The sequence below is a fragment of the Streptomyces sp. NPDC026246 genome (assembly GCF_055567995.1).
Map to the genome: position 1 here is coordinate 1 of NZ_JBVHPJ010000004.1, position 55,477 is coordinate 55,477.

The window sequence follows — 55,477 nt, forward strand, 5'->3', positions numbered from 1 at the left end:
CGGAGAAGTACCAGCTGCGGCCCCGCGACTGGGAGGCGGCCGAACGCGAGGGACGCAGCATCGCCCCGCTGATCACCCGCCTCAACACCGTCCGCCGGAGCCACCCCGCGCTGCACCAGCTGCGCCATCTGCGCTTCCACCACACCGACAACGACGCTCTCCTCGCCTACAGCAAGCGCAGCGGAGACGACGTCGTCCTGGTGGTGGTCAATCTCGACCCGCACCACGCCCAGGAGGCCACGGTCTCGCTCGACATGCCGCACCTCGGCCTGGACTGGCACGCGTCGGTGCCGGTGCGCGACGAGCTCACCGGCGAGACCTACCACTGGGGCCGGAGCAACTACGTGCGCCTCGAGCCGGGGCGGGCTCCCGCGCACGTCTTCCACCTCCAGTCCCCGCCCGCCGCGCAAGGTAACGGAGGGGCAGGAACGTCATGACCGTGAACGAACCCGTGCCGGACACCTTCGAGGACACCCCGGCCAGGGACCGGGACCCCGACTGGTTCAAGCGCGCCGTCTTCTACGAGGTGCTGGTCCGCTCGTTCCAGGACAGCAACGGCGACGGCGTCGGCGACCTCAGGGGCCTGACCGCCAAGCTGGACTACCTCCAGTGGCTCGGTGTGGACTGCCTGTGGCTGCCGCCGTTCTTCAAGTCCCCTCTGCGGGACGGCGGTTACGACGTCAGCGACTACACCGCCGTGCTGCCCGAGTTCGGCGACCTCGCCGACTTCGTGGAGTTCGTCGACGCCGCGCACCAGCGCGGCATGCGCGTGATCATCGACTTCGTCATGAACCACACCAGCGACCAGCACCCGTGGTTCCAGGAGTCGCGGAAGGACCCCGACGGCCCCTACGGCGACTTCTACGTGTGGGCCGACGACGACAAGGGCTACCCGGACGCGCGGATCATCTTCGTCGACACGGAGACCTCGAACTGGACCTTCGACGCCGTGCGCGGCCAGTACTTCTTCCACCGCTTCTTCTCCCACCAGCCGGACCTCAACTACGAGAACCCGCGCGTCCAGGAGGAGATCCTGGCCGCGCTGAAGTTCTGGCTGGACCTGGGCATCGACGGGTTCCGGCTGGACGCGGTGCCGTACCTCTACGCGGCCGAGGGCACCAACTGCGAGAACCTGCCCGCCACGCACGCCTTCCTCAAGCGGGTGCGCAAGGAGATCGACGCCCAGTACCCGGACACCGTGCTGCTGGCGGAGGCCAACCAGTGGCCCGAGGACGTCGTCGACTACTTCGGCGACTACCCCAGCGGCGGCGACGAGTGCCACATGGCCTTCCACTTCCCGGTCATGCCGCGGATCTTCATGGCCGTGCGGCGCGAGTCGCGCTACCCGGTCTCCGAGATCCTCGCCAAGACCCCGGCCATCCCCTCGGGCTGCCAGTGGGGGATGTTCCTGCGCAACCACGACGAGCTGACGCTCGAGATGGTCACCGACGAAGAGCGCGACTACATGTGGGCCGAGTACGCCAAGGACCCGCGCATGCGGGCCAACATCGGCATCCGCAGGCGCCTGGCGCCGCTGCTGGACAACGACCGGCACACCATCGAGCTGTTCACGGCCCTGCTGCTGGCCCTGCCCGGCTCGCCGATCCTGTACTACGGCGACGAGATCGGCATGGGCGACAACATCTGGCTCGGCGACCGGGACGCCGTGCGGACCCCGATGCAGTGGACCCCGGACCGCAACGCCGGTTTCTCCACTTGCGACCCGGGCCGGCTCTACCTGCCCGCCATCATGGACCCGGTCTACGGCCACCAGGTGACCAACGTCGAGGCGTCGATGTCGTCGCCGTCGTCGCTGCTGCACTGGACCCGGCGCATGATCGAGATCCGCAAGCAGAACCCCGCGTTCGGCCTCGGCTCCTACACCGAACTGCCCTCCTCCAACCCCGCCGTGCTCGCCTTCCTGCGGGAGTACGAGGACGACCTGGTGCTGTGCGTGAACAACTTCGCCCGCTTCGCCCAGCCCACCGAACTCGACCTGCGCGAGTTCGCCGGGCGGCACCCGGTGGAGCTGTTCGGCGGGGTCCGCTTCCCCGCGATCGGTGAACTGCCGTACCTGCTGACCCTCGGGGGCCACGGCTTCTACTGGTTCCGGCTCACTCGAGTCGCATCCCGCATCGGCCGGCGACTGTGAGCGTGCGCCGACGAAAGGAGGCGTGACCATGCCGAAGACCGCATCCCTCCGCCCGGACCTCACGCGCCTGGCGGAGCCCATGGAGTCGCTCGGCGCGCTGCTGCGCGAGTGGCTGCCCCGGCAGCGCTGGTTCGCCGGCAAGGACCGGCCCGTCACCGAACTCGGTCTGCTGTCGATGACCGAACTGTTCCCGGGGTGTCTGCACCTGCTGGTGCACGCCGGGCACGCGGGGCACACCGGCGTGCCCTCGCCCGGCGGCGCGCCCCCGGCCGGCGACTGCTATCAGCTGCTGCTCGGTGTGCGCGAGCACCCGTCGCCACGGCTGGGCCGGGCGCTGATCGGGCAGGTGCAGGACGGGCCGCTGGCCGGCACGACCGTCTACGACGCCCTGCACGATCCGCGCTCCGCGCAACTGCTGCTGGAGCGGCTGCGCCGGCCCGGTACCGCGGGCCCGTTGCGCTTCGACTGCGACCCGGAGCAGGAGGTCCCCGCCGGGCTCGTGCCGCGGCTGCTGGACGCCGAGCAGTCCAACTCCTCGCTGGTGTACGGCGACGAGTACATCCTGAAGGTCTTCCGGCGCATCCAGCCGGGCGTCAACCCGGACCTGGAGGTGCCGGGCGCGCTGGCCCGCCAGGGCTGCCACCGCGTCCCCGCGCCGGTGGCCTGGTTCCAGACCAGGCATCCCTTCACCGCGACCCTCGGCGTGCTCCAGCCCTACCTGCAGGGCGCCTCCGACGGCTGGACGCTGGCCCTGGAGGCGCTGGCCGCCGGGGACGACTTCACCGTCCAGGCCCGGGCACTGGGCGCGGCCACGGCCGAGGTGCACCTCGCGCTGGCCTCGGCGTTCCCGGTCGGGGCGCCCGGGGAGAACGCGCGCACGGCGTCGGCCATGACCGAGCGGCTGGACGCCGCCGCGCACTGCGTGCCCGCGCTGCAGCCCCACGTACCGGGACTGCGCACCGCGTTCGCCGCGCTCACCACCTGCGACCCGGGCCCGCCCGCCCAGCGCATCCACGGCGATCTGCACCTGGGGCAGGTGCTGCGGGCCGGGCGGGACTGGTTCGTCATCGACTTCGAGGGCGAGCCGTCCCGGCCGCTCTCCGAACGGCGCAGCGCCCACTCCCCCGTGCGGGACATCGCCGGGATGCTGCGCTCCTTCGACTACGCCGCCCGGCAGCGCCGCCCCTGGCGCCCGGAGTGGGCCCGCCGCTGCCAGGAGGCCTACTGCGCGGGCTACGCCGCCCGCGCCGGCTGGGACCCACGCAAGAAGCACGGACTGCTCCGGGCCTACGAGACGGACCGGGCCGTGTACGAGGTGCTGTACGAGGCACGGCACCGCCCCGACTGGCTGCCTGTACCGATGGCGGCGATCGAGCGCCTCGCTGTGAGAGGAGACTGAGCCGTGGCCCTGCGAGACACCTCAATCCCGGAGCCGTCCGGCCCGGTCACGACGGCGCCCGCGCCCGCCCTGAGCGAGCAGGACCGCGGGCGGCTGCTGGCGGGCGCCCACCACGACCCGCACGCCCTGCTGGGCGCCCACCCGGTGCCCGGCGGGGTGGTCTTCCGGGCGCTGCGCCCGTTCGCCCGCTCGGTGAGCGTCGTCACCGGCGGCCGCCGCGTCCCCCTGGTCTCCGAGGGTGAGGGGCTCTTCTCGGGCCTGCTGCCGCTGGAGAGGGTCCCCGACTACACGCTGCACGTGGTGTACGAGGCGGGTGAGATCGAGACGCACGACCCGTACCGGTTCCTGCCCGCGCTCGGCGAGCTCGACCTGCACCTGATCCGGGAGGGGCGCCACGAGCAGCTGTGGCAGGCACTCGGCGCGCAGCCCATGACCCACGAGGGGGTGACCGGCACCCGGTTCACGGTGTGGGCGCCGAACGCGCAGGGCGTGCGGGTGGCCACGGACTTCACCCACTGGGACGGGACGCAGTTCCCGATGCGCTCGCTGGGCGCGTCCGGTGTGTGGGAGCTGTTCCTGCCGGACGTCGGCGAGGGCACGGCGTACAAGTTCGAGATCCACTCGCGGCACGGCCACCGTTTCCTCAAGGCCGACCCGATGGCGCGCCGCACGGAGGAACCGCCCAACACGGCGTCGGTCGTCACGGCCTCGCACTACGAGTGGGACGACGCCGAGTGGATGGCGCACCGGGCGGACCGGCCGGTGCACGAGGCGCCCTTCTCGGTGTACGAGGTGCACCTGGCGTCCTGGCGGCCGGGGCTGACCTACCGGCAGCTCGCCGAGGAGCTCCCGAGGTACGTCAAGGAGATGGGCTTCACCCACGTCGAGCTGATGCCGGTCGCCGAGCACCCCTTCCACGGGTCCTGGGGCTACCAGGTGACCGGCTTCTACGCGCCGACGGCCCGGCTCGGCACGCCGGACGACTTCCGGTTCTTCGTCGACGCCTGCCACCGGGCCGGGATCGGCGTGATCATGGACTGGGTGCCGGCCCACTTCCCGAAGGACGACTGGGCGCTGGCCCGCTTCGACGGGGAGCCGCTGTACGAGCCGGGGGACGACCGCCGCGCGGAGCACCCGGACTGGGGCACCTACGAGTTCGACTTCGGCCGTACCGAGGTGCGCAACTTCCTCGTGGCGAACGCCGTGTACTGGTGCGAGGAGTTCCACATCGACGGGCTGCGCGTGGACGCGGTCGCCTCGATGCTGTACCTGGACTACTCGCGCGAGGACGGCCAGTGGGAGCCCAACGCCTACGGCGGCCGGGAGGACCTGGCCGCGATGGCGTTCCTGCAGGAGATGAACGCGACGGTGTACCGGCGTGCCCCCGGCGTGGTCACCATCGCCGAGGAGTCGACGGCGTGGGGCGGGGTGACCCGGCCGACCGGCACCGGCGGGCTGGGGTTCGGGCTGAAGTGGAACATGGGCTGGATGCACGACTCGCTGGAGTACATCTCCCACGAGCCGGTGCACCGCAAGTACCACCACCACGAGATGACGTTCTCGATGGTGTACGCCTACAGCGAGAACTACGTGCTGCCGATCTCCCACGACGAGGTGGTGCACGGCAAGCAGGCCCTCGTGTCGAAGATGCCGGGCGACTGGTGGCAGCGGCGTGCCAACCACCGGGCCTACCTGGCCTTCATGTGGGGCCACCCCGGCAAGCAGCTGCTGTTCATGGGACAGGAGTTCGCGCAGGGGGCGGAGTGGTCGGTGGAGCAGGGGCCGGAGTGGTGGCTGCTCGACGACGGCTACCACTCGGCGGACGACCACCGGGGCGTGCGCGAGCTGGTCCGCGACCTGAACGCGGTGTACCTCCGGACGCCGGCGCTGTGGGAGTGCGACACCCGGCCGGAGGGCTTCCGCTGGGTGGCGGTGGACTCCGCCGACGACAACGTCCTGGCGTTCCTGCGGTACGACGCCGAGGGCAACCCGCTGCTGGCGGTGTCCAACTTCTCCCCCGTGGTCCGGCACGACTACGGGCTGTGGGTGCCGGGGGACGCCGTGGCCTGGCGGGAGCGGCTCAACACCGACGACCTGCGCTACGGCGGCAGCGGCGTCACGTGCCCGGACCCGGTGAAGCCGGAGGACGGCTGCCTGCGGATCACGCTGCCGCCGCTGGCCACCGTGTGGCTGGCGCCGGACGCCGGGTAGAACTGCTGCCGTCCTGCCAGGTGTCCCACCCGCCCGCGGGGGGCACAGGGGGTCGTACCACCGGGACGTTCCGGTGGTACGACTCGACGGAGACAGAAGGGCGGGCACCAGGTGCGCACCGTGGGAGTGGAGGAGGAACTCCTCCTGGTCGATCCGGAGACCGGCGAACCGCGGGCACTGTCCGCTGCGGTCCTGGCCCGGGCGGCGCAGGACGAGGCGGGGCAGGACGTGTTCGAGAAGGAACTCCACGAGCAGATGCTGGAGTTCGCCACACATCCGCAGTCCTCGATGGACAGCCTGCGCGCGGAGATCGTCCGCTGCCGCAAGGAGGCCGCGCGGCACGCCGGTGACATCGGCTGCACCGTCGCGGCCCTGGCCACCTCCCCGCTGCCGGTCAGCCCGGCGGTCAGCCTGAACCGCCGCTACCAGTGGATGGCCGAGCAGTACGGCATCGCCACCCGGGAACAGCTCGTCATGGGCTGCCACGTGCACGTGTCGGTGGAGTCGGACGAGGAGGGCGTCGCGGTCGTCGACCGGGTACGGCCCTGGGTGCAGGTGCTGAAGGCACTGAGCACGAACTCGCCGTTCTGGCAGGGCAAGGACACCGGGTACAGCAGCTACCGCAGCCGGGTGTGGCTGCGCTGGCCGTCGGCCGGCCCCACGGAGCTGTTCGGCTCGGCGGAGCGCTATCACCGGCAGGTCGCGGACATGGTGTCCACCGGCGTGATCCTCGACGACGGGATGATCTACTTCGACGCCCGGCTGTCGCGCACCTACCCCACCGTGGAGTTCCGCGTCTCGGACGTCTGCCTGCACGCGGAGACGGCCGTGCTGATCGCCACGCTCGTGCGCGGGCTGGTGGAGACCGCCGCACGGGAGTGGCGGGCCGGGACCGAGCCGCTCGACCCCGGCGTCGGCCTGCTGCGGCTGGCCGACTGGCAGGCCGCCCGGTGCGGGCTCACGGGCGAGCTGCTGCACCCCGCGACCATGCGCCGCATGCCGGCCGAGACCGTCGTGCGCGCGCTGCTCGACCACGTCGAGGAGGCCCTCGACAGCACCGGGGACCTCGATCAGGCCCGCGCCGCCTGCGAAAAGCTGCTGCGCGAGGGGAACGGCGCCCGGGTGCAGCGGGAGCTGATGGAGCGCACCGGGAGTCTGCGGGACGTCGTCACGGAGTGCGTGCGGCACACGCAGGGGTGAGACGTCCCGGGCTCGGGCGGCCGCCGGCCCGGAGGATCAGAGGATCAGCACGAGGGCGTAGGCCAGGAAGAACGCCGCGACCAGCACGGAGACCACGATGATCACGGTCATCGGCCCCTTGGCCCACCCCTTGGTCGGGTTGTGCGTCTCCCGGGGCAGGGCCTCGGGCATGCTGCTCTCCGCGGGTGGGGTCTCGCCCGGCGGCACACCGCCGCCGGGCTCCAGACCGGTGCTGCGCTCGGGCTCGGGATCGGGACTGTAGTGACTCATGCCGACCGGGTCCCCCGATCACGCCCGGATCATCAGCGGACCCACTTCCGTATTTTCCGACCCCGAAGGGTCCTGCCTGGACTACATTCGAGCACCGCCGATGACGGTACCCGTCGGCACGGTGACACCACGTACATGTCAGGAGCAGTGCATGCGCGACCTCGCCCTCGCTCCACCTGCCGCGCCGAACCTGACCGGCGGCCTCGCCGACAGCGTCTTCGAGACGGCGGACCGCGAACCCACCCGGCCCCTGCTGGCCCGCCGCGTCCATCCTGCCTCCGCCACCTGGGAGGAGATCACCGCGATCGAGCTGCGCGACCAGGTGGTGGACACGGCCAAGGGGCTGATCGCCGCCGGTATCGCCCCGGGCCACCGTGTGGCCATCATGGCCCGCACCCGCTACGAGTGGACGGTCCTGTGCTACTCCCTGTGGGCCGTGGGCGCCGAGGTCGTCCCGGTCTATCCGACCTCGTCGCGTGACCAGGTGGAGTGGATCCTGCGGGACGCGCGCTGCGTGGCCGTGGTCGTGGAGGACGAGCAGGGCGTCATGACCGTCGGGTCGGTGTGCGCCGCGCTGCCGCTGCTGCGCCATGTGTGGCAGCTGGACGCGGGCGCGCTGGAGCAGCTGGCGGCGCGCGGCCACGACGTGCCGGTCACCACGGTGGACTCCATGCGCCGCATCGTGCTGCCGGACTCCACGGCCGTGATCGCCTACACCTCCGGGACGTCCGGCCGGCCGATGGGCTGCGCCCTCAGCCACCGGAATCTGGCCGGTCCCTGCGACACGCTGCTGGCGGGCTGGGGGCACACCGCCGCGCCCCGCGGGGAGCAGGGGTCGGTGCTGGCGTTCCTGCCCTTCTCCCATGTGTACGGGCTGATGATCCAGGGGCTGTGCGTGCGCGGCGGCCTGCTCATGGGGCACCAGGCCGATCTGAGCGGGGAGGCACTGGCCGCGGCGCTGCGCTCGTTCCGGCCGACGTACCTCTACGCGGTCCCCTCGGTCCTGGAGAAGATCTACAAGAACTTCCTGCGCGTCGCGCAGCAGGACGGCCACGGCGCGGTGTTCGAGCGGGCCGCGGCGACCGCGCGCGACTTCGCCGCGGCGCTGGAGCGCCAGCGGCTCGGCCGGGGCCGCGGCCCCGGTCTCGATCTGCGGCTGCAGCACGCCCTGTACGAGCGCACCGTCTACCGCCGGCTGCGGGCCGCGCTCGGCGGCAGGGTGCGGCGGGCGACGTCCGGCGGCTCGCCCCTCAGCCGCGACCTGTCGCTGTTCTACGAGGGCATCGGCGTCTACGTCCACGACGGGTACGGCCTGACGGAGACGGCCGGCGGGGTCACGATGCAGCCGCTCGGCCGGGAGAAGTCCGGGACCGTCGGGCAGGCCCTGCCGGGCACGGAGATCCGTGTCGCCGAGGACGGCGAGATCCTGGTGCGCGGGCCGTCGGTGTTCCAGGGGTACGTGGGCGACGACGCGGCGACCCGGGCCGCCCTGCGCGGTGGCTGGCTGGCCACCGGCGACCTCGGGCGGCTGGACTCCGAGGGCTACCTCACGATCACCGGCCGCAAGAAGGACGTCATCATCACCAGCAGCGGCAAGAGCGTCGCCCCGGCCGCCCTGGAGCAGCGGCTGCGCATGCACCCCCTCGTCCACCAGGCGGTCGTGGTGGGCGACAACCGGCCCTGCGTCGGCGCCCTGATCACGCTGGACCCGGACTTCCTGGCCCACTGGCGGGCGGCACTGGCCCTGCAGGGCGAGCTGCGCGAGGCCCGGGAGGAGAACGCGCTGCGGGAGGAGGTCGCGCGGGCCGTGGCCGCGGCGAACAGCTCCGTCTCGCCGTCGGAGTCGATCCGGGTGTTCCGGGTGCTGCCGGAGCCGTTCGACGTGACGAACGGGCTGCTGACACCCTCCATGAAGCTGCGTCGCGACGAGATCGTGCGGCACTACGCGTCCGAGATCGACGCGATGTACGAGTCGCGCAGGCGTCCGGGGCGGCAGCCCGCCAGGGACGAACCGTCCAATTGGGACGATTCGGACAACGTGTTCCGCTGAGCGGGGTGGCGAACGCGTAGCCCTCGCCACCATGGGAACACGCGACAGTGGCGACGCACGAGAAAGGACGACTGCCCTGACGACAGCCCTCGCTGACGCCCGGGCCGGAAAGGCGATATGTCAACCGAGCCGCGTGGAGACGACGCCCTGACCTCCGAGGAGATCCCGAGCCGCACGAACAGCTTCGTGGGCGAGCCGCACGACGTGACGGGTGCGCGCCTTGCAGCGGAGGAGTTCCTGCGTGATCTGGCACGCTCCTCCCCGCCCTCCGCTCCCGAGTACTGGGACGACATCCTGCTGGTGGTGACGGAGCTGGCCGCCAACGCGGTCCAGTACGCCCCTGGTCCGTTCGCACTGCGGATGCGCCGGACCTTCGACGGCGTGCACGTGGTCCTGCACGACACCAGCACCACCGAACCCGCCCCCCGCCCCTTCGATCCCCGCAGTGGCGGCGGCGGTATCGGCTGGCACCTGATCCACACGCTGTGCGACCAGGTCAGCGTGGTGACCGACGACAGCGGCAAGGACGTGCACGTCTTTCTGCCGTGGTGAGTGCGGACCCGCTCGGTGGGTTGCGGGCCCGGCGAGCGGTGGAGGGGAGACACGTGAGAAGGGAGCGCCCGGCGCGAGCCGGGCGCTCCCTTCACGACCGCGCTCTTGGCCGGCTCAGACCGAGGTCGTCTCGCGCGGTGGCAGCCGGTGGTAGTAGTCGCCCACGGCCGTCAGGTACTGCGGGTCCCGCGTCTCACTGTCGGTCTGGAAGCGGGGCGCCTCCTTGGCATCGGCCCTGCTGCAGGCCAGTGTGATCTTCCGGCCCTCGGTGTCCACGCCCGTGACGACTCCGGCCGGCACCAGGACGCTGCGGCCGAAGACCCAGACCCCGGTGTCGACGACGAGGTGCCGCATGCCGTGCGGGGCGTCCTCCCGGTCCACGTGCCCGATCGTGCCGTCGGTCGCCGCGACGCTGAACCCGGTCAGGTCCTGCCCCTCGGTGTGGGCGCTGCCGGGTGCGTACGACCAGATTCTGTCGATGGCCACGCTGCTCCATCCTCCCTGGCGGTGTGCGGATCGCGGAGCGGCGGCGGACGCCTTCCGCCCGTCCTGCCGTCCCACAGCGGCAATTACCCTCCTGGCGCACGCGCATTCGGTGATCGGGTCGGCAACCGGGGCGTCTTCCGCCGGGTGATCCGGAGATCGTGCACATTCCGCAGGCATGCATCGGTGATTGCCGGGTATTCGCGGGGCGCGGTGGGATCCGAGCCCTGGTGCGAGAGGAGGCGCATGACAGACGGCACCCGAGTCCGGAGAACGACCGGCATCCCCGCGCACCGCGGTCACCCCTGAGGTGACCGACCCCAGGCCGTAGCACTTGTTGGAGGTACCCGTGCCCCTCGCCCAGAACCCGCTGTCCGTGGAAGTCGAACTGCCCCGGGAGGACGTTGCCCTGATCACGGTCGACGGCTACCTGGACGTCGACACCGCGACCGAGTTCCAGGCCCATCTGGCCAACCAACTCCACCACGGCCGACGTCACTTCCTGCTGGACCTCGCGTCCGTGCCGTTCATGGACTCGTCGGGGATGAACATCATCCTGCGCGTCTACCAGGAGACCCGTAAGACCGAGGGCAGTGTGCATGTCATCAGCCCGACGCCTGCCGTGCGGCGCATCCTCGATCTGACCGGCGTGAGCATCACCGTGCCGATATCGGAGAGCGTCGACGAGGCGCTGGCCCGGGTCGACGCGGGGCCGGCGGTCCCGGAGGAACCGGAGGTCTGACCGACCGGGCACCCCTCGGGCACGGCACCGGCGCGGGCCGGTCGGCCGGTGCCCGGTTCCGCCTGCCCGGCGGCCCTTCCCCGCACGTCGCCCGCCGGTCCGGGAGGCGACCGACGGCCTCTTCGCCGAACCGGACCACTTGCCCTGGATCAGGTGTCGTACGAGGTCGGCGCATGGTTAGAGTTGTCGCCCGGCAAGTGTCACAGCGCCGTCCCGATCGCTGCAGCGGGTGCGGCCGACGCAACGCGGATGAGGAGAGAACCAGGTGCCGGAGCACGAAGCGGACGGACAGCTCGCCACGCCGACCGACGAGGTCAGGGACTTCCTGCACCGCCGGCGCGAGCAGATCGCCCAGCGGTGGGCGGACGAGCCGTTGTTCCGCACCGTGTTCACCGTCTCGCGCGACGAGGCGGTGGAGGCGGGCAAGGTGATCGTGGAGGCGCTCGCCCAGGTGGCCGACTCGGGCCAGGTGGAGAACCCCGACGCCGCGGGCTTCAGCGGGGTGCGCGAGCAGCTGGCCCGGATGGGCGCGGCCCGCTCCCGCGCCGGGCTGTCCGGCACCCAGGTGTCCAGTGAGCTGGCCGCGCTGCGGCCGCCCGTGGAGAATCTGCTGGCCGCCGACCTGGAGCAGGCCCCGCCGGAGCACCTGCGGGCGTCCTCCACCGCGCTGACGGTGCTGATGGGCACCCTGCGGCTGGTGGCGATGCAGGCGGCCCTCAGCGAGTCGCAGGCACTGAGCGACCGGCAGCGGCTGCAGCTGATGGAGGTGGCCACCCCCGTCATCCGCCTGTGGGACGGCATCGTCGCCGTGCCGCTGATCGGCACGCTCGACAGCGCCCGCAGCCAGGTGGTGATGGAGACGCTGCTCAACGCCGTCGTCGACGAGCACGCCCGGTTCGCGATCCTCGACATCACCGGGGTGCCGACGGTGGACTCCCTGGTCGCCCAGCACCTGATGAAGACGGTCGCCGCGGCGCGCCTCATGGGCGCCGAGTGCATCGTCTCCGGTATCCGGCCGGCCATCGCCCAGACGATCGTGCACCTCGGTCTCGACCTGGACGTCATCACCCGCGCGAGCCTCGCCGACGCCCTGGGGTACGCCCTGCACCAGCTGGGCGCCGACATCGTGACCCCGGGCGCGGTCAAGCGGTGAACGACGTACACACCCGCCCCGCCACGGGCCACGTACCGGTGCTCCGGCTCGGGGACGTGCTGCTCGTCACCCTCCAGGGAGACCTGTACGACAGCACGGCGCAGCAGTTGCAGCAGGACCTCGCGGAGACCATCTCCCGCACCGGGGTGCGCGGTGTCCTGATCGACATCTCCGGCATCGAGATCGTCGACTCCTTCCTGGGCCGGGTGCTGGCCGAGATCGCCGCGCAGGCCGAACTGCTCGCCGCGCGCACCGTGGTGGCCGGTATGCGTCCCGCCGTCGCCATCACCCTGGTGGAACTGGGCCTGTCGCTGCCGGGCCTCGGCACGGCGCTCAGCACCGAGGCCGGCATGGAGCTCCTCACGGGGCGGCCGGCGCGGGCCCGCGCCGGGGGTCCGCGTCAGGAGAGTCCGTGATGCACACCGCCGCGGGCGTCGAGGCCTGCCTGCCCATCCGGTCCGACATGGACCTGGTGTGGGTGCGACAGCACGTGCGGCAGGCCGCCGCCCTGCTCGGCTTCGGCCTGGTGGAGCAGACCAAGCTGGTCACGGCGGCCAGTGAGCTGGCCCGCAACACGCTGGTGCACGGCGGGGGCGGGCAGATGAAGGCGACACGGGTCAGCAGCGCGGGCGCCCAGGGCCTGCAGCTGGCCTTCAGCGACGAAGGGCCCGGCATCGCCGACCTGGACCTGGCACTGAGCGACGGCTACACCTCCGGCGGCGGGCTGGGGATGGGGCTGAGCGGGGCTCGGCGCCTGGTCCACGAGTTCCACGTGGACAGCACACCGGGGGCCGGTACGACGGTACGGGTGACCTGCTGGGTGGCGCAGCCGCCGCGTCCGCGCGAGGAGGTCTGATGCCCCGCGTGTGGGACGTCCCGGTGCGCGACTGGACCCGGGTGCACGACGCCCGGGTCGCCGCCGAGGGCGCGGCCGCGCTGGCCGGGCTGGACGAGCGGCGCACCGCCGCGGCGGCCCTGGTCGCGACCGAGCTCGCGACGAACCTGCTGAAGCACGCCGAGGGCGGCCGGCTGCTCGCCGAGGTCGTGCCCGCCCCGGCGCCGCCGCAGGAGGGTGGGCGGTCCCGCGTCGTGCAGCTGGCCGCGATCGACCACGGACCGGGCATCGGCGACGTCCCCTCGGCCCTGAGCGACGGGTTCTCGACGACGGGCTCGCTCGGCGCGGGCCTGGGCACCTGCCGGCGGCTCGCCGACGACTTCGCCCTGCACAGCACGCCCGGCGGCGGCACGGTCGCGGTGGCCCGCTGGGACGCGACCCCGCGGGGCGGGGACGCCGTGCCGGGGGACGGGGGCCACGCGCCCGGGCCGGGCACCTCCCCCCCGCCCTCCGGCGAGGGGCCGGGCGAGGGACGTGCGCCCGGCCCGGTCTCCGGAACCGGCCGGGAGCGGCTCGCACCCGACCCCGCCGAGTGCCACGCCGACCGGCGTGAACGTTTCGCTCCCCTCGCCGGTGTGCGCGCGGGAGGCCTCAACATCCCCTACGGCGGTGCGGAGCACTCGGGCGACGCCTGGGCCTGGGTGCGGGCCGGGGACGCGGTCACCCTGATGCTGGCGGACGGCCTGGGACACGGTCCGGAAGCCGCCCGGGCCTCCTCCGCCGCCGTCACGGCCCTGCACCTGTGCGCCCACCTGTCCCCCGCCGACGTGCTGCGGCGGCTGCACGACACCCTGAAGGGCACCCGCGGGGCGGCGGTCTCCCTGGCCCGGCTGGACCTCGGCACCGGACGGCTGCGGTTCGCCGGGATCGGCAACGTGGGAGCCCGGCTGCGCACGGGCGGCACCTGGCGCCACCTGCTCGCGCGGCCCGGCATAGTCGGCGTCCACCGGCCCACCACCCTCCGCGAGGAGGAGGCCGACTGGACGGGCGATCCCCTGCTGGTCCTGCACACCGACGGGCTGCCCAGCCGCTGGGCCCCACCGCCCGGAGCCGGCCTGCCGGCGGCCGACCCGGCCGTGACGGCCGCCGTGACGATACGTGACGCGAGCAGTCCCGCCCGTCCGGTGCGGGACGACACCGCCGTGGCCGTGCTGACTCCGACTCCGCCGGAACTCCCATGAAGCGCACTTGGCAGATCACCACCGTCACCGACGCGGCCCGCGCGCGTATCGCCCTCGCGCGCCTGGCCGCCGCCCACGGCGTACCGACCGTGGAGCGGACCCGGCTCGCCGCCGCCCTCAGCGCCCACCTGCGGCAGTGCCTCACCAAGGGCGGCACCTGGCGGCTCACCCTGGTCGCGGCGGACACCGGCACCGGGAAGGGGCTGCTGCGCGCCGTGGTCGCCCCTTCGCCGGAGGCGTGCGCCGCGGGCGAGCCCCCGTGGGAGGCCACCGTCCCCTGCCCCGAGAGGCCCCGCGCCGCCGAGGACGACATCGCCGAGGACGCCGCCGCCCTGGCGGAGGCCCTGCTCGGCGCCGACGAGGACACGGCCGTGGTGCTGGACAAGCTCACCGAGCAGGAGGACCTGGTCTCCTTCCACCGCGAGGAGCTGCACCAGACCAACCAGGGCGTGCTGGCCCTGCACGCCGAGCTGGACGCGGCGGGCCGGGCCCAGCGCGAGGCCTTCGCCGCCGAGCGCCGCGCCCGCAACGAGGCGGAGAGCGCCCGTCGCCGGCTGACGTTCCTCGCCGACGCCAGCGCCGTGCTGACGGCCTCGCTGAACCACGAGGAGATCGTGCGCCGGCTGCCCGACCTGCTGGTGCCCGAGTACGCCAGCAGCGTCGACGTCTGGCTGTTCGACCAGGAGGAGGACAAGGACGGCGCGGCGCCGCATCCGGCCGCGGCCGTCGTCGCGGCCCGGACCGGGCGTCCCCAGTACGCCGCCGGCCACCCGGGCGAGCTCCCCGGTGTCGACGACCATCCCCCGTCGGCGCTGGACCCGGGACGCCCGCTGCTGTGCGTGCCGCTGCCCACCCGGCGGGCGCCGCTCGGGGTGCTGACGCTGTCGCCGCCCGGAGCGCGCTGGAACCCGGACGACGCGGTCATGCTGATCGAGCTCACCCGGCGGGCCAGCATCGCGATCGACAACGCCCGGCGCTTCGAGCACAACCGGGACATCGCCGAGACCCTCCAGCGGGCGTTGCTCACGGACCTGCCGGCCACCGAGGGCCTCAGCCTGGCCGCGCGGTACCTGCCCGCCACGCACGGCCTGAACATCGGCGGCGACTGGTACGACGCCTTCCCGCAGCGCGACGGCGGTCTCATCACGGTCATCGGCGACGTGACCGGGCACGGACTGCGGGCCGCCGTCATGATGAGCCAGCTGCGCACCGCGCTGCGGGCGTACGCCGTCGACGGCGACAGCCCGGGCCGGCTGCTGACCCGGCTGCACCGGTTCCTGCATCACCTCCAGCCGGACCTGTACGCCACGGCCGTCATCGCCCGGTTCCACCCGGACGAGCCCACCCTGACGTGGGCCGCGGCCGGGCACCCGCCACCGGTGCTGCGCCGGGCCGACGGGACGGTGCAGATCCTCGACGCCAAGCCCGGCGCCATGCTCGGCATCCCGCTCACCCAGGAGATCGACGACCACACGGTGCGCCTGTCGCCCGGGTCGACCCTCGCGATGTACACCGACGGGCTGGTGGAACGCCGTGCCCAGGGCATAGACCCGGGGATCGGGCGGCTGGCCGAGGCGCTCGGCGGGTTCCGCTCCGATGAACTGGACGCGGACCTGGAGGGCTCGGCGGACCGGATCCTGCATCCGCTGCTGAGCGACTCCGAACGGGACGACGACGTGTGCCTGCTGCTGTGTCACGTCCGCGGGGACGGCGGCCGCTGAGCCGTGTCCCGGCGGCCCCGGATGTACACGCGTTCTGCACTCCCCCACGGTGCTTTTCGGCCACGGTGCGGGCATGGTGGTGATCGGCACGTTCGTCAGACTGCCCTGTCCGGCTGGCGCCCCGGCGCCGCACACGGTGGGATCGAAAGGGTGCGAACCGGCGATCCAGGGGCAGTCGAATGGCGTTCGAGGCAGACCGCCTGGAGCCGCAGAAAGGGATGAACACCGTGACACGACCCAGGATCCTGGTGGTGGGCGCAGGCTTCGCCGGCGTGGAGTGCGTCCGCCGTCTGGAACGGAAACTCTCCCCCGACGAGGCGGACGTCACCCTGGTGACCCCCTTCGCCTACCAGCTCTACCTGCCGCTGCTCCCCCAGGTCGCCTCCGGCGTGCTGACACCGCAGTCGATCGCCGTGTCCCTGCGCCGCAGCAAGAAGTACCGCACGCGGATCATTCCGGGCGGCGCGATCGGCGTGGACCTGAAGTCGAAGGTGTGCGTCATCCGCACCATCACCGACGAGATCGTGAACCAGCCGTACGACTACATCGTGCTGGCGCCCGGCAGCATCACCCGGACCTTCGACATCCCGGGCCTGACGGACCACGCGTTCGGCATGAAGACCCTGGCCGAGGCGGCGTACATCCGGGACCACGTCATCTCCCAGCTGGATCTGGCCGACGCGAGCCAGGACCCGCAGGAGCGGGCCTCGCGGCTGCAGTTCGTGGTGGTGGGCGGCGGCTACGCCGGCACCGAGACCGCCGCCTGCCTGCAGCGCCTCACGCACGCGGCGGTCAGGCGCTACCCGCGGCTGGACCCCAAGCTGATCAGGTGGCACCTGATCGACATCGCGCCGAAGCTCATGCCGGAGCTGGGCGACAAGCTCGGCCGCAGCGCGCAGGAGATCCTGCAGCGCCGCGGCATCGAGATCTCCCTGGGCACCTCGATCGCCAAGGCGGGCCCCGAGGAGGTCACCTTCACCGACGGGCGGGTGGTCCCGACCCGCACACTCATCTGGACGGCCGGTGTCGTCGCCAGCCCGCTGATCGCCACGCTCGGCGCCGAGACCGTCAAGGGGCGGCTGGCCGTCGGCGCCGAGATGAACCTGCCCGGCCACGACGGGGTGTTCGCTCTCGGCGACTCTGCCGCCGTGCCCGACCTGGCCAAGGGCGACGGGGCCATGTGCCCGCCGACCGCGCAGCACGCGCTGCGGCAGGGCAGGCACGTCGCCGACAACGTCATCGCGTCGCTGCGCGGCCGGACGCTCTCGCCGTACGTGCACAAGGACCTGGGGCTGGTGGTCGACCTCGGCGGCACCGACGCCGTCTCCAAGCCGCTCGGCGTCGAGCTGCGGGGCCTGCCCGCCCAGGCCGTGGCCCGCGGGTACCACTGGTCGGCACTGCGCACCAACGTCGCCAAGACGCGGGTGATGACCAACTGGCTGCTCAACGCGGTCGCCGGTGACGACTTCGTGCGCACCGGGTTCCAGGCCCGCAAGCCGGCGCGGCTGAAGGACTTCGAGTACACGGACGCCTATCTGTCGCCCGAGCAGGTGCGCGAGCGGATCGGCGGTGGCACCCGGCAGGAGTAGGACGGGCCGGTCGGGACCTTCCGCCGCCGGCATGACATGCTGGAAAGCGGATCTTGGTCTGAGTCGGGAGAGAGTGCGACGGCGTGAGGGCAGCGGGACGCTCGGTGCGGACACGACTGCGGGACCGGGTCGCGGCGTCCGACCCCGGGCTGCTGCGCCTGACGGCGGGGCTGCGGACCGTCGGCGCCATCGCCCTCACCCTGGCGCTGCTGTCCCTGCTGGGCGCCGACGTCCACCTGCTGGTGGCGGGGGCCATCGCGGCGATGGTCGCCACCTTCGCCATCCGGGAGAAGCAGCTCGGCCCGCAGGCGGTGACCCTCGCCGCCGGGCTGCCGGTGGCGCTGGCGTCGGTCTCCCTGAGCGCGATGCTCTCCACGCGCCCGGTGACGGGTGACGTCTTCTTCGTCGTCCTGATCTTCTGCGCGGTCTACGGCCGCCGTTTCGGTGACCGGGGCACCGCCCTGGGGCTGATCGGCTTCCAGGTCTACTTCCTGTCCCTCTTCGTCGGCGCGACCCCGGCCGGACTGCCAAAGTTGTGGGGCGCCATCGCGCTGGCCTTCGCCTCCAGTGCCGTCCTGCGCTTCGCTGTCGTGCCGGCGACGCCGACGTCCGTCCTGGTGCGGCTGCGGCTCGCCTTCCGGGCCCGGCTGGCCCAGCTGGTGGCCGCGCAGCTGGAGCTGCTCGACGCGGGCGCGGACGACATGGACAAGGCGCTGGAGGCCGTGCGCGAGGGCACCGCGCGGCTGCACGAGACGGCCATGATGATCCAGGGGCGGCTGGAGGAGGGCACCCCGGACGAGGCCGCGGCGCGGCTGGTGCAGCGCCGCATCGCGGAAGCCGAGATCGCCGCCGAGCGGCTCGGACTGCTGTTGCTGACGGCCCGCAGCGCCGAACGGGCCGACACCCTCACGCTGCACCTGCCGGGTGCGCCGGCCCCGTCGGTGACCGTGCCGGCCGTTCCGGACGAGTCCACCGTCACGCTGCGCCGCGATCTGCAGGCCCTGCACGCCCTGGTGCTGCGGGCCGGGGACGCGGGGACCGCGCTGGCGCACGTGCGCAACCGGCTCCTCGGCTACCGCGACGAGGAGAACCTGCCGCCCGCCTCCGCCGCTGTCCAGGACGTCTTCCGCGGCATCGGCGAGGCGGCCCGCGCCGTGCTCGGCCTGCGGATCGCGCTGGACGGGCCGCAGGACGAGTCGGACGACACCCCCGCCACGGCCCGCTCCCGCGAGGAGCTGGACGCCGAGGAGGCGGCACTCGACGGCGGCGCCGAGGAGAGCGCGCAGGAGGAGCAGACCGGGCTGCGGCGGCCGACCACGCGGGCCGCCGTACAGGTCTCCGTGGGGTCCTCGCTGGCGATCCTGGGCGGTGAGCTGCTGTCCACGCAGCGCTGGTACTGGGCGGTGCTGACGTGCTGGATCGTCTTCATCAACACGTCCTCGACCGGTGAGATCCTGGTCAAGGGCTACCGGCGGCTGCTGGGGACGGTGTTCGGCGTCGTGGCCGGCATCGCGCTGGCGGGCCTGGTCGGCAACCACACCTGGACGGCGTTCGCCCTGGTGCTGGTGCTGATCTTCGCGATGTTCTACACGGCACCGCTGTCGTACACGCTGATGTCGTTCTTCGTCACGGCCATGCTGGGGCTGCTGTACACGCTGCTGCACACCTACAGCCTCGACGTGCTGGTGCTGCGGATCGAGGAGACGGCCCTGGGGGCCCTCTGCGGCGTGGTCGCCGCGGCGCTGGTCCTGCCGGTGCAGACCGACCGGCGCACCAACGAACTGCTCGAGACCGTCCTGGAGCGGCTGTCCGACGTCACGCAGGCGGCGGTGGCGCAGCTCAGCGGGGGGCCGGCGGACGGCCTGCTGGACAAGGCCCGCGACCTGGACCAGGCGCTGGCCGACCTGCGGGCCGCCATTCAGCCGCTGACCCATCCGGTCACGCCGCTGCGCGGCCGCCGCGACACGGCCCGGTACGTGGTGGCCCTGCTGGAGACGTCCGCGTACCACGCGCGGACCCTGGCGGCGACGGCCGAGCTGCTGCCGACGCATCCGTCGATCGCGGCGGACCCGCGGCTGCAGGGGGCGGCGGGGCGCACCGTGCGCAACATCGAGGCCATCGCGGCCCGGGTCGCGGACGAACGTGCGCAGGCGCTGGTGGAGACGGGCCCGAGCATCGCCTCGCTGCTGGGCTCGGACGCCGGTACACCGCGCTACGGCCGGATCACCGACCGCGTGCTGCGGCATCTGGAGCGGCTGGACGAGGCCGTGGTGGGGCTCGCCCGGCCGCTGGGGGTACGGGTGGGCCCGCCTCCGGCGTGAGGCGGGCCGCGGTTCAGAAGTCGGTGGGCAGTCCGCTCACCTCGGCGATGCCGCGCAGCTCCTCGGTCTGGCGGTGCCGCTCCTTGATGTAGTCGGCGATCTCGCCGAGCCGGACGGGGTCGGAGGCCGTGGAGGCGTCCGTGACGATCCGGACCGGGCCGGTGTCGTCGACGTCGAGCTCGATCACCTCGTTGTCCAGGCGGCCGGTGACGGCCGTGGCGATGACGAGGGCCACCTCGTCACGGACCTCCTGCGGCAGTTCGTCGTCGGTCCCGGAGTCGAGCGCGAAGTCCAGGCTGGACAGGCGTTCCTCGTCGATCGCCTGGAGCACCGGTTCCACCGCGCGCATCAGGAGGCTGTAGTCCTCCGTGTCCATCCGGATGCGCAGGAGGTCCAGGTACACGTCCACGGGACGGCCATCACCATGCGGAATCTCGGAATCGCTCATTGGCCTCGTGTTCCCCGTTCGGAGCGGCTCAGACGCGCCGATAGCGGGCCATGGCGAACGAGAACACCCCGAAGAGCACCAGCCCGACCGCGACGATCACCAGCAGCCAGGGGCCGAGCGGGGTGTCGGCGAAGGTCCGCAGGGTGTCGTCCAGGCCCTTGGCCTTGTCCGGTTCGTAGTCGACGGCGGCGCGGACCGCGAAGATTCCGGCGGCGGCGAACACCAGGCCGCGGGCCACGCCGCCGGCCACGCCGGTGACGTCCACGAACTGCCGGGTCCGCCGGCTCATCTGCCCCATGCGCATCTTGTCGTGGTACTTGCGCATCGCGGCCCGTACGCCGATCCAGCCGCCGGCCGCGACGACGGCGAGCCCGGCCGCGCCGACCAGCCACTGGCCGCCGGGCATCTCCATGACCTTGGCGGTGGCGTCACGGGACTGCTGGTCGCTGGATCCGCCGCTCTGGTGGCGGGTGGCCGCGAAGGACAGGACGGAGTAGGCGACGAAGGAGTAGAAGCAGAAACGGACCGCGGACAGCAGCCGCTTGCGGGGGCTGCGGCCGTCCTTGCCGACCGAGCCGAACAGCACCTCGGACAGCCGCCACAGCGCCATGCCCACCAGGCCGATGCCCAGCGCCCAGAGCAGTACCGCGCCGAAGGGCTTCTGGGACAGTTCCGCCAAGGCACCGCCGCGGTCGGCCTGCTTGCCCGTGTCACCGAAGGCGATCTGCACGGCCAGCGCGCCGACCAGCAGATAGATCACACCCCGGGCGCTCAGGCCCGCCCGCGCCGCCCCCTCGGTCACCGAGCCCCGCGCCATACGCCGGGCCCGGACGCCGTTCTGTGCCATCGCACTCGAGTTCATCTCGACCTCCCGGAGGTGCGGATGCCCCGCCTCGGGGGCCACACACCCGGGTGGCGTCAGGAGCGGCGCAGCCGCGCGCCGCGGGCGGTGCGCCCGAGCGCGTGCAGGTACTCCAGGGCGTCGGGCACGACCGTGCGGTCGTGCCAGGCGAGCCAGCGGCCGGCCTGGCCGCCCATGGAGTCCAGGGCTTTGATCTGGGCGGTGGTCAGCCCGGTCAGGGGACGGTCCATGTGGGCCGAGACCATGCCGACGCAGCGCCCTGACGCGGTCGTGAGGGGCACGCTGTGGCACGCCCTGCTGCCCGCCTCCAGGATCGCCAGCCGGGCCGGTTCGGTGAACACCGGGGCGCTCTCCACGTCGCGCACGGTCACCTGGGAGACGTCGCGGGCGGCCTGGGCGCAGGAGGTGCCGTCCTCCCCGACATGGGCGAAGAAGTCGACGAAGCGGTCCGTGAGCCCGGTGTGCTCCTCCATGCGCAGCCCGCCCCGGGCCCGGTCGGTGAGCTGGACGTTGCCCATGGACGTGCCGGTCACCGTCAGGGTGTGTCCGAGCACGGCCCTGAGGACCGCGCCGCGGCCTCCGGACTCCCGGTGCGCGGTGGTGAAGGTGAGCTCCGGCGGCGGCTGCCGGACCCGCCGCGGGAACCACAGCTGCTGCCCGGCGTCGGGCCGGGGGACGGTGACCAGGGTCTCGGCCAGGCTGCGCAGCTTGACGTTGTGGCGCTGGGAGGCCCGCTGCATCAGGGCGAAGGCGCTCTCGGCGTCGGCCAGGCCGTACCGCTCCTGGAGCACGCCCTGGGCCTGGGAGATCAGCGGGTGCACCCGGGCCCGGGCCCGCAGGTCGCGTACCTCGGCGCGCAGCCGCTCCAGCTCGTCGTCATCGTCGGCGGCTGTCCGTCCCGCTGCGGACATGGCACTCCCTCGCTCCGGGCAGGGGCGGGCCCGGCCGCGGCTGCGCCGTCGGCCGGGCCCCTTGCTCAGGCTCGCCTTCCCCGCCGTGTCAGGGACACACGTGGTCAGGCGCTGCCGGCGGCCGGCACGCGTGCCTCGGCGACCGCGGCCGCGGGGGCGGGAATCGTCTCCCGGGCCGGGACGGACACGGACGCGGCGGCGAGCCACTGGTGGGCGGCTTCCAGGGCGCGTCGCACGTCCCGGGTGCCGGTGGTCACGCACAGCGTGTACGCCAGGTCGCGCACCCGCGGGTTCGTGTCTGCGGGACCACGGCCGGCGTCTGCGGCGGTCAGTGCCTCGTACTCGTCGACGAGACGGCGCAGCACGGCGGGGTTGGGCCTCAGCATGGTTCGTTGCTCCTCGGTGAGATTCGGTGGGTCAGACCGTGGTGGAGGGGCCGCCGGTGCCCCGCTTCCCGGTCCGCTGTCCCAGGACCTCGTCACGCACGCGGGCGCAGCTGCGGCTGATGAGGCGGGACACGTGCATCTGGGAGATGCCGAGCCGGTCGGCGATCCGGCTCTGCGTCATGTCCTCGAAGAAGCGCATGTAGAGGATGGCCCGTTCGCGCTCGGGCAGCCGGCGCAGGCCTTCCTTGGCGGATTCGCGGTCGATCACGATGTCGTACGACGAGTCCGCCGCGCCGAGGGTGTCGGCGAGGCTGTAGCCGTCGTCGTCCGTCGAGAGTTCGGCGTCCAGCGACAGGGTGCTGAAGCTCTCCAGGGCCTCCAGCCCGGCACCGACCTCTTCCTCGGTCAGGCCGGTGTGGCGGGCGATGTCCGCCACGGAGGGCTCGGGGCTGCCGGGGTTCTGGGTGAGTTCACGCCGTGCCACCCGCACCTTGTTGCGCAGTTCCTGCACGCGGCGGGGGACCCGCAGGGCCCACATGCGGTCGCGGAAGTGCCGCTTGACCTCACCGGTGATGGTGGGGACGGCGTAGCTCTCGAAGGCGCCCCGGCTCGGGTCGAAGCGGTCGATGGCCTTGACCAGGCCCAGGGCGGCCACCTGGCGGAGGTCCTCGAGGGACTCCCCGCGGTCGCGGAAGCGACCGGCGATGCGGTGGGCCATGGGCAGCCAGAGGGTGACCAGTTCGTCGCGGACGGCGTCCCGCTCGGGGCCTTCCTCCAGTTCCGCCATCCGGGCGAACAGGGCCGCGGTGTCGGGGGCGTCGTCGTGGCGCCGCCGGGCGGAGGTGGCCGTCGTTTCGGGCGTGCCGGGACGATGGGTGGGCGTATCGATGAGCATGCGGATTCGCTCCTGAACGGTCGTTTCAGGGATTGACCGCGGGAGGAACGCTGCCCGGAAACGCCGAAGTGGGCCTCCGGGGCAGCCGTATGGCTCCCGCTGGCGCGCCTCCGGTCCGAAGCACGAAATTGCGTCTGCCCCTACCCCGGGGCAGCAAACTCCACTTTGCCGAAGAATCCGGAATCCCGCTTTGCACACCTATCGACGGGAAGGGTTCACGGCCTGCCGGAGGAGGTCCGGCGGGAGGGGTCCGCGGTCTGCCGGACGAGGGGGACGACGGCGGTGATGCACTTGCCGCCGGCGGGCAGGTCGGACACCCGGACGTCACGGGAGAGCCGGCAGACGATCGGCCAGCCGTGTCCCCCGTGCCGGGTGCGCCCCTGCGGGTCGGTGCGTGGTGCGGCCACGGGCAGCCGGTCACTGCGGTCGCTCACGGAGAGCCGCACGCGGGCGCCGTCGACGTCCACCTGGAAGTCCGTGACCCCGCCGCCGTGGAGGATCGCGTTGCTGGTCAGTTCCGAGGCGACGAGCAGCGCGTCCGAGAGGGCGTCGGCGTCGCAGGGGGTGGGGGTGGCGCGGCAGCGTTCGGCCACGGCCCGGCGCACGGCCAGGCGTGCCTCGGCCGGTTGGCGCGGCCGGGGCCGTTCCGCCCCCGGCGGCTCGGAGAGGTAGAGGTCGGTCATGCGCTCGTCGCACATCCTGCAGCTCCCTGGTCGATGCGGACGGAAGCGGGGGCCGGACCGCGCCCGGTGTCCGTCCGGCGCGTCGGGGGTCCACGGATCCACCGCTTCCTGCTGCCTGCCGCAGCCGTCGGGGGTGTGCCCCGGGGCCCCGCGGGTCTCCCTGTCCGGCTCACCTCTCGCCGCACCTGCAAACCTCGGCCCCGCCGGAAAGACCCCGATGGGCCGGGGTCCGGTCCCGAAGACGCCCCGGACGGCCGCAGCGGGTGCCATCCCCGGGCGTTCACGGGGTAGGCGGTGGTCATGACCGATGTGGTGGACTCCGACGAACTGCTGCGGCGTATCCAGCGTGCGAGGACGTGCGCGCTGGAGGAGGAGCGGGCGTGGCGGGCCCGCAGCGAGGAACTGGACGCGACCGACCCGCAGGGAGCCCGGGACGCGGCCGTGCGGCGGATGTCGTTCGAGGCGGTGGCGCGGGTGCTGGACGAGATCGTGGCGCCGGGCCGGCACACCGCCGAGGCCTGACCCGGTCTTCCGCCCTCGGGACCGCCCTTCACCGGGCGGCGACGACCGGAAATAGGGGCAGGGCCGGGGCCGTTACACGGCCTGCGGCTGATCGGGTGACGGCTATGGCCCAGACCGGCGCACCCTGGCGTCCCGGCGTCCCGGCGCCCCGGGGTCCGGGAACCCGCCCGGCACACCCACGTCCCCTGGAGGACGGAGGACGACGGTCCCGGCGCGGCACGCAGGAGGGACGGCCCGTACCTGCCCCCTCTTGACGGCGAGCCGGAGTCGGCAGGTGCCCGGCGCCCGCCTGCCCCGGGGACGGCGGAACCGGCTCGCCGCGCGGCCGGCGGCCCACCGGGCCAGGGCGTGGTCCCTCGGCGGGCCGGCGGATTGCCCGCGTCCGTGTCGGGCACCAGGTGCGCATGACAGTCGACCACAGCCGAGCCCCCGTCCTGGACGCCCTCGACGCCTACCGCAGGAAGGGACATGTGTCGTTCACGCCGCCCGGGCACAAGCAGGCGCGCGGTGCGGACCCGGAGGTCCGGGAGATCCTCGGGGACGCGGTGTTCCACGGGGACGTGCTGGCGTCGGGGGGCCTGGACGACCGCCTGACGCGGGGCCGCGTGCTGGAGCGGGCGCAGGAGCTGATGGCCGACGCGGTCCACGCCGAGCACACGTTCTTCAGCACGTGCGGCAGCTCCCTGTCGGTGAAGGCGGCCATGCTGGCGGTCGCGGGCCCGCACGAGAAGCTGCTGATCGGGCGGGACGCCCACAAGTCGGTGGTGTCGGGCCTGATCATCTCGGGCATCGAGCCGGTCTGGGTCGAGCCCCGCTGGGACGCGGAGCGGCACCTGGCCCATCCCCCGTCGGCCGAGGAGTTCGAGCGTGCCTTCGAGGCGCACCCGGACGCACGCGGCGCGCTGGTCACCAGTCCGACGCCCTACGGCGGCTGCGCGGACCTGCGGGCGATCGCCGACGTGTGCCACCGGCGCTCCCGGCCGCTGATCGTGGACGAGGCGTGGGGCGCGCACCTGCCGTTCCACCCCGGCCTGCCCTCCTGGGCGATGGACGCGGGCGCGGACATCTGCGTGACCAGCATCCACAAGATGGGCAGCGGCCTGGAGCAGGGTTCGGTCTTCCATCTGCAGGGCGATCTGGTCCCGCCGGAGCTGCTCGGCATGCGCGCCGACCTGCTGGGCACGACCAGCCCGTCGGTCCTGATCTACGCCGGTCTGGACGGCTGGCGGCGGCAGATGGCGCTGCGCGGCGAGGAACTCATGGGCGGCGCCCTGGATCTCGCGGCCGAGGTGCGGGCGGCCATCGAGGAGATCGACGGGATGCACGTCAACGACCGCGCGGACTTCTGCGGTCCGGGCCTCTCCGACGACTTCGACCCGCTGCCCGGCGTCATCGACCTCTCCGACCTGGGCATCACGGGCTTCCAGGCCGCGGACTGGCTGCGCGAGCACCGGCAGGTCGACGCGCACCTGGTGGACCACCGCCGCATCGGCATGCAGATCACCCACGGCGACGACCGGGACACCACCGGGGAACTGCTGGAGGCCCTGGCGGACCTGGCCCGGGCCGCCCGGGATCTGCCGCGGGCACCGAGGGTGGAGGTGCCCTCGCCCGCGGCCCTGCGGATGGAGCAGGCGCTGCTGCCGCGTGACGCGTTCTTCGGCCCGGCGCAGGCCGTGCCGCTCGCGGAGGCGGCCGGGCGGATCGCCGCGGAGATGATCACGCCGTACCCGCCGGGCATCCCGGCGGTGCTCCCCGGCGAGCGCCTGACCGAGCCGGTGCTGGCCTATCTGCGCAGCGGGCTGGACGCGGGCATGCACCTCCCCGACCCGACGGACCCGGCGCTGCGGACGGTCCGGGTGCTCGACGAGGGGGCGCGGCGGCCCGGAAAGTGAAACGGGTCACGCAACCGGGTTTCGACTACGCACGAGCGCGTCAAATGGTTTAGCGTTCATTCATACGTGGTGACGAGGTGGACCGCGCCGTCCTTCGTGCATCACCGTGTACTGCCCTGGCTGGTTTCCCCCGTCCAGCCAGGGCTTTTTCATGCCCGGGCGCGACCGGCCCGCGCGGCGGGGCCCCGGATCCGGGAAGTCCCCGACGCCGAGGTGCCCCGGTTCCCCCGAGCGGCTGAAATGGGCATAGGGACAGCACCCCAGTCGACCGCCCGGCGAGGAGCCCCGCATGACCAAAGCGATCAAACTCCTGACCGCCCTGCCCCCGCCCCAGCGGCATCACCTGATGGAGCTCGCCCGGGAGGTCTCCTTCCCCGAGGACGCCCGCATCTTCGAGCCCGGCGGCACGGCCGACCGCTTCTGGGTCATCCGCTCCGGGGCGGTCTCCCTGGACCAGCAGGTGAACTCCCTGCAGCGGGTCACCGTCGCGACCCTCGGCGCGGGCGACCTGCTCGGCTGGTCGTGGCTGTTCCCGCCGTACGTCTGGGACTTCGGCGCGGTGGCGTTCAGCCCGGTGCGGGCCTACGAGTTCGACGCGGAAGCCGTGCTGCGGCTGACCGAGGAGGACCCGCAGCTCGGTCTGACGCTGGTGCGCAACGTCGCCGAGGTGCTGGCGCACCGGCTGGAGATGACGCGGGGCAAGCTCATGGAGCAGTACACGTTGCACCGGCGCGGCGCCCTGTGAGCCGTCAGACGCGGTAGCGCCGCAGCGCCGGGACGGCGGCGGCGAGCGCCAGCATCACGGCGACCACCAGCAGCCCGCCGCCCGCGACGGCGGTGCGGGGGCCGAAGGCGGATCCGGCGGTGCCGTGCAGCACGTCGGCCAGGCGCGGCCCGCCCGCCACGACGACGGTGAACACCCCCTGCATGCGCCCGCGCATCTCGTCGGTGGCGGCGGACAGCAGGATCGCCCCGCGGAAGACCATGGACACCATGTCGGCCACGCCGGCGAGCGCGAGGAACGCCACCGCGACCCAGAGGCTGCGGCTGAGCCCGAACCCGGTGATGGCCGCGCCCCAGGCCACGACCGCACCGATGACCATCCAGCCGTGCCGCCGGGCCCGGGAGAAGGTGCCGGAGAACAGTCCGCCGAGCACGGCCCCGACGGGGATCGCGGCGAACAGCAGCCCCAGCGCGATGCCCTCGCCGTAGGGCGCGAACGTCTGGGCGGCGAGCTGCGGGAACAGGGCGCGGGGCATGCCGAACACCATCGCCACGATGTCGGCGAGGAAGGACAGCAGCAGCACGGCGTGCCCGGAGATGTAACGGAATCCGGCGGCGATCTCCCGCAGGCCCGCACGGCGCTTGGCTCCCGCACCCGACAGGGGCGGCAGCGCCGGCAGCCGGTACACGGCCCAGACCGTGACGCACAGGGCCAGGGCGTCGAGGAGGTAGAGCTCGGGCAGCCCGACGACGGGTATGAGGGCGCCGGCCAGCAGGGGGCCGGCGATCTGCCCGGTCTGCATCACGGTCGAGCCGAGGGCGTTGGCCGCGGGCAGCTCGTCCGCCGGCACCAGCCGGGCGATGGAGGCACTGCGGGCGGGCGCGTTCAGACCCCAGAACGCCTGCTGCATGGCCAGCAGCAGCATGAGCGCGGCCACCGACTCCATCCCGGCGAGGGCCTGGAGCCAGAACAGCAGCGAGGTGAGGGCGATGCCGCTGTTGGTGACGAGCAGCAGCCGGCGCCGGTCCATGGTGTCGGCGATCGCCCCGCCCCACAGCGCGAACACGATCAGCGGGACCAGGCCGGCCAGGCTCGCGGCGCCCACCCACGCCGAGGAGCCGGTGATGCCGTAGATCTGCTGGGGCACGGCGACGGCGGTGAGCTGGCTGCCGACGGCGGTGACGATGGTGGAGCTCCACAGCCGGCGGTAGGCGGGGTGGCGCAGCGGCCGGGTGTCCATGGCCCAGCGGCGCCGGCCGCGCCGCCGGGACGGGTCGGGTCCGGCTTCCCGCTCTTCGGTCGTGCTCTCGCTCGCGTCCACGCGCCGCTTCCTCGATGCTCGTTACATCTTTCCGGCCGGGATCACTATCGCACCGGTCGCCGGACCCGCCGCCGCCGGTGTCAGCTTCCGGCGACGAGTACGGCTCCGAGCACGATCATGGTGGCGGCGACCAGGGCGTCCAGTACGCGCCAGGCGGCGGGCCTGGCCAGGAACCGGCCGAGCAGCCGGGCGCCGAAGCCCAGGGCGGTGAACCAGCACAGGCTGGCGAGCACGGCCCCGAGGCCGAACGTCCAGCGCAGGGGGCCGTGGTCGGCGGCGACGGATCCGAGGAGGAAGACGGTGTCGAGGTAGACGTGCGGGTTCAGCCAGGTCATGGCCAGGCAGGTCAGCACGGCCCGGCGTACGGAGCCGGCCGCCTCCCCCTCCGCCCGCAGCGCCCCGCCGCCGGGCCGGATCACCCGCCGCGCGGCCAGGGCCCCGTAGCAGAGCAGGAAGGCGCCGCCGATCCAGCCGACCGCCCGCAGCGCGCCCGGCCACGCCACCACCACCGCTCCGACACCGCCGACTCCGAGCGCGATGAGCAGGGCGTCGGACAGGGCGCAGATGCCGACCACGGCGAGGACGGCCTGGCGGCGTATCCCCTGGCGCAGCACGAAGGCGTTCTGGGCCCCGATGGCGACGATGAGGGACAGTCCGGTGCCGAATCCGGCGGCGCCGGCGGTGAGGGTGCTGGTCATGGCGCCGACGCTACGGATCCGGCTCCTGCAGGTCCAGCTAAGGATTCTTACGTATCGTTAGCGCTCGTGATGATGACGGATCTCCCGCTGGACCAGGTGCGCACCCTGCTCGCGGTGGTGGACGAGGGGACGTTCGACGCGGCCGCCGCCGTTCTGCACGTGACGCCGTCCGCGGTCAGCCAGCGCGTGAAGGCACTGGAGCAGCGCACGGGGCGGGTGCTGCTGCTGCGGACCAAGCCGGTGCGGGCGACGGAGTCGGGCGACGTGCTGGTGCGGCTGGCCCGCCAGGTGGCGCGGCTGGAACAGGACGCCTACGCGGAGCTGGGACTCAGCGGCGGCGGGGAGCCGACGCGGGTGTCGGTGGCGGTGAACGCGGACTCGCTGGCGACCTGGTTCCTGCCCGTCCTCACGCGGGTGCCGCAAGAGGCGCGGCTCTGTTTCGAGCTGCGCCGCGAGGACGAGGACCACACGGCCGCCCTGCTCCGCGAGGGGGTGGTGATGGCGGCGGTGACCTCGTCGCCGGACGCAGTGCCGGGCTGCTCGGTGCGCTCGCTGGGGCGCATGCGCTACCTTCCCGCGGCCTCGCCGGAGTTCGCCGCGCGCCATCTGCGCGCGCCCCTCGCGCAGGTCCTCCCCCGGGTGCCGGTGGTGGTCTTCGACCGGCGGGACGACTTCCAGGACGGGTTCGTCCGGCGGCTCACGGCCGGCCGCAGCGGCGCGAGTGCGCTGCGGCAGTACGTGCCGACCTCGGAGGGGTTCGCCGAGGCGGTCGCGGCCGGGCTCGGCTGGGGCCTGGTGCCCGAGGCCCAGGCGGCGCCCCTGCTCCGGGACGGGCGGCTCGTGGGTATCGCGCCGGACCGGGCCGTGGACGTCCCGCTGTACTGGCAGCAGTGGAAGCTCGACTCGCCCGCTCTCGCCCAGGTGGCCCGGACGGTGACGGCGGTCGCCGCCGAAGCCCTGCGGGCGTGAGACCCCTGGGGCCTCACGCCTCCCGGCAGGCCTCCAGCCGGGCCTGCGCGCTGTCCAGCAGCATCTCCAGGGCCGTGGGGTAGGCGCTGGTGACCATACGGGTGGCGAGCAGCGGTGCCGCCTCGGCGATGCGGGGATGCGTGGCGGCGGGCAGCCGGGCGTAGGTCGAGCGCCACATCTCCTCGTCGGAGCGGAGCGAGTCGGCGGGCAGCGCGAGGGAGGCGGCGTCCAGCGCGGCCAGTCCGAGGGTGGTGTCGATGAAGGCGTGGTAGACCCGCACCGCCTCGGGCAGCGGGAAACCCGCCGTGCGCAGGACGTCCAGCAGCGCCTCGTCGGCCGCGATCTCGCTGACCCGGCCGGAGACGCGGCTCGCGGTGAGCACCGCCGCCTGCGGGTGCTCGACGTACGCGGCGTGCACCCGCAGCCCGAAGGAGCGCAGGTCGTCCCGCCAGTCTCCGGTGCGCCGCCAGCCGTCGAGCGCCTGGCCGATCAGGGCGTCGCCGATGGCGAGCGTGAGGTCGTCCATGCCCCGGAAGTACCGGTAGAGCGTGCTCGGGTCGGCGTCCAGGGCCAGGCCCAGCCGGCGGGCGGTCAGGCCGGCGCTGCCGTGCTCGCGCAGCATGCGCAGCGCGGTCTCGACGATCAGTTCCTCGGACAGCACGGTCCCGCTCTTGGTGGGCCTGCGCCGGCGGCGCTCGCCCTCGGGCACCACGGGCTTGGGCACGACGGTGCTCCCTCCTCACGCTCCTTATGCCAACGCCATTGACCTTAAGGCACCGGGCGGCGTTGTATCGGTCCCAAGGCGCGTCACGTTCTTCGCAAATAGGGAGTTTCTGTCATGCGTGTTCTGCTCGTGGGTGCCGGCGGTGTGGGCGGCGCGATCACCCGGATCGCGGCTCGGCGGCCGTTCTTCGAGGCCATGGTGGTGGCCGACTACGACCCGGCCCGGGCCGAGGCGGCGGTGGCCGCGCTCGGCGGGGACGCCCGTTTCACCGCGGAGCAGGTCGACGCGGGTGACGAGGCGGCCGTCTCCCGGCTGCTCGCCTGGCACCGCTGCGACGTCCTGCTCAACGCCACCGACCCGCGCTTCGTGATGCCGCTCTTCCGTGCGGCCCGCGCGGCCGGCGCCACCTATCTCGACATGGCGATGTCGCTGTCCCGTCCGCACCCCGAGCGGCCCTACGCGCACGTGGGGGTGAAGCTGGGCGACGAGCAGTTCGAGCAGGCGGCCGACTGGGAGAAGGAGGGCCTGCTGGCCCTGGTCGGCATGGGCGTGGAGCCGGGCCTGTCCGACGTGTTCGCCCGCTACGCCGCCGACGAACTCTTCGACGAGATCGAGGAGATCGGCATCCGGGACGGCGCGAACCTGACCGTCGACGGGTACGACTTCGCCCCGTCCTTCAGCATCTGGACCACCATCGAGGAGTGCCTCAACCCGCCGGTGGTCTACGAGAGCGACCGTGGCTGGTTCACCACCGAACCCTTCAGCGAGCCCGAGGTGTTCGACTTCCCGGAGGGCATCGGCCCGGTCGAGTGCGTGAACGTGGAGCACGAGGAGGTGCTGCTCGTGCCGCGCTGGGTCGACGCGCGCCGGGTGACTTTCAAGTACGGCCTGGGCCGGGAGTTCGTCGAGACACTGAAGACGCTGCACCTGCTGGGACTGGACCGCACCGAGCCGGTGACCGTGCCCGGGCCGGACGGTCCGGTGGCCGTCTCGCCCCGGGACGTGGTCGCCGCCTGTCTGCCCGACCCGGCGACCCTGGGCGAGCGGATGCACGGCAAGACGTGTGCGGGCACCTGGGTGCGCGGGGTCAAGGACGGGAAGCAGCGGGAGGTGTACCTCTACCACGTGGTGGACAACCAGTGGTCGATGACCGAGTACGGCTCACAGGCCGTGGTGTGGCAGACCGCCGTCAACCCCGTGGTCGCACTCGAACTCCTCGCCACGGGCGCCTGGTCGGGCACCGGTGTGCTCGGTCCCGAGGCGTTCCCCGCCCGCCCCTTCCTGGACCTGCTGACGGGCTACGGCTCCCCGTGGGGCATGCGCGAGCAGTGACGGTTCGTCCACGAACCCCGGTTTCACCACGCGTCGACCGGTGACCCGGACAGAAGCGAGCATCCGAAACTGCACATCTCTACCGCGATGCAGGTGACTTCGATGGACAACTGGCGCAACCACGCTTCCTGCCGGACCGAGGACCCCGAGCTGTTCTTCCCGATCGGCACCTCCGGTCCGGCCCTGTTGCAGACCGAACAGGCCAAGGGGGTGTGCCGGCGTTGCCCGGTGCAGGAGCAGTGCCTGCAGTGGGCGCTGGACACCGGGCAGTCCATCGGCGTGTGGGGCGGGACCAGCGAGGACGAACGCCGTGCGCTGAAGCGGCGTGCCGCAGCCCGCCGCCGCTCCGGCTGAGTCCGTCCCCCTCCTCTCCTCCCTCCCCTCCCCCTGGGGGTCAGCTGCGCCGCAGCGACCCCCAGGGGTTCTCCTGCCGGGCGACCTCCGCCTTCGCCTCGTCGATCACCCGCTGGTCGATCCGGCACAGCGGCCGGGCCTCGACGACCAGCGGTTCGTTGTCCGGCCCGCGGGCCGCCTCCCGCCCCGCGAGCACCCAGGGCTGCACCCCGGGACCCTTGTCGTGCGGCAGGTGGGCGTAGTCGAACAGGCGGCGCGCCACCCACAGGCGGACCGGGCGGTCCTGCCACCACTCCTCCACACCGAGCGGATTGGCGGACAGACCCGGCATCTGCACCCCGGTCAGGTCGTCCTTGCTGGACACTCTGCGCAGATCGGTCTCCGGGCCGCGGGACCAGCGGACGTACAGGCCGTCGTGCCGCTCGACCAGTTCGGCGAGTTCGTCGAGTGTGCGCACGACCGGCAGGTCGTCCTTCGCGCTCATGCCATGACCTCCTCGTTCGGCGCCGTCGGCGGACGGAGTACCCGCCGGGCGTGCGCGGAACCTGCCGGGTCGCATCCGGGCGGTGCCGGCCGCCGTTCGGGGTTAGGCTCACGCCACCGCCCCGCCGCGAGCCACCGAGAGGAGCCGGCCGTGAACGTCCGCGTGCGCCGTGTCTACGACCCCGCCGAGCCACAGGACGGGACCCGGGTCCTGGTCGACCGGCTGTGGCCGCGCGGACTGGCGAAGGACGCGGCACGGGTCGACGAGTGGCCGAAGGCGCTCACCCCGTCGACGGAACTGCGCCGCTGGTACCACGCGGGCGAGGGCTCCTACGAGGAGTTCGCCGAGCGGTACGAGGCGGAACTGACCGCCGACGCGGCCGCCGAGGCGCTCGACGATCTGCGTGATGTGGTCCGGCGCAAGGGCGACGTGACCCTGCTGACGGCGTCGAAGACGCCGGAGCAGAGCCACGCCACCGTGCTGGCCCGCCTCCTGCGAGGCTGAGCGGCGGGCCCGCGACCGTCAGGCGGTCTGCTTCGCCGCCGCGCGGCCCGCGGCCCGGCCCGAGAAGAGGCATCCGCCGAGGAAGGTGCCTTCCAGGGCGTTGTAGCCGTGCACTCCCCCGCCGCCGAACCCGGCGACCTCCCCCGCCGCGTAGAGGCCCTCGATCGGTGTGCCGTCGGCTCCCAGGGCGCGGGAGTCGAGGTCGGTCTGGATGCCGCCGAGGGTCTTGCGGGTGAGGACGCGCAGCTTGACGCCGATCAGCGGGCCGGCCGCGGGGTCGAGGATGCGGTGCGGGGTGGCGACCCGGCCCAGGCGGTCCCCGATGTAGCGGCGGGCGTTGCGGATGCCCTGCACCTGGGCGTCCTTGGCGTAGGGGTGGGCGATCTGCAGGTCGCGGGCCTCGATCTGGCGTCTGATGTCCTCGGCGTCGAGCAGCGGCTCGTCGGTGAGGCGGTTCATCTTCTCCACGAGCTGCTCGACACCGGGTGCGGTGACGAAGTCGGCGCCGTTGCGCAGGAAGGCGTCGACCGGTCCGGGCGCGCCCTTGCCGAGGATGCGTTCCTTGAGGAATCCGGCGCGGTCCTTGGCGGTGATGTCCGGGTTCTGCTCGGAGCCCGAAAGCGCGAACTCCTTCTCGATGATCTTCTGGGTGAGGATGAACCAGGAATGGTCGTACCCGGCGATGTCCTCGGTGGTGCGCAGGTGCTTCAGGGTGCCGAGGGTGTCGTAGCCGGGCAGGTACGGCCCGGGCAGACGGCGGCCGAGGGCGTCGAACCACATCGAGGACGGTCCGGGCAGGATGCGGATGCCGTGGCCGGGCCAGATCGGGTCCCAGTTCTGCAGGCCCTCGGTGTAGTGCCACATGCGGTCGCGGTTGACCAGGCGTGCGCCCGCCTCGGCGCTGATGTCGAGCATCCGGCCGTCGACGTAGGCCGGGACGCCGGTGACCATCTCGCGTGGCGGGGTGCCCAGGCGCTCGGGCCAGTGGCGGCGGACGATGTCGTGGTTCGCCCCGATGCCGCCGCTGGTGACGACGACGGCCTGGGCGGTGAGTTCGAACGCGCCGACGGCCTCGCGGTTGGAGGCGACGCCGCGCGGTGAGCGGTCCTCGGCGAGGACCGTGCCGCGCACGCCCCGGGCGGCACCGCCCTCGACGACCAGGGCGTCGACCCGGTGGCGGTGGTGGAAGGTGAGCAGCCCGTCCTCGGCGGCCTGCCGGGCGTAGCGCACGAAGGGCTCGACGACGCCGGTGCCGGTGCCCCAGGCGATGTGGAAGCGGGGGACGGTGTTGCCGTGGCCGTGCGCGGTGAGGTCGCCGCGCTCGGCCCAGCCCACGGTGGGCAGGAACGTGATGCCGTGGCCGTCGAGCCAGGACCGCTTCTCCCCCGCGGCGAACTCCACGTAGGCGCGGGCCCAGCGCACCGCCCAGGAGTCCTCGTCGTCCAGCCGGTCGAAGCCGGCGCTGCCGCGCCAGTCGCTCCACGCCAGGTCGAAGGAGTCCTTGATGCCCAGCCGCCGCTGTTCCGGCGAGCCGACGAGGAACAGCCCGCCGAACGACCAGAAGGCCTGGCCGCCGAGGTTGGCGGCGTTCTCCTGGTCGACGAGCGCGACCCTCCTGCCCCTGCTGGTCAGTTCGTGTGCCGCGACCAGGCCGGCGAGGCCCGCTCCGACGACGATGACATCGGCGTCCATGGCGACCGTTCCCTTCTTCAGTCCTGCGCGTGGTCCGGGGTGCCGCTGCCGTCGGTCAGCAGGGCCGTGAGCAGTTGTTTCAGCCAGGCCCGGGCGCGCTCGGCGTCCCGGTCCAGCAGCAGTTGGACGGTGACGCCGTCGTACGCCGCGACCACGGCCCGGGCGGCGCCGTCGGTGCCGCCGAGGACGGCGGGCAGCGGGGTGTGGCCGCGGGCGCGGGCGAGGCGGTCGGCGATGGCCTGCCGCAGCCGGGCGCGGTGCCGCAGCAGGCTGTGCGCCACCTCGGGGTCGCGGGCCGCGTGCACGAGGAAGTCCGTCTTGACCAGCAGCCAGTCGCGGTCCAGGAGCAGCACGTCGGTCACGCGGTCCACGGCGGCCGGCACGTCCAGGCCGTCTCCGTCGAGGGCCAGGGCTCCGGCCACCTGGTCGGCGATGAGATCGGCCCGTTCCTCGTAGAGCGCGAAGAACAGCTCGTCGAGGCTGGAGAAGTTGGAGTAGAAGGCACCCCTGGTGTACCCGGCGGCGTCGCAGATCTCCTCGATCGAGACGCGCCCGAAGCCCTTGGCCGCGAAGACGGCGAACGCGGCGTCCAGGAGCTTGGCGCGGGTGCGCACCCGGCGCCGGGTCACACGGCCGGTGGTTGCCTGCACGGTCGGCCTCCTTTCGATACGGGAATGTATTCGATACATCGCTGTATCGAAAGACCTCGTACCGACCGGCCGATCCCTCAATGGAACATCTTTTCGATTCGGAGGTACGCTGCAGACATGCACCTCCAGGGCTCCCTCTTCGACCAGACCGACGAGCTGCGACTCGGTCCGCTCGACGGAATCCGCCGCACCGGGCTCGGTCCCGGTGCCTGGCTCGACGTGCTGCCCGGGTGGCTCTCCGGTTCCGACGCGCTGTTCGAACAGCTCGCCGCCGAGGTGCCGTGGCGGGCGGAGCGGCGCCAGATGTACGACCACGTCGTCGAGGTGCCCCGGCTGCTCGCGCACTACGGCGCGGACGACCCGCTGCCCCACCCGGTGCTGGCCGAGGCGCGCGACGCGCTGAGCGCCCACTACGGCGAGGAGCTGGGCGAGCCGTTCACCACCGCCGGACTGTGCTACTACCGCGACGGCCGGGACAGCGTGGCCTGGCACGGCGACCGGATCGGACGCGGTGCCCGCGAGGACACGATGGTCGCCATCCTGTCCGTCGGAGCACCGCGGGACCTGCTGCTGCGGCCACTGGGCGGCGGCGGCAGCACCGTGCGGCGCCCGCTCGGTCACGGCGACCTCGTCGTCATGGGCGGGTCCTGCCAGCGCACCTGGGAGCACTCGATCCCCAAGAGCACCCGGGCGACGGGACCGCGCATCAGCATCCAGTTCCGCCCCCACGGCGTGCGGTGACCCGCCGGGCGGCGACCGGCCGGGCCCCGTCCCCCTCCCCGCCGACCGTGCCCGGAACGGGGTCTGCTTTCCTGTCTCCCGTCAGAACCGGCGGCCACACCGACACAGGGCGGGGCGATCATGCGGGCGGACGTGCACCACGTCGCGGACGGCACCTATCTGGTGCACGGCTCGAACACGAACTGGGTGATCCTCACCGACGGGGACGCCGTCACTCTGATCGACACCGGCTACCCCGGCGACCGTGAGCAGGTCCTCGCCTCCCTCGCGCAGGTGGGCAGCGCTCCGGAGGCCGTCACGGCCGTGCTGATCACCCACGCGCACAACGACCACCTGGGCTCCGCCGAGCACCTGAGCACCGCGTACGGCACGCCCGTGTACCTGCACGAGGCCGAAGTGCCGCACGCGCGGCGGGAGTTCCTCCACCAGGTGAGCGTGGGCGCGGTGCTGCGCAACGGGTGGCGGCCCGGCGTGCTGCCGTGGGCCGTGCACGCGCTGCGCTCGGGCGGCACCGCCCACGTCCCCGTCACCGCCCCGCGGGCCTTCCCGGGCACCGGCGCGCTGGACGTCCCCGGGCGGCCCGTCCCGGTCCACACCCCGGGCCACACCGACGGGCACTGCGCGTACCACGTGCCGGGAACCGGAGTGCTGATCTCCGGCGACGCCCTGGTCACCGGGCACCCCACCGCACGCACCGAGGGGCCGCAGCTGCTCCCCGACATGTTCCACCGCGAGCGCTCCCGTGCCGCGGCCTCCCTCGGCACACTGGCGGACCTGGACGCCGAGGTGCTGCTGCCCGGCCACGGCCCGGTGCACCGCGGTCCGGTGCGCGACGCCGCGCTGAGGGCCCGGGAACTGGCCCTTTAGAGTGAGGCCACGATCGGCGGCGAGACGAGGACGAGCGGCCCATGGCACTGCAGATCAGCGCGACCAACCCGGAGCACCCCGCGCTCCTGCTGGAACTGCCGTGGGACGTACCCCTGGAGGAGTGGCCGCCGGAGTACCTCGTGCCGCTGCCCCGCGGCATCTCCCGGCACGTCGTGCGCTACGCGCGTGCCGGCGACGAGGTGATCGCCGTGAAGGAGCTGGCGGAGCGGCCCGCCCTGCGCGAGTACGAGCTGCTGCGCGACCTGGACCGCATCGGGATCCCCGCGGTGGACCCGCTGGCCGTGGTCACCGGCCGCACCGACCCGGACGGGGCCCCGCTGGAGAGTGTCCTGGTCACCCGGCACCTGGGCGGTTCCATGCCCTACCGCTCCATGTTCGAGACGACCATGCGCCCGGCCACCATGCACCGGCTGATGGACGCCCTGGCCGTGCTGCTGGTGCGGCTGCACCTGGCCGGGTTCGCCTGGGGCGACTGCTCGCTGTCCAACACCCTCTTCCGGCGCGACGCGGGTGCCTACGCGGCCTACCTCGTGGACGCCGAGACCGGTGACCTGCACCCTCGGCTCAGCACGGGGCAGCGGGAGTACGACCTCGATCTCGCCCGGGTGAACATCAGCGGGGAGCTGCTGGACCTGGAGGCGTCCGGGGCCCTGCACCCGTCCGTGGACCCGATCGAGTTCGGCACGGAGATCTGCGCCCGCTACCGCGGCCTGTGGGACGAGCTGACCCGCACCTCGGTGTACCCGGCCGGCAAGTACCACTACATAGAACGCCGCATCCGCCGCCTGAACGACCTCGGTTTCGACGTCGCGGAGATGCAGATCGAGCACGCCTCCAACGGCGACACCGTCACTTTCGTGCCCAAGGTGGTCGACGCGGGCCACCATCAGCGCCAGCTGCTGCGCCTGACGGGGCTGGACACCGAGGAGAACCAGGCCCGGCGGCTGCTGAACGACCTGGAGAGCTGGATGGCCACCCAGGACGACTACGACCCCGGCGACCCCCTCGCCGCCCGGCCGGAGGTCCTCGCGCACCGCTGGGTGCGGGAGGTGTTCCGGCCGACCGTGCGGGCCGTGCCGCCCGGACTGCGCGGCGCCGTGGAACCGGCGGAGATCTACCACCAGCTCCTGGAGCACCGCTGGTACCTGTCCGAGCGGGCCCAGCAGGACATCGGCCTGGACACGGCCGTCGAGGACTACATCGAGAACGTCCTGCCGACGGCGAGCGAGACCCCGCGGCCGGCGCAGGACTGAGCTACCGCGCCGACGCGGGGTGCGGCACCACCGCCACCGGGCAGTCCGCGTGGTGCAGCACCCCGTGGGCGACCGAGCCGATCCGCGCGCCGACGGCCGTGCGGCGCGCCCGGCGGCCGACGACCATCAACTGGGCCGTTCCGGCCACCGACAGCAGCACCTGCCCCGCGCTGCCCATCTCGACGTGCTCCACCACCGGCACCCCGGGGAACCGCTCCCGCCAGGGCCGCACCGCGTCGGCCAGGCCCTTCTTCTCGTACGGCTCCATGCCCCCGGCCTCGTCGAGAAGCTTCAGCGAGCCGGGGCTGTAGGTGAACAGCGGCGGCAGCGTCCAGGCGCGGACGACACGGACGGTCGCGCCACGGGCGGCGGCCGTCTCGAACGCGAAGCGCAGCACCTCCGCGCTGTCCTGCGGCTCGCCCTGCTGGCCGACGACGATCTCGCGTCCGGCCGCCTCGCCCGACGGCTGGTCGGCGGCCCGCACCAGCACCACCGGTCGGGTCGCCTCGGCGATGACCTGCTGGCCGACCGAGCCGAGCAGGAAGCCGACGATCGGCCCGTGCCCGCGCGAGCCGAGCACCAGCGTCTCGGCGCCGGAGGCGGCGGCCACCAGGGCCCCGACGGTCTCGCCCTGGACGATGTCGACGGTCGTCCGCAGGCCGGGATGCCGCTCGGTGACGGTCGCGACGGCCTCGTCGACCGCATCGCGCACCCACCCGGCCTGGCGGTCCGCGTCCCCCTCGAACCCCGGCGGGAGCGCCTCCCGGTCCTCGACCCGCCAGGCATGCACCACATGCAGCGGCCGGTCGCGCCGTACCGCCTCGCGGGCCGCCCAGCCGAGGGCCGCGAGGCTCTCCTGCGATCCGTCGAGCCCTGCGGTGATCGGGCGTGTCATGCGGCTGCCTCCTGGAGTGGGCGTCGGACGATGCCGATCAGTCTCCCCCACCCCCCTGTGGCCGCAGGGAGCGGATCTCCGTATCGGAGCGCGGTGCGGCGATCGAACATACGATGGGCAGAGGTCGGCGCGGTGCCCCGGGACTCCGCGCCGTGAGTCGACCGCCCGGCGTGGGGGACGCATGACACAGGCCGCCGAAACGGCGCGGACCGTCATCATGACCGTCGACGACGATCCGGGGGTCTCGCGGGCCGTGGCCCGTGACCTGAGGCGGCGCTACGGCGCGACGTACCGGATCGTGCGGGCGGAGTCCGGCGAGTCCGCGCTGGACGCGCTGCGGGAGCTGAAGCTGCGCGGCGATCTGGTCGCGGTGATCCTCGCGGACTACCGGATGCCGCAGATGAACGGCATCGAGTTCCTCGAACAGGCGCTGGACGTCTACCCGGGCGCCCGCCGCGTGCTGCTGACGGCGTACGCCGACACCAGCGCGGCGATCGACGCGATCAACGTCGTCGACCTCGACCACTACCTGCTCAAGCCGTGGGACCCGCCCGAGGAGAAGCTGTACCCGGTCCTGGACGACCTGCTCCAGGCGTGGCGTTCCAGCGACTTCCGGCCCGTGCCCGCCACCAAGGTCGTGGGACACCGCTGGTCGGCCCGCTCCTCCGAGGTGCGCGAGTTCCTCGCCCGCAACCAGGTGCCCTACCGCTGGTACTCCTCCGACGAGCCGGAGGGACGACGGCTGCTGGCCGCGGCCGGCGAGGACGGACTGCGGCTGCCCGTGGTCGTCACCCCCGATGGAACGCCGCTGGTGGAGCCGGAGCCGGTCGACCTGGCCGCGAAGGTGGGCCTGGCGACCACGCCGACCGCCGACTTCTACGACCTCGTGGTGATCGGCGGCGGTCCGGCCGGACTCGGCGCGGCCGTCTACGGCGCCTCCGAGGGGCTGCGGACCGTGCTGGTGGAGCGGTCCGCGACCGGCGGGCAGGCCGGGCAGAGCTCCCGCATCGAGAACTACCTGGGCTTCCCCGACGGCGTGTCGGGCGCGCAGCTCACCGACCGGGCCCGGCGGCAGGCGGCCAGGTTCGGCGCCGAGATCCTCACCGCGCGCGAGGTGACGGCGCTGGAGGCGGGCGGCGCGGCGCGGATCGTCCGGTTCTCCGACGGCTCGGCGGTCGCCGCGCACAGCGTGATCCTCGCGACGGGCGTCTCCTACCGTCAGCTGGCCGCCCCCGGCTGCGCGGACCTGACCGGCTGCGGGGTCTACTACGGATCGGCCCTCACCGAGGCGCCCGCCTGCCAGGACCAGGACGTGTACATCGTCGGCGGCGCCAACTCCGCCGGGCAGGCGGCGATGTACCTCGCGCGCGGCGCCAAGTCCGTGACGCTGCTGGTGCGCGGGTCCTCGCTGGCGGCGTCCATGTCGCACTACCTGGTGCAGCAGATCGAGGAGTCCCCGAACATCCAGGTCCGCACCCGCACGGTCGTCCAGGAGGCGCACGGCGACGGGCACCTGGAGCGGCTGACCCTGCGGGACGTGGACAGCGGGCAGACCGAACAGGTCGACGCGCAGTGGGTGTTCGTGTTCATCGGCGCCGCCCCGCTGACCGACTGGCTGGACGGGACGGTGCTGCGCGACGAGCGCGGGTTCATCCTGGCCGGGCCCGACCTGACCTCCGACGGCCGGCCGCCGGAGGACTGGGAGCTGGACCGGCCGCCGTACCACCTGGAGACCAACGTGCCCGGGGTGTTCGTGGCGGGTGACGCCCGCTCGGAGTCCGCGAAGCGGGTCGCGTCCGCCGTCGGAGAGGGAGCCATGGCCGTGATGCTCGTGCACCGGTACCTGGAGCAGTCGTGAGCGGCCGGGCGGCGCCCTGCAACCCGCAGGAGATCGGCGCGCTGTTCCTGTTCGAGAAACTCACGCCGGAGCAGCTCGGCCGGCTGTGCGCCGAGGGGCGGGTGGAGCGGTTCGAGCCCGGGCCCGTCTACACCGAGGGCGAGCCCGCCACCTGCTTCTACGTGATGCTGGACGGCACGGTCGTGCTGTACCGCAGGGTCGGCGGGGACGACGTGGAGGTGACCCGGACCTCCCAGCGCGGGGTGTACGCGGGATCCATGCAGGCGTACCTGGGCGACCGGGTGCGGCAGGTCTACAACAACTCGATGCGCGTCACCGAGCCGACCCGGTTCTTCGTGCTGCCCGCCGACACCTTCGCGGGCATCATGCAGGAGTGGTTCCCGATGGCGGTGCATCTGCTGGAGGGGCTGTTCTTCGGCTCGAAGAACACCCAGGCGATGATCGGCCAGCGCGAGCGGCTGCTGGCGCTGGGTTCCCTGTCCGCGGGTCTCACGCACGAGCTGAACAACCCGGCCGCCGCGGCGGTGCGGGCCACGGCGACCCTGCGCGAGCGGGTCGGCAAGATGCGGCACAAGCTGGCGGTCATCGCGCAGGGTTCGTACTCCCCCGAGGTGATGGCGCAGCTCATCGACATCCAGGAGCGGACCGCCGAACGCGTCGCCAAGGCCCCCGCGCTCAGCCCGCTGGAGGCCGCCGACCGGGAGGACGAGCTGACCGACTGGCTCGACGACCGGGGCATCCCCGAGGGCTGGCGGATCGCGCCCACCTTCGTCCAGGCCGGCCTCGACGTCGACTGGCTGGAGCAGGTCGCCGCGGCGGTGGACGAGGACATGCTGCCGAGCGCGGTCGGCTGGCTCAACTACACCGTCGAGACCGAGCTGCTGATGGACGAGATCAGTGACTCCACCACCCGCATCTCCCATCTGGTCGACGCGGCGAAGCAGTACTCGCAGCTGGACCGGGCGCCCTTCCGGCAAGCCGACGTGCACGAACTCCTCGACTCCACACTGCTGATGCTCTCGGGCAAGATCGGCCGGGACATCGAGGTGGTCAAGGAGTACGACCGTACCCTGCCGACGATCCCGGCCTACCCGGCGGAGCTCAACCAGGTGTGGACGAACCTCGTCGACAACGCGGTCGCCGCGATGAACGACGCGGGCGGGCACGGGACGCTGACCGTGCGCACGGCCCGGGAGAACGACCGGCTGCTGGTGGAGTTCCGCGACACCGGCGTGGGCATCCCGGCGGAGCACCGCGAGCGGATCTTCGACCCGTTCTTCACGACGAAACCGGTGGGCGAGGGGACCGGGCTGGGACTCGACATCTCCTGGCGGATCGTGGTCAACAAGCACCACGGCAGCATCCAGGTGGAGTCGGCACCGGGGGACACGCGATTTCAGGTGCTGCTGCCGCTGACAGCGGCGGAGGAGGAGTCGGCATGAGCGAGGCGAACGGCATCGACCCGGTGGTGCCGCCGAGCGGCAGCGGGTGCGCGGAGTGCGACGCGGCCGGGGGCTGGTGGTTCCACCTGCGGCGGTGCGCGCAGTGCGGGCACGTGGGGTGCTGCGACAGCTCCCCCGCCGGGCACGCCACGGCCCACTTCCGCCAGACCGGGCACCCCTTCGTGCAGAGCTACGAGCCGGGTGAGACCTGGTTCTGGAACTTCGAGACGAACGAGTTGTACGAGGAGGGGCCCCAACTGGCCGCGCCGGTGAGCCACCCGGACGACCAGCCCGTGCCGGGCCCGCCCGGACGGGTTCCCGCGGACTGGGCGAAGGTGCTGCGCGGGTAGCTTCCGGGTACTTCCCGGTCGTCCGGCGGCGGACCGTCCGTGGCCGGTCGGGCCCGCGGCACGACTGTGCCGCGCTCCGCGTCCCCGGCGAGAGAGAGTTGGTTCTGTGCCCCAGGCTTCATCGCTCGCGCCCTTGGTCGGCCGCGACGCCGAACTCGCGCGCCTTTCCGGGGTGCTGGAGCGTGCCCGCGCGGGTGAGGCGCGGGCGGTGCTGCTCGCCGGGGACGCCGGTGTCGGCAAGACCCGGGTGCTGGACGAGGCCGGGAAGCGGGCCGCCGAGGCCGGCATGACCGTGGTCACCGGGCACTGCGTGGACCTCGGTGACGTGGGCCTGCCCTATCTGCCGTTCACCGAGATCCTCGGTGTGCTCGCCGCCGATCCGCGCTTCGCGGACGCCCTGGCCGCCCATCCGGTCGTGGAGCGGCTGATGGGCGCCGGGACCGGCTCCGTGCGGGACGTGGACGGCCGGCTGCGGTTGTTCGAGGGCATGGCGGGGCTGCTGGCCGACGTGGCCGGCACCGCCCCGCTGCTGCTCGTGCTGGAGGATCTGCACTGGGCCGACCAGTCGTCGCGGGACCTGCTGCGCTTCCTGCTCGGCCGGGGTGTGCTGTGGCGGCGGCTCGCGGTGTTCGCCTCCTACCGGGCCGACGACCTGCACCGCCGGCACCCGCTGCGGCCGCTGCTCGCCGAGCTGGTCCGGCTGCCGGTCGTGGAGCGGCTGGAGCTGCGGCCGCTGACCGACCCGGACGTGGACCGCCTGGTGCGGGCGCTGGAGCGGCGGCCCCTGCCGGACGCCACCGTGCGGCGGATCGTGGAGCGGGCCGAGGGCAACGCCTTCTACGCCGAGGAACTGCTCGCGGCCACCGGCACCGGCTCCGGCGGAGTGCCGAGCGGGCTCGCCGACGTGCTGCTGATCCGGTTCGAGCAGCTGTCCGACACCGCGCAGCAGGTGCTGCGGACCGCCGCCGTCGCCGGGCGCCGGGTCGAGCACGACCTGCTGCGGGACGCGGTCGGCCTGCCCGAGGCGGAGCTGGAGACCGCCCTGCGCGAGGCGGTGGGACGGCAGTTGCTCGTCGCCGGGGACGGCGACACCTACTCCTTCCGGCACGCCCTGGCCCGTGAGGCCGTCTACGCCGATCTGCTGCCCGGGGAACGGGCCCGGCTGCACGGGGCGTTCGCGCGTCTGCTCGCCGGGCGGGGTGGGCGTGCCGAGAGCGCCGCCGAGCGGGCCCACCACTACCGGGAGAGCCACGACGTGGCGGAGGCGCTGGCCGCCTCGCTGGAGGCCGCCGACCACGCCCAGCGCATGGGGGCGCCGGCCGAGGAGCAGCGGCACCTGGAGACGGCGCTGGACCTGTGGCCCGCCGTGCCGCCCGAGGCGCGGCCGGCGGACGCGGCCGTGGGGCGCGTGCCGCTGACGCTGCGCGCCTCCGCGGCGGCCGCGCACGCCGGGGAGCTGCACCGGGCCGTCTCGCTCTCCCGGTCGGCGCTGGCGGACCTGGGGCAGGACGCCGACTCCGAACTCGCCGCGCGGGTGCGCTACACGCTGGCCGGGAACCTGCTGAGCGTGGACAGTCTGACCACGGCGTTCGCCTACAGCAGCGAGGCCCTGTCGATGATCCCGGAGGACCCGCCCTCGCGTACCTGGGTGTGGGCGGCGGCCACCCATGTGATGGCGGCCCGTTACGTCGGGGAGAACGACACCGCGCTGAAGGTGGCCCGGCGCGCGGTGGAGGTGGCCGAGCGGCTGGGGGTGACCGACGCGCAGGCGGACCTGCTGATCTCCCTGGCCGGGTTCGACCCGGGCGGGCGGCGGGGAGCGCCGGGCCGGGAGCGGCTGCTGACCGCCCGGGACCTGGCTGTGCGTTCGGGCAACGCCGCGGTGGAACTGCGGGCCCTGTTCAACCTCGCCATGGGCTGCTACGAGAACGGGGAGCCGGCGGAGTGCCTGCCCTGGCTGACGGAGGGCCAGGACCGGGCCCGGCGCGCCGGTCTGCTGTCGTCGCCGTACCCGCTGGAGATGCGGTACCTGCGGCTGGTGGTGCTGTACGTGCTGGGGCGGTGGGACGAGTGCGTGCTGGCGGCCCGCGCCGACGCCGAGGTGCTGCCGGCGGCCGGCGGGTACACGGTCGGGCCGGCGCTGTACGTGGCCCTGGCCCGCGGGGACCTCTCGGCCGCCGACCGGGCGCACGCCCTGCTCGAGGGACCGTTCGACTGGATGGCCGGCCTGGTCGCGGGTCTCGTGCTGACCGACGCGGCGGCGCTGCGCCGTGACCCGGAGGAAGCCGTGCGGTGGGCGCGGTCCACGGTGGCGGCTCTGACCGACGAGGCGGGCACGCGCCCCGACGTGGCGGTCCGGCTCGCCGCCCTGGCGCTGGCCCCGGTGGCCGACGCGGCCGCCGAGGCGCGGCTCACGGGGGACGCGGCCGGGGAGCGCCGCTGGGTGGACACGGCGGCGGAACTGGTGGAACTGGCCCGGGACGTCGCCGGGCACGGCGAGGACGCCGCGCCGCAGGGCCCGGAGGGCCAGGCGTGGCTGGCCCGGGCCGAGGCGGAGTGGGCGCGCGCCGGTTCGGGGCCCGATCCGGCGGCCTGGTCCCGGGCGGTGGCGGCGTTCGGCTACGGCGACGTGTACGAGCGCACGCGCTGCCGGTTGCGGTACGCCGAGGCGCTGGTCGCGGCCGGACGGCGCGAGGAGGCGGCGGCGCAGGCGCGGGAGGTGCGCGAGACCGCCGGCCGGCTCGGTGCGGTGCCGCTGCGCGAGCAGGTGGACGCCCTGGTCCGGCGCGGCCGGCTGGCGGACGCGCCGGACGCCGGTGACCGGGCCGGTGTGCTCACCGCCCGCGAGCAGGACGTGCTGCGGCTGCTCGCCCTGGGCCGCAGCAACCGGCAGATCGGCGAGGAGCTGTTCATCAGCGGCAAGACGGCGAGCGTCCACGTCTCCAACATCCTCGCCAAACTGGGCGCCTCCAGCCGCGGCGAGGCGGTGGCGGTCGCCTACCGGGAGGGCCTGATCACCCCCCAGCCGTCGTCGCCGGGGTGAGCGCGGCGCGCCCGGCCGGCCCGGGCCCGCGTCAGCCGGTGCGGCATTCGAGGCTGTCGAGGTCGACCGCGTCGGCCATCGCCTTCATGCCCTTGTCGTTGGGGTGGATGTGGTCCCCGCTGTCGTAGACCGGCAGCAGCCGCTCGGGGTCCCGGGGGCTGCGCAGTACGCGGTCGAAGTCGGTCACGGCGTCGAAGGCGCCGCTGTCGCGGATGTAGGCGTTCACCTTGCGGCGCACCGCTTCCGCGGCGGGGTCCCATTCGGGCCAGCCCTTGAAGGGGGCGACGGTGGCGCCGACGACGCACTTCCCGGCCGCGTGCGCCCGGTCGATCAGGGTGCGGTACCCGGTGATCAGCTGGGCGGCGGTGGGGGCGGGTTCGGCCTTGATGTCGTTGACGCCCTGGAAGAGGAAGACGGTGCGCACGCCCGGCAGCGACAGCACGTCCCGGCTCAGCCGGTTCAGGCCGCTCTGCCCCGGCCCGTCGCTGAGGACGCGGTTGCCGGGGATGCCCTCGTTGGCGACGCCCTCGACCGTGCCGGTGGTGGAGTGCGCCAGCCGGCGGGCGAGGTGGTCGGGCCAGCGGCGGTTCAGGTCGGCCGTGGAGTGCCAGCCGGCGGTGATGGAGTCGCCGAGGGCCGCCACGGCCGCCGCGCCTCTGCGGGGCCGCACGGTGACGGCGTCGAGGTAGAACCAGGCGCCCGTGCGCCGCGTCCAGTGCGTCGCGCTCTCCTGCGCGGTGTGGGCGCCGTCGCCGACGTACGACGTCTGCATGGCCGCCGTGTGCCCGGTGAGTGTGCCGCCGGCCCGGGTGACGCGCAGGCTGACGGCGAGGTCGCTTCCGGCGGGGACGTGCCCGGGCAGCGGGTCGCTGAGGACGAGGCCGCCGGCCGGGACGGTGACGGTGGCCGCGCCGTCGAAGGTCAGGGGCCGGTTGCTGCCGGGCACGAGGGCCGCCCCCTCCCGTCGCAGGCCCGCGTGGACGCTGCCGAAGGTGACGGGCCGGTCGCCGAAGGCGTTCGACAGCCGCACCCTGAGGCCGCTGCCGCCGACGCTGGTGTGGACCACCAGCCGGTATCCGCGGTCCCCGCGGGCCGCCTCCCCGACGCGGTGGGCGGAAGCCGCCCAGGTGACGACACCCTGGCCGGACCCGGCCGGTGCGGCGGGCGGCCGGGTCGGCCGGGCGCCCGCCGGGCCCGTGTCCGTCCCGCAGCCCACTGCGACGCAGCAGGACAGGGCGGCGAGGGCGGCACGTCGTCGGGGGCGTGCGGTGCGGGGCATGGTCGGCGCTCCTTCGGCCGGTCGGTGTGCCGCCGGGGACGGGGAGGCCCTCGGGGCGGTGGGTGCGGACGGGGTCGCGGGGCGGGGTCCCGCGCGGTCACCGGGCCGCCGGGAGGGGAACGCGCCTCCCGGGCCGTCCCGGCGTACGCCACCGTAGTCGTACGGTCGCCGACGCCGTGCGGGGCGGCCCGCCGGGCCTGCCGTGCCGTCCCCCTCGGGTGGAGGAGGAACCCGTCGCGTACCCCGGGCCCCGGGGCCGCACGCCACGATCTTGGCGGAGCGGAAGGGTCCGGGTGAGGATGCCGGGATGAAGGGTGACCTCTTTTCCAGTGAGCACATGGTGCAGCCGGCCGTCGCGCCGGGCATGACGGTCGAGAACGCCAAGTGCATCCGGTACACGGTGAACGGCGAGATGCTGGCCCGCCAGGGCGCGATGATCTCCTACCGCGGCAACCTCCAGTTCGAACGCAAGGGCCAGGGCGTGGGCGGCATGCTCAAGCGCGCGGTCACCGGTGAGGGACTTCCGCTGATGGCGGTGCGCGGGCAGGGCGAGGCGTGGTTCGCGCACGAGGCGCAGAACTGCTTCGTCGTCGACGTCGAGCCCGGTGACGAGTTCACGGTCAACGGCCGCAACGTCCTGTGCTTCGACGCCACGCTGTCGTACCGCATCTCCACCGTGAAGGGCGCCGGCATGACCGGCGGCGGACTGTTCAACAGCGTCTTCACCGGTCAGGGCAGGCTGGGGCTGGTCTGCGAGGGCAGCCCGCTCGTCATCCCGGTGTCGCCGCAGTACCCGGTGTACGTCGACACCGACGCCGTCGTGGGGTGGACGGCCGGGCTGCAGACGTCCCTGCACCGCTCCCAGTCCATCGGCTCGATGTTGCGCGGGGGTTCGGGCGAGGCGGTGCAACTGATGCTCCAGGGCCAGGGGTTCGTCGTCGTGCGGCCCAGCGAGGCGACACCGCAGAAGGCAGGGCAGCACTGACACCGCGTGGAGTGATCTGCGCCTCACAGACAACCCGTTCCGTCCGCCCGACGTCTTGACCGGCAACAGACGACGCCCTGGCCCCGGTGGCCAGGGCTGGTTTCCGCCCCTCTATACGCTCCGTGTATACGCTCTATGTATAGATGGAGTGTAGAGACGGTGTGCATACGGACCGAAAGGCATCGATGTACGGCAAGGCATTCGCCCCCGAGTACCAGGGCGCCCTCACGGACCTGTCCGTCAACGCGTCCCTCACCGACGTCCTGGCGGCCGGTACCGCGCAGTTGGAGGCCGCCGAGCGCGCCGGGAGACCCGGGGAGGCCGCGCGCTGCGGGCTCGCGGTGGCCGAGGCCCACCGCCGGCTGGGGCGGATCGAGGAGGCGGACCGGGCGTGGAAGGCCAGCTACCGGGCGGCCCGGCAGGCGCAGGACGCGGGCGCGATGGCCTGGGCCCTGTGGAGCGGCGGGACGCTGGCGCGCCAGCGCGGCGCCTTCCCCCTGGCCCGCCGGCTCCTGCACCTCGCCGCCGAGCTGGGCGACCGCGGCGGGGACGCCCTGGCACGCGGCTACTCCCTGGCCGGGCTGGCGGAGACGGGCCGCATCCAGGGTGACTACGACGCCGTCGGCCGGCTGCACGAGCAACTGCTCGCCGAGGCCCGGCGGCGGGGCGAGGCACGGCACACCGTGTGGGCGCTGGAGGGCATCGCGCAGATGCACCGCAACACCGGCAGGTACGACTCGGCGTACGCCCTGTTCGAGGAGGCGGCCGGGATCGCGGCACGCGCCGAGGACCGGCGGGGTCACGCCTGGGCCCTGCGCGGGATGGCCGACGTGGTGTCCGTGCGCGACGGGGACACCGAACGGGCGCTGGACCTGCTGAGCGACGCCGAGACGACCTGCCGCGCGATGCGGCTGTCGAGCGCGCTCGCCTACAACCACAAGATGCGCGGCAACGTCCTGTACCGGGCCGGGCGTTACGAGCAGGCGCGGGCGTGGTACCAGCAGGCGCTCACCGGGTTCCGCGAGATGAGCGAGCCGCGCGGCGAGGCCCTGTCCCGCCTCGGCCTCGCCAAGTCCCTGGCCCGGCTCGGGCGCGACCGGGCCGAGACGGCCGCGGAACTCGCCGATCTGACGGCCACGTCGGAGCGCATAGGTCTCGGACACACCCGCGCGATGGTGGACCAGGCACGCGTGGAGCTCGGCATACCGGCGGACACCCCTGCGCCGGAGCCGGTCCGCTGACGACCGCGGGGGTGGGACGCGGCGGTTCGGAGGCCACATGGACGCGGGAAACGCAACGTCGACAGGTCCCCCGGGGACGGCTACGTTCCCTCAGACCATCAAGCCCCACCCCCCCTTCCGACCAGGGAGACGCATGTCCACCCTCGCGCTGTACACGTTCGGCGTCCTGACGTCGCCCCTCGCCGACCCCGGACCCCGCACGCGCGAGTTCTACGACCGCGGCGAGGCCGTGTACCGGACGATGGGTCAGCACCCCGGATACCTCGCCCGTGCCGAACCGGCGGGCGGTGACCCGGGCGTGCTCTTCGAGGCGGGCTGGGGCGCATGGGGGCACTTCGCCGCACCGAGCTGGTACGTCAAGGGCCGGACGGCGGACACGACCGCCCTGGCCGCGACCCTCTCGCTCTGGACCGGCCTGCGCCACGCCTTCGACGCCGTCTACCGCGGTCCGCACCGGGAGGCGCTGAGCAGGCGCCACGACTGGTTCGAGAGGACGGGCCACCCGAGTCACGTGCTCTGGTGGGTCGCCGACGGCGTGACACCCACCTGGCGGGAGGGGGTCGCCAAGCTGGAACACCTCCACGAGCACGGCTGCGCACCGCACGCCTTCACGTTCCGCCGGTCGTTCACCCCGCAGGGCACTCCGGTCGATTGACCCGGCGCCCCTTCCCGGGTCAGGGTGCGTCACGGCGCTCCCTCGCAACCCGCGCCGGAAGGATGGCTGCCGTGATCGGCATCCCGGAATTGGAAGCCGCGGCCGACCGGATCGCCGGGCACGTCGTGCACACCCCGACGGTGGACAGCCCGGGGTTGTCGGCGCTGCTCGGTGTCCCGGTCACCGCGAAACTGGAACTGCTGCAGCGCACCGGCTCGTTCAAGGCGCGCGGCGCCGCCGCGAAACTGCTGTCGCTGGACGAGGCCGAACGGGCCGCCGGGGTGGTGGCGGTCAGCGGCGGCAACCACGGGATCGCACTCGCGGTGATGGCAGCCGCCCTGCACGTGAAGGCCACCGTGGTGATGCCCCGCTCGGCGCCCGCCCGCGCCGTGCAGGTCGCGGAGGAGGCCGGGGCGTCGGTGCGGCTGACCGACGACATGGACGGCGCGTTCGCCCTCATGACCCGGTTGCAGCAGGAGGGACTGACGCTCGTCCACCCCTTCGACGACCCGGTGGTGCTCGCCGGCCAGGGCACGGTGGGCCTGGAGTTCGCCGCCGACGCCGGCGACCTCACCGACGTCCTGGTCAGTGTCGGGGGCGGGGGGCTGATCTCCGGGGTGGCCGCCGCGTTGCGGGCGCGCAGGCCGGGCGTGCGGGTGTGGGGTGTGGAGACCGAGGGCGCGCAGGCGATGTCCGAGGCCCTGAAGGCGGGCGGTCCGCTCCCGGTCGCCCTGTCGTCGATCGTCTCCACGCTCAGCGCCCCGGCCGTGTCGCAGCTGACGTACGACCATGTCTCCGCCCTGGTCACCGACGTGCTGGTGGTGCCGGACCGGGAGGCGGTCCGGGGGGTGCTGGATCTGGCCGACCACGCCAAGGTGTGGACCGAACCGGCGGCCGGCTGTCTGATGCCCGCCGCGCGGCAGGTCCTCGACCGGGTGGGCGAGGGTGCCCGGCTGGGGCTGGTGGTGTGCGGGGGCAACGCCACCACGCGGGACGTGATCGCCTGGTCGGAACGCTTCGGGCTGCGCTGAGTCCCGCGCCGGGCCGGTATTTCCCGCGCCGAATTCGGCGGCGGAAGTCGGCGGAATCACCGGCCCGGACCGGGAAAGAGCCCGGCATTTACCGGCGGTTACCGGAGGCCGGAGGCGTTTCGGCGATTCCGGCGCGGCGCGCGGGAATTCCCGGCGCCGGGCCGGGTCCGCCGTCACCCGAGGTGGGCCGCCCGGAAGCGGCGAAGACGGCCTTGCCTCGCACACCTGCTCGGGTCCATTGAACAAAAGACAGGAATGGGCCCGGAGTTGCGATCGGATTGAACACCGGCGGCCCCGCTCGCCGTACCCCTGGAAAAGGGTGAGAGCCAGGTTTCCAGCGAGGGATGGCCATGGGCAGGGCGCACGTCTCCACACACCAGTTGGTCGCCGGCCGGTACCGGCTGCTCGAGATCGTCCAGCGCGAGACCAACCGCATCTGCTGGTACGCCGAGGACCTGGGCGCCGGGGAGATCTCCCGCCCCTGCCTGGTCACCCAGACCGGGCTCCCCCCGGGGCCGCCGGAGGGCGAACGCCGGGCCGCCGCACGCCTGTTGCGCACCTCCGAGGCCATGGCGCTGCTGTGCCCCGGCCGGATCGCCGCGGTCGTCGACGCCGTCGAGGAACCCGGCACCCTGTGGACGGTCAACGAGTGGATCGACGGCACCCCCCTCGCCGAACTCCTGGCCGAGCAGGGCACCTTCAACTACGTGCGCGCCGCCCGCATCGCGCTGGACCTGCTCGACGTACTGGACGCCGCGCACACCGAGGGCATCACCCACGGGGAGCTCAGCCCCGGGCAGATCTTCGTCCGGGAGGACCAGTCGGTCGTGGTCACCGGCTACGGACTGGCCGGCGCGACCCTCGCCCCCCGTCTGACGGCCCCCGCGTACGCCTCTCCGGAGCAGGCCCGGGACCAGCGCATCGGCCCCGCTGCCGATCTGTGGACGCTGGGGGCGCTGCTGTACACGATGGTCGAGGGGCGCCCGCCGTTCCGGGACCGGGGGCGCCCGGAGACCACCCTGAAGGCCGTGGACCGGCTGCCGCTGCGCACCCCGGTGCGCGCGGGCCCGCTCACCCAGGTCGTGCAGGGGCTGCTGCGCAAGGACTCACGTGAGCGGCTGACCCGCACGGTGGTCCGCGAGGCGCTCACCCGCGCGCTCAGCGGCGGCAGCGAGGCGGCCACGGCCGCGGTACCCGCTCCCCGGCTGCGCGGGCTGTACGCCGCCGTGCGGCCCAGGGGCCCGGCCTGGAACAGACGGACCATGGTCGCGGGCACCGCCCTCGCCCTCGTCACGCTCACGGTCGCCGTACTGGCCGCCACCCAGGGCCTGCCCGGCGGCGGCACCGGCGGCGACGCGGCCGACGCGCCCGCCCCGCCACCGGCGTCGGCCGCCTCGCCGGGCGACGGCACCGGACCGGACAGCCCCGCCCCGACCGGCCCGCCCGCCCCGACACGGGACCCCTCCCCCGGCCCGTCGTCCCCGCCCTCCGCACCCCCGCCGTCCGCTCCCGCCACGGCCCTGCCGCCCGGTTTCCACCGCTACCGGGCGCCGGAGGGCTTCACCGTCGCGCTCCCCGAGGACTTCGAGCGGCTGGACACCGACCGCCAGGGCGACCTGGCGTACCGGGTGGTCTTCGGCGCCGACGGCGACGAGCGCACGCTGGCCGTCACCTACAGCGCCCGCGTCGGTCCCGACCCGGTGGCGGTGTGGCGGGACGACGTCGAACCGGACCTGAGACGCTACGGCGGCTACCGGAGGATCGGCGGGATCCGCGCGACCACCTACCAGGGTCGGGAGGCCGCCGACATGGAATGGACGGCGGACGCCGGCGGCACCCGGGTCCACACCTTCGGCCGCGGCTTTCTGCTGGGCGGCGGCGAGGGCTTCTCGCTGCGCTGGACGACACCGGACGCCGACTGGCGGGACCGGCGCAACCAGGAGGCCCTGCGCACCTTCCTGAGAACGTTCCGCCCGGGATCAGTGTGAGCCGCGCGGCGCCCGCAGGGAGGTGAGCGGTCCCGGGTGGAGCGGTGGCGTGTGCCAGCGCGCGGTGAGCGTCCCGTCGGCCGGGGAGCAGGTCACCGCGAGACGGTGCGGGGTCTCGAGGAACAGCACCTCGACCGCGAGCGTGCCGGTGTCGCTCCAGCCGCCGCTGACGGCCGTCGGGACGGGCGTCTCGGCGACCGTCCACCCGGGCGCGCCGATCCGCAGGTCCAGCCGGTCGTCGCGGTCGCGGCCCGTGAGGGACAGTGTCCAGCCCCGTTCGTCCCGTGCCACCGAGGCCGTCCGGACCGGCCCGGACCCGTCGGCGGCGCGGAAGCGCGCGGTGTCCCGGTCCCCGGCCGGTCCCGGTGGCGCGCTCCCGCCCGGGGCGGGCGGCAGCGCGAGGCCGGCGAGGCGCTCGCCCAGTTCCGCGTCGGCGGCCTCGCGGCCCGGCAGCGGCTCGGGGCCGAAGGCGGGCAGCAGGTGCTTCCAGACGAGGTCGAGGTACTGCTGCATCTGCTCGGTGGCGGACGTCGCGGCGATCACCGCGTCCTGCTCGGGCAGGACCATGCAGAACTGGCCGTACGCGCCGTCGCCCCGGTAGCCGTGCCGGGAGGACCAGAACTGGTAGCCGTAGCCCCGGTCCCAGTCGTCGCGGTCCGCCGTCCCCATGGTTTTGGCGGTCGGGGTCCGCGGACGGGCGGCCCGGGCGGCCCACCCCTGCGGCAGCAGCCGCGCACCGTCCCAGACCCCGTCGCGCAGGTACAGCTGCCCGAGCCGGGCGACGGCGTCGGTGGTGGCGTGCAGGCCGCTGAAGCCGATCTCCCGGCCGGTGCGGTCCCGCCGCCACACGGCCTCGCCCACACCGAGCGGATCCAGCAGACGGGGACGCAGGTAGGCGGTGAGCGGCTGCCCGGTCACCCGCTGCACGATGGCGGCCAGCGTGTAGGTGGCGGGCTGGTTGTAGGCGAAGACCGTGCCCGGGTCGGCGTCCGGAGGCACCAGCAGGAACCCGCGCACGGGCTCCGCGGGGTCCTGCGCGTACGCCTCCTGCAGCGTCTCGTGGTCGTGGCCGCTCGCCATGGACGCCACGTGCCGCACGAGGACGGCCCGGCTGCGCGGGTCGGTGACGTCGGCCTCGAACTCGGGGAAGTAGGAGATCACCGGGGCGTCGAAGTCGAGCAGGCCCTCTGCCTCGGCCAGGGCGGCGGCGGTCCCGGTGAAGCTCTTGCTGAGCGAGTACAGCAGCTGGGGGCGGGCCGGGGTGTACGGCGCCCACCAGCCGGCGGCCACCACATGGCCGTGCCGCACGATCATCAGGCTGTGCGGCTCGATCTCGGGCGCGGCCTCGAGGGCGTCCAGGAAGGCGTGGACACCGCGGGCGTCGACGCCCTGGGCCGCCGGGCCGGAGGGGGACAGCGGGACAGGACTCATGGGAGCCATCCTGCCCACCCCCCGTGGTGTTGATCGGCCGTTTTCCCGGCCACTGTCAGGGGACCCGGGGGACATGGTGCAAATCGGATACACGATGATGACCGAGCAGGCCGGCCCCCGCGACCTCGTGGACCACGTGGTACGCGCCGAGGAGGCCGGCTTCGACTTCTCGGTGACCTCGGACCACTACTTCCCGTGGCTGCGTTCGCAGGGCCACTCGCCCTACGCGTGGGCCGTGCTCGGAGCGGCCGCCCAGGCCACGTCGCGTATTCCGCTGATGACGTACGTGACGTGCCCGACGTTCCGCTACCACCCGGCGGTGGTGGCGCAGAAGGCGGCGACGGTTCAGTTGCTCTCGGAGGGCCGGTTCCGGCTGGGACTGGGCTCGGGCGAGAACCTCAACGAGCACGTGGTGGGCGGCGGC

At 73.5% G+C, this 55,477-nt stretch carries 52 protein-coding genes (1 of these 52 cut by a window edge); 35 read left to right on the top strand and 17 right to left on the bottom strand.

Annotated elements, in window-relative coordinates; translation table 11 throughout:
• The 5 genes from ACZ4M5_RS11880 to ACZ4M5_RS11900 form a co-directional block, all read left to right on the top strand.
• On the top strand, positions 1-437 hold a 437-nt coding region (locus tag ACZ4M5_RS11880), incomplete at its 5' end, for an alpha-glucosidase C-terminal domain-containing protein (RefSeq protein ID WP_467735593.1).
• Positions 434-2,152, top strand: coding sequence for a maltose alpha-D-glucosyltransferase (treS, locus tag ACZ4M5_RS11885; protein WP_467735595.1), 1,719 nt, complete (start codon positions 434-436; stop codon positions 2,150-2,152). The genes ACZ4M5_RS11880 and treS, both read left to right, overlap by 4 nt.
• A 28-nt stretch (positions 2,153-2,180) precedes the next feature.
• On the top strand, positions 2,181-3,551 hold the full coding sequence (locus ACZ4M5_RS11890; RefSeq protein WP_467735597.1) for a maltokinase N-terminal cap-like domain-containing protein: 1,371 nt from the start codon (positions 2,181-2,183) through the stop codon (positions 3,549-3,551).
• Positions 3,552-3,554: 3 nt separating this feature from the next.
• On the top strand, positions 3,555-5,762 hold the full coding sequence (glgB, locus tag ACZ4M5_RS11895) for a 1,4-alpha-glucan branching protein GlgB (protein ID WP_467735599.1): 2,208 nt from the start codon (positions 3,555-3,557) through the stop codon (positions 5,760-5,762).
• 111 nt (positions 5,763-5,873) lie between these two features.
• Positions 5,874-6,962 carry a glutamate--cysteine ligase 2 gene (locus ACZ4M5_RS11900; protein WP_467735601.1) on the top strand — a complete coding sequence of 363 codons (1,089 nt, stop codon included), beginning with the start codon at positions 5,874-5,876 and terminating at the stop codon, positions 6,960-6,962.
• A gap of 36 nt (positions 6,963-6,998) precedes the next feature.
• Here ACZ4M5_RS11900 and ACZ4M5_RS11905 read toward each other — a convergent pair whose 3' ends face one another.
• Positions 6,999-7,232 (bottom strand): DUF6480 family protein, encoded by a 234-nt coding sequence (locus tag ACZ4M5_RS11905; protein WP_467735603.1) that lies wholly within the window; start codon positions 7,230-7,232, stop codon positions 6,999-7,001.
• A gap of 151 nt (positions 7,233-7,383) precedes the next feature.
• On the opposite strand from ACZ4M5_RS11905, the gene ACZ4M5_RS11910 reads away from it, so the two are divergent.
• Together ACZ4M5_RS11910 and ACZ4M5_RS11915 are read left to right on the top strand one after the other, a co-directional pair.
• Positions 7,384-9,282, top strand: coding sequence for an AMP-dependent synthetase/ligase (locus ACZ4M5_RS11910; protein WP_467735605.1), 1,899 nt, complete (start codon positions 7,384-7,386; stop codon positions 9,280-9,282).
• Between the two features lie 117 nt (positions 9,283-9,399).
• On the top strand, positions 9,400-9,834 hold the full coding sequence (locus ACZ4M5_RS11915) for an ATP-binding protein (protein WP_333930237.1): 435 nt from the start codon (positions 9,400-9,402) through the stop codon (positions 9,832-9,834).
• A gap of 114 nt (positions 9,835-9,948) precedes the next feature.
• Here the strand turns inward: ACZ4M5_RS11915 and ACZ4M5_RS11920 are convergent, their stop codons facing one another.
• Positions 9,949-10,320, bottom strand: a complete 372-nt coding sequence (locus ACZ4M5_RS11920; RefSeq protein ID WP_467735607.1) for a PRC-barrel domain containing protein — start codon at positions 10,318-10,320, stop codon at positions 9,949-9,951.
• Positions 10,321-10,666: 346 nt separating this feature from the next.
• Here ACZ4M5_RS11920 and ACZ4M5_RS11925 point away from each other — a divergent pair, with 346 nt between their 5' ends.
• The 8 genes from ACZ4M5_RS11925 (at position 10,667) to ACZ4M5_RS11960 (ending at position 19,919) form a co-directional block, all read left to right on the top strand.
• A complete protein-coding gene (locus ACZ4M5_RS11925) occupies positions 10,667-11,059 on the top strand; it encodes an STAS domain-containing protein (RefSeq protein WP_467735609.1) in 393 nt (130 codons plus the stop codon).
• 265 nt (positions 11,060-11,324) lie between these two features.
• Positions 11,325-12,212, top strand: a complete 888-nt coding sequence (locus tag ACZ4M5_RS11930) for an STAS domain-containing protein (protein WP_467735611.1) — start codon at positions 11,325-11,327, stop codon at positions 12,210-12,212.
• Positions 12,209-12,628, top strand: a complete 420-nt coding sequence (locus tag ACZ4M5_RS11935) for an STAS domain-containing protein (RefSeq protein ID WP_467735613.1) — start codon at positions 12,209-12,211, stop codon at positions 12,626-12,628. Before ACZ4M5_RS11930 ends, ACZ4M5_RS11935 begins: the two co-directional genes overlap by 4 nt.
• Entirely contained in the window at positions 12,628-13,068 is a 441-nt protein-coding gene (locus ACZ4M5_RS11940) for an anti-sigma regulatory factor (RefSeq protein WP_467736528.1), read from the top strand. Before ACZ4M5_RS11935 ends, ACZ4M5_RS11940 begins: the two co-directional genes overlap by 1 nt.
• Entirely contained in the window at positions 13,068-14,288 is a 1,221-nt protein-coding gene (locus tag ACZ4M5_RS11945; protein ID WP_467735615.1) for a SpoIIE family protein phosphatase, read from the top strand. The genes ACZ4M5_RS11940 and ACZ4M5_RS11945 overlap by 1 nt, the downstream gene beginning before the upstream one ends.
• Positions 14,285-16,009 (top strand): PP2C family protein-serine/threonine phosphatase, encoded by a 1,725-nt coding sequence (locus ACZ4M5_RS11950; RefSeq protein ID WP_467735617.1) that lies wholly within the window; start codon positions 14,285-14,287, stop codon positions 16,007-16,009. The genes ACZ4M5_RS11945 and ACZ4M5_RS11950 overlap by 4 nt, the downstream gene beginning before the upstream one ends.
• A gap of 218 nt (positions 16,010-16,227) precedes the next feature.
• Positions 16,228-17,598, top strand: coding sequence for an NAD(P)/FAD-dependent oxidoreductase (locus ACZ4M5_RS11955; protein WP_467736530.1), 1,371 nt, complete (start codon positions 16,228-16,230; stop codon positions 17,596-17,598).
• Positions 17,599-17,681: 83 nt separating this feature from the next.
• Complete coding sequence (locus tag ACZ4M5_RS11960; RefSeq protein WP_467735619.1) at positions 17,682-19,919, top strand: FUSC family protein; 2,238 nt, start codon at positions 17,682-17,684, stop codon at positions 19,917-19,919.
• A gap of 13 nt (positions 19,920-19,932) precedes the next feature.
• On the opposite strand, the gene ACZ4M5_RS11965 is transcribed toward ACZ4M5_RS11960, so the two are convergent.
• The 6 genes from ACZ4M5_RS11965 to ACZ4M5_RS11990 all read right to left on the bottom strand — a co-directional run bounded on the left by ACZ4M5_RS11965 (position 19,933) and on the right by ACZ4M5_RS11990 (position 24,119).
• The gene (locus ACZ4M5_RS11965) at positions 19,933-20,367 is read right to left on the bottom strand and encodes a hypothetical protein (RefSeq protein ID WP_369194191.1); all 435 of its coding nucleotides are present in this window, start codon (positions 20,365-20,367) and stop codon (positions 19,933-19,935) included.
• A gap of 28 nt (positions 20,368-20,395) precedes the next feature.
• On the bottom strand, positions 20,396-21,229 hold the full coding sequence (locus ACZ4M5_RS11970) for a DUF1206 domain-containing protein (RefSeq protein ID WP_467735621.1): 834 nt from the start codon (positions 21,227-21,229) through the stop codon (positions 20,396-20,398).
• Between the two features lie 56 nt (positions 21,230-21,285).
• Entirely contained in the window at positions 21,286-22,140 is an 855-nt protein-coding gene (locus ACZ4M5_RS11975; RefSeq protein ID WP_467735623.1) for an ANTAR domain-containing protein, read from the bottom strand.
• 104 nt (positions 22,141-22,244) lie between these two features.
• Complete coding sequence (locus ACZ4M5_RS11980; protein WP_467735625.1) at positions 22,245-22,526, bottom strand: DUF5133 domain-containing protein; 282 nt, start codon at positions 22,524-22,526, stop codon at positions 22,245-22,247.
• 31 nt (positions 22,527-22,557) lie between these two features.
• Complete coding sequence (locus ACZ4M5_RS11985) at positions 22,558-23,421, bottom strand: SigB/SigF/SigG family RNA polymerase sigma factor (RefSeq protein ID WP_467735627.1); 864 nt, start codon at positions 23,419-23,421, stop codon at positions 22,558-22,560.
• A gap of 215 nt (positions 23,422-23,636) precedes the next feature.
• Entirely contained in the window at positions 23,637-24,119 is a 483-nt protein-coding gene (locus ACZ4M5_RS11990; RefSeq protein ID WP_467735629.1) for an ATP-binding protein, read from the bottom strand.
• 285 nt (positions 24,120-24,404) lie between these two features.
• Here ACZ4M5_RS11990 and ACZ4M5_RS11995 point away from each other — a divergent pair, with 285 nt between their 5' ends.
• From ACZ4M5_RS11995 to ACZ4M5_RS12005, 3 genes are all read left to right on the top strand, one after another.
• The gene (locus tag ACZ4M5_RS11995; protein WP_467735631.1) at positions 24,405-24,626 is read left to right on the top strand and encodes a hypothetical protein; all 222 of its coding nucleotides are present in this window, start codon (positions 24,405-24,407) and stop codon (positions 24,624-24,626) included.
• Between the two features lie 404 nt (positions 24,627-25,030).
• Positions 25,031-26,521, top strand: a complete 1,491-nt coding sequence (locus ACZ4M5_RS12000) for an aminotransferase class I/II-fold pyridoxal phosphate-dependent enzyme (RefSeq protein ID WP_467735633.1) — start codon at positions 25,031-25,033, stop codon at positions 26,519-26,521.
• A gap of 289 nt (positions 26,522-26,810) precedes the next feature.
• Positions 26,811-27,266, top strand: coding sequence for a cyclic nucleotide-binding domain-containing protein (locus ACZ4M5_RS12005; protein ID WP_467735635.1), 456 nt, complete (start codon positions 26,811-26,813; stop codon positions 27,264-27,266).
• 4 nt (positions 27,267-27,270) lie between these two features.
• Here the strand turns inward: ACZ4M5_RS12005 and ACZ4M5_RS12010 are convergent, their stop codons facing one another.
• Together ACZ4M5_RS12010 and ACZ4M5_RS12015 are read right to left on the bottom strand one after the other, a co-directional pair.
• Positions 27,271-28,566 carry an MFS transporter gene (locus ACZ4M5_RS12010; RefSeq protein ID WP_467735637.1) on the bottom strand — a complete coding sequence of 432 codons (1,296 nt, stop codon included), beginning with the start codon at positions 28,564-28,566 and terminating at the stop codon, positions 27,271-27,273.
• 80 nt (positions 28,567-28,646) lie between these two features.
• On the bottom strand, positions 28,647-29,264 hold the full coding sequence (locus ACZ4M5_RS12015) for a LysE/ArgO family amino acid transporter (protein ID WP_467735639.1): 618 nt from the start codon (positions 29,262-29,264) through the stop codon (positions 28,647-28,649).
• Between the two features lie 69 nt (positions 29,265-29,333).
• On the opposite strand from ACZ4M5_RS12015, the gene ACZ4M5_RS12020 reads away from it, so the two are divergent.
• On the top strand, positions 29,334-30,233 hold the full coding sequence (locus ACZ4M5_RS12020; RefSeq protein WP_467736532.1) for a LysR family transcriptional regulator ArgP: 900 nt from the start codon (positions 29,334-29,336) through the stop codon (positions 30,231-30,233).
• Positions 30,234-30,246: 13 nt separating this feature from the next.
• Here ACZ4M5_RS12020 and ACZ4M5_RS12025 read toward each other — a convergent pair whose 3' ends face one another.
• Positions 30,247-30,957, bottom strand: coding sequence for a TetR/AcrR family transcriptional regulator (locus ACZ4M5_RS12025; RefSeq protein WP_467735641.1), 711 nt, complete (start codon positions 30,955-30,957; stop codon positions 30,247-30,249).
• Positions 30,958-31,071: 114 nt separating this feature from the next.
• On the opposite strand from ACZ4M5_RS12025, the gene ACZ4M5_RS12030 reads away from it, so the two are divergent.
• Both ACZ4M5_RS12030 and ACZ4M5_RS12035 read left to right on the top strand, forming a co-directional pair.
• Positions 31,072-32,289: a saccharopine dehydrogenase family protein gene (locus tag ACZ4M5_RS12030; protein WP_467735643.1), complete on the top strand. Its 1,218-nt coding sequence runs from the start codon at positions 31,072-31,074 to the stop codon at positions 32,287-32,289.
• A 102-nt stretch (positions 32,290-32,391) separates the two neighbouring features.
• Complete coding sequence (locus tag ACZ4M5_RS12035; RefSeq protein ID WP_369194178.1) at positions 32,392-32,643, top strand: WhiB family transcriptional regulator; 252 nt, start codon at positions 32,392-32,394, stop codon at positions 32,641-32,643.
• A 40-nt stretch (positions 32,644-32,683) separates the two neighbouring features.
• Here ACZ4M5_RS12035 and ACZ4M5_RS12040 read toward each other — a convergent pair whose 3' ends face one another.
• Complete coding sequence (locus tag ACZ4M5_RS12040; RefSeq protein WP_467735645.1) at positions 32,684-33,127, bottom strand: DUF6098 family protein; 444 nt, start codon at positions 33,125-33,127, stop codon at positions 32,684-32,686.
• A gap of 150 nt (positions 33,128-33,277) precedes the next feature.
• Here ACZ4M5_RS12040 and ACZ4M5_RS12045 point away from each other — a divergent pair, with 150 nt between their 5' ends.
• Entirely contained in the window at positions 33,278-33,631 is a 354-nt protein-coding gene (locus ACZ4M5_RS12045; protein WP_467735647.1) for a DUF488 domain-containing protein, read from the top strand.
• Between the two features lie 18 nt (positions 33,632-33,649).
• On the opposite strand, the gene ACZ4M5_RS12050 is transcribed toward ACZ4M5_RS12045, so the two are convergent.
• Both ACZ4M5_RS12050 and ACZ4M5_RS12055 read right to left on the bottom strand, forming a co-directional pair.
• Positions 33,650-35,323, bottom strand: a complete 1,674-nt coding sequence (locus tag ACZ4M5_RS12050) for an FAD-binding dehydrogenase (RefSeq protein WP_467735649.1) — start codon at positions 35,321-35,323, stop codon at positions 33,650-33,652.
• 17 nt (positions 35,324-35,340) lie between these two features.
• Positions 35,341-36,012, bottom strand: coding sequence for a TetR/AcrR family transcriptional regulator (locus ACZ4M5_RS12055; RefSeq protein WP_467735651.1), 672 nt, complete (start codon positions 36,010-36,012; stop codon positions 35,341-35,343).
• A 78-nt stretch (positions 36,013-36,090) separates the two neighbouring features.
• Between ACZ4M5_RS12055 and ACZ4M5_RS12060 the strand changes: the two genes are divergently transcribed.
• From ACZ4M5_RS12060 to ACZ4M5_RS12070, 3 genes are all read left to right on the top strand, one after another.
• Positions 36,091-36,714 (top strand): alpha-ketoglutarate-dependent dioxygenase AlkB, encoded by a 624-nt coding sequence (locus tag ACZ4M5_RS12060; protein WP_467735653.1) that lies wholly within the window; start codon positions 36,091-36,093, stop codon positions 36,712-36,714.
• Between the two features lie 120 nt (positions 36,715-36,834).
• Positions 36,835-37,581 carry an MBL fold metallo-hydrolase gene (locus ACZ4M5_RS12065; RefSeq protein WP_467735655.1) on the top strand — a complete coding sequence of 249 codons (747 nt, stop codon included), beginning with the start codon at positions 36,835-36,837 and terminating at the stop codon, positions 37,579-37,581.
• A gap of 41 nt (positions 37,582-37,622) precedes the next feature.
• Complete coding sequence (locus ACZ4M5_RS12070; RefSeq protein WP_467735657.1) at positions 37,623-38,855, top strand: DUF4032 domain-containing protein; 1,233 nt, start codon at positions 37,623-37,625, stop codon at positions 38,853-38,855.
• Between the two features lies 1 nt (position 38,856).
• Here the strand turns inward: ACZ4M5_RS12070 and ACZ4M5_RS12075 are convergent, their stop codons facing one another.
• Positions 38,857-39,750 carry a universal stress protein gene (locus tag ACZ4M5_RS12075; RefSeq protein WP_467735659.1) on the bottom strand — a complete coding sequence of 298 codons (894 nt, stop codon included), beginning with the start codon at positions 39,748-39,750 and terminating at the stop codon, positions 38,857-38,859.
• Positions 39,751-39,931: 181 nt separating this feature from the next.
• On the opposite strand from ACZ4M5_RS12075, the gene ACZ4M5_RS12080 reads away from it, so the two are divergent.
• From ACZ4M5_RS12080 to ACZ4M5_RS12095, 4 genes are all read left to right on the top strand, one after another.
• Entirely contained in the window at positions 39,932-41,608 is a 1,677-nt protein-coding gene (locus ACZ4M5_RS12080) for an NAD(P)/FAD-dependent oxidoreductase (protein ID WP_467735661.1), read from the top strand.
• Positions 41,605-43,050, top strand: a complete 1,446-nt coding sequence (locus tag ACZ4M5_RS12085; protein ID WP_467735662.1) for an ATP-binding protein — start codon at positions 41,605-41,607, stop codon at positions 43,048-43,050. The genes ACZ4M5_RS12080 and ACZ4M5_RS12085 overlap by 4 nt, the downstream gene beginning before the upstream one ends.
• A complete protein-coding gene (locus tag ACZ4M5_RS12090; protein ID WP_467735664.1) occupies positions 43,047-43,400 on the top strand; it encodes a UBP-type zinc finger domain-containing protein in 354 nt (117 codons plus the stop codon). The genes ACZ4M5_RS12085 and ACZ4M5_RS12090 overlap by 4 nt, the downstream gene beginning before the upstream one ends.
• 106 nt (positions 43,401-43,506) lie before the next feature.
• Positions 43,507-46,443 (top strand): helix-turn-helix transcriptional regulator, encoded by a 2,937-nt coding sequence (locus ACZ4M5_RS12095; protein ID WP_467735666.1) that lies wholly within the window; start codon positions 43,507-43,509, stop codon positions 46,441-46,443.
• Positions 46,444-46,474: 31 nt separating this feature from the next.
• Here the strand turns inward: ACZ4M5_RS12095 and ACZ4M5_RS12100 are convergent, their stop codons facing one another.
• Entirely contained in the window at positions 46,475-47,722 is a 1,248-nt protein-coding gene (locus tag ACZ4M5_RS12100; RefSeq protein WP_467735668.1) for an SGNH/GDSL hydrolase family protein, read from the bottom strand.
• A 307-nt stretch (positions 47,723-48,029) separates the two neighbouring features.
• Between ACZ4M5_RS12100 and ACZ4M5_RS12105 the strand changes: the two genes are divergently transcribed.
• From ACZ4M5_RS12105 to ACZ4M5_RS12125, 5 genes are all read left to right on the top strand, one after another.
• Entirely contained in the window at positions 48,030-48,707 is a 678-nt protein-coding gene (locus tag ACZ4M5_RS12105; RefSeq protein ID WP_398108267.1) for an AIM24 family protein, read from the top strand.
• 185 nt (positions 48,708-48,892) lie between these two features.
• On the top strand, positions 48,893-49,948 hold the full coding sequence (locus tag ACZ4M5_RS12110) for a tetratricopeptide repeat protein (RefSeq protein WP_467735671.1): 1,056 nt from the start codon (positions 48,893-48,895) through the stop codon (positions 49,946-49,948).
• Between the two features lie 133 nt (positions 49,949-50,081).
• Complete coding sequence (locus tag ACZ4M5_RS12115) at positions 50,082-50,603, top strand: DUF3291 domain-containing protein (RefSeq protein WP_467735673.1); 522 nt, start codon at positions 50,082-50,084, stop codon at positions 50,601-50,603.
• A 71-nt stretch (positions 50,604-50,674) separates the two neighbouring features.
• Positions 50,675-51,634, top strand: a complete 960-nt coding sequence (locus tag ACZ4M5_RS12120; protein ID WP_467735675.1) for a threonine/serine dehydratase — start codon at positions 50,675-50,677, stop codon at positions 51,632-51,634.
• 350 nt (positions 51,635-51,984) lie between these two features.
• Complete coding sequence (locus ACZ4M5_RS12125) at positions 51,985-53,622, top strand: protein kinase domain-containing protein (protein ID WP_467735677.1); 1,638 nt, start codon at positions 51,985-51,987, stop codon at positions 53,620-53,622.
• On the opposite strand, the gene ACZ4M5_RS12130 is transcribed toward ACZ4M5_RS12125, so the two are convergent.
• Entirely contained in the window at positions 53,614-55,053 is a 1,440-nt protein-coding gene (locus tag ACZ4M5_RS12130; protein WP_467735679.1) for a serine hydrolase domain-containing protein, read from the bottom strand. The genes ACZ4M5_RS12125 and ACZ4M5_RS12130 overlap by 9 nt on opposite strands.
• A gap of 73 nt (positions 55,054-55,126) precedes the next feature.
• Here ACZ4M5_RS12130 and ACZ4M5_RS12135 point away from each other — a divergent pair, with 73 nt between their 5' ends.
• A protein-coding gene (locus tag ACZ4M5_RS12135; RefSeq protein ID WP_467735681.1) for an LLM class F420-dependent oxidoreductase crosses the window boundary here: on the top strand, positions 55,127-55,477 show its 5' portion. It continues 621 nt past the right edge of the window; only the first 351 of its 972 coding nucleotides appear in the window; its start codon is at positions 55,127-55,129; its stop codon lies beyond the right edge, outside the window.

What these genes read in the sequence shown, in the direction of transcription:
- ACZ4M5_RS12040 (WP_467735645.1), bottom strand. Translation starts at nt 33,127, where the DNA reads ATGAGCGCGAAGGACGACCTGCCGGTCGTGCGCACACTCGACGAACTC.
- ACZ4M5_RS11905 (WP_467735603.1), bottom strand. Translation starts at nt 7,232, where the DNA reads ATGAGTCACTACAGTCCCGATCCCGAGCCCGAGCGCAGCACCGGTCTG.
- ACZ4M5_RS11950 (WP_467735617.1), top strand. Translation starts at nt 14,285, where the DNA reads ATGAAGCGCACTTGGCAGATCACCACCGTCACCGACGCGGCCCGCGCG.
- ACZ4M5_RS12130 (WP_467735679.1), bottom strand. Translation starts at nt 55,053, where the DNA reads ATGAGTCCTGTCCCGCTGTCCCCCTCCGGCCCGGCGGCCCAGGGCGTC.
- ACZ4M5_RS11915 (WP_333930237.1), top strand. Translation starts at nt 9,400, where the DNA reads ATGTCAACCGAGCCGCGTGGAGACGACGCCCTGACCTCCGAGGAGATC.
- ACZ4M5_RS11965 (WP_369194191.1), bottom strand. Translation starts at nt 20,367, where the DNA reads ATGAGCGATTCCGAGATTCCGCATGGTGATGGCCGTCCCGTGGACGTG.
- ACZ4M5_RS12090 (WP_467735664.1), top strand. Translation starts at nt 43,047, where the DNA reads ATGAGCGAGGCGAACGGCATCGACCCGGTGGTGCCGCCGAGCGGCAGC.
- ACZ4M5_RS12065 (WP_467735655.1), top strand. Translation starts at nt 36,835, where the DNA reads ATGCGGGCGGACGTGCACCACGTCGCGGACGGCACCTATCTGGTGCAC.
- ACZ4M5_RS12070 (WP_467735657.1), top strand. Translation starts at nt 37,623, where the DNA reads ATGGCACTGCAGATCAGCGCGACCAACCCGGAGCACCCCGCGCTCCTG.
- ACZ4M5_RS12080 (WP_467735661.1), top strand. Translation starts at nt 39,932, where the DNA reads ATGACACAGGCCGCCGAAACGGCGCGGACCGTCATCATGACCGTCGAC.
- ACZ4M5_RS11995 (WP_467735631.1), top strand. Translation starts at nt 24,405, where the DNA reads ATGACCGATGTGGTGGACTCCGACGAACTGCTGCGGCGTATCCAGCGT.
- ACZ4M5_RS12020 (WP_467736532.1), top strand. Translation starts at nt 29,334, where the DNA reads ATGATGACGGATCTCCCGCTGGACCAGGTGCGCACCCTGCTCGCGGTG.
- ACZ4M5_RS11955 (WP_467736530.1), top strand. Translation starts at nt 16,228, where the DNA reads ATGAACACCGTGACACGACCCAGGATCCTGGTGGTGGGCGCAGGCTTC.
- ACZ4M5_RS11970 (WP_467735621.1), bottom strand. Translation starts at nt 21,229, where the DNA reads ATGAACTCGAGTGCGATGGCACAGAACGGCGTCCGGGCCCGGCGTATG.
- ACZ4M5_RS11985 (WP_467735627.1), bottom strand. Translation starts at nt 23,421, where the DNA reads ATGCTCATCGATACGCCCACCCATCGTCCCGGCACGCCCGAAACGACG.
- ACZ4M5_RS12055 (WP_467735651.1), bottom strand. Translation starts at nt 36,012, where the DNA reads ATGTATCGAATACATTCCCGTATCGAAAGGAGGCCGACCGTGCAGGCA.
- ACZ4M5_RS12000 (WP_467735633.1), top strand. Translation starts at nt 25,031, where the DNA reads ATGACAGTCGACCACAGCCGAGCCCCCGTCCTGGACGCCCTCGACGCC.
- ACZ4M5_RS12005 (WP_467735635.1), top strand. Translation starts at nt 26,811, where the DNA reads ATGACCAAAGCGATCAAACTCCTGACCGCCCTGCCCCCGCCCCAGCGG.
- ACZ4M5_RS12050 (WP_467735649.1), bottom strand. Translation starts at nt 35,323, where the DNA reads ATGGACGCCGATGTCATCGTCGTCGGAGCGGGCCTCGCCGGCCTGGTC.
- ACZ4M5_RS12105 (WP_398108267.1), top strand. Translation starts at nt 48,030, where the DNA reads ATGAAGGGTGACCTCTTTTCCAGTGAGCACATGGTGCAGCCGGCCGTC.
- ACZ4M5_RS12100 (WP_467735668.1), bottom strand. Translation starts at nt 47,722, where the DNA reads ATGCCCCGCACCGCACGCCCCCGACGACGTGCCGCCCTCGCCGCCCTG.
- ACZ4M5_RS12110 (WP_467735671.1), top strand. Translation starts at nt 48,893, where the DNA reads ATGTACGGCAAGGCATTCGCCCCCGAGTACCAGGGCGCCCTCACGGAC.
- ACZ4M5_RS12060 (WP_467735653.1), top strand. Translation starts at nt 36,091, where the DNA reads ATGCACCTCCAGGGCTCCCTCTTCGACCAGACCGACGAGCTGCGACTC.
- ACZ4M5_RS11910 (WP_467735605.1), top strand. Translation starts at nt 7,384, where the DNA reads ATGCGCGACCTCGCCCTCGCTCCACCTGCCGCGCCGAACCTGACCGGC.
- ACZ4M5_RS11980 (WP_467735625.1), bottom strand. Translation starts at nt 22,526, where the DNA reads ATGCTGAGGCCCAACCCCGCCGTGCTGCGCCGTCTCGTCGACGAGTAC.
- ACZ4M5_RS12075 (WP_467735659.1), bottom strand. Translation starts at nt 39,750, where the DNA reads ATGACACGCCCGATCACCGCAGGGCTCGACGGATCGCAGGAGAGCCTC.
- ACZ4M5_RS12030 (WP_467735643.1), top strand. Translation starts at nt 31,072, where the DNA reads ATGCGTGTTCTGCTCGTGGGTGCCGGCGGTGTGGGCGGCGCGATCACC.
- treS (WP_467735595.1), top strand. Translation starts at nt 434, where the DNA reads ATGACCGTGAACGAACCCGTGCCGGACACCTTCGAGGACACCCCGGCC.
- ACZ4M5_RS12125 (WP_467735677.1), top strand. Translation starts at nt 51,985, where the DNA reads ATGGGCAGGGCGCACGTCTCCACACACCAGTTGGTCGCCGGCCGGTAC.
- ACZ4M5_RS11940 (WP_467736528.1), top strand. Translation starts at nt 12,628, where the DNA reads ATGCACACCGCCGCGGGCGTCGAGGCCTGCCTGCCCATCCGGTCCGAC.
- ACZ4M5_RS12035 (WP_369194178.1), top strand. Translation starts at nt 32,392, where the DNA reads ATGGACAACTGGCGCAACCACGCTTCCTGCCGGACCGAGGACCCCGAG.
- ACZ4M5_RS11975 (WP_467735623.1), bottom strand. Translation starts at nt 22,140, where the DNA reads ATGTCCGCAGCGGGACGGACAGCCGCCGACGATGACGACGAGCTGGAG.
- ACZ4M5_RS12015 (WP_467735639.1), bottom strand. Translation starts at nt 29,264, where the DNA reads ATGACCAGCACCCTCACCGCCGGCGCCGCCGGATTCGGCACCGGACTG.
- ACZ4M5_RS12115 (WP_467735673.1), top strand. Translation starts at nt 50,082, where the DNA reads ATGTCCACCCTCGCGCTGTACACGTTCGGCGTCCTGACGTCGCCCCTC.
- ACZ4M5_RS11945 (WP_467735615.1), top strand. Translation starts at nt 13,068, where the DNA reads ATGCCCCGCGTGTGGGACGTCCCGGTGCGCGACTGGACCCGGGTGCAC.
- ACZ4M5_RS11890 (WP_467735597.1), top strand. Translation starts at nt 2,181, where the DNA reads ATGCCGAAGACCGCATCCCTCCGCCCGGACCTCACGCGCCTGGCGGAG.
- ACZ4M5_RS11990 (WP_467735629.1), bottom strand. Translation starts at nt 24,119, where the DNA reads ATGTGCGACGAGCGCATGACCGACCTCTACCTCTCCGAGCCGCCGGGG.